Source organism: Actinoplanes sp. NPDC049598 (assembly GCF_040675435.1).
In the GTDB taxonomy this organism is placed as follows: domain Bacteria; phylum Actinomycetota; class Actinomycetes; order Mycobacteriales; family Micromonosporaceae; genus Actinoplanes.
This window is the reverse complement of sequence record NZ_JBFAOX010000047.1, coordinates 1-50,687: the sequence shown is the minus strand read 5'-3', so window position 1 is coordinate 50,687 and position 50,687 is coordinate 1. Positions and strand designations below refer to the sequence as shown.

The 50,687-nt window shown below is 70.5% G+C and carries 55 protein-coding genes and 3 tRNA genes; 25 read left to right on the top strand and 33 right to left on the bottom strand.

Features of this window, described 5'->3' with window-relative positions; all coding sequences use genetic code 11:
- Positions 1–338 precede the first annotated feature (338 nt).
- The 3 genes from AB0J66_RS48520 to AB0J66_RS48510 are packed head-to-tail and all read left to right on the top strand — an operon-like array spanning position 339 to position 2,691.
- Complete coding sequence (locus AB0J66_RS48520) at positions 339–728, top strand: MarR family transcriptional regulator (RefSeq protein WP_364675979.1); 390 nt, start codon at positions 339–341, stop codon at positions 726–728.
- Positions 725–2,092: an MFS transporter gene (locus AB0J66_RS48515; protein WP_364675978.1), complete on the top strand. Its 1,368-nt coding sequence runs from the start codon at positions 725–727 to the stop codon at positions 2,090–2,092. Before AB0J66_RS48520 ends, AB0J66_RS48515 begins: the two co-directional genes overlap by 4 nt.
- An 11-nt stretch (positions 2,093–2,103) precedes the next feature.
- Positions 2,104–2,691, top strand: a complete 588-nt coding sequence (locus AB0J66_RS48510; protein WP_364675976.1) for a hydrolase — start codon at positions 2,104–2,106, stop codon at positions 2,689–2,691.
- A 259-nt stretch (positions 2,692–2,950) separates the two neighbouring features.
- Here AB0J66_RS48510 and AB0J66_RS48505 read toward each other — a convergent pair whose 3' ends face one another.
- The 4 genes from AB0J66_RS48505 to cbiE form a co-directional block, all read right to left on the bottom strand.
- Entirely contained in the window at positions 2,951–3,514 is a 564-nt protein-coding gene (locus AB0J66_RS48505; RefSeq protein ID WP_364675973.1) for a hypothetical protein, read from the bottom strand.
- A 102-nt stretch (positions 3,515–3,616) separates the two neighbouring features.
- Positions 3,617–4,381 carry a cobalt-precorrin-6A reductase gene (locus AB0J66_RS48500; RefSeq protein WP_364675971.1) on the bottom strand — a complete coding sequence of 255 codons (765 nt, stop codon included), beginning with the start codon at positions 4,379–4,381 and terminating at the stop codon, positions 3,617–3,619.
- Positions 4,366–5,112, bottom strand: a complete 747-nt coding sequence (gene cobM, locus AB0J66_RS48495; RefSeq protein ID WP_364675968.1) for a precorrin-4 C(11)-methyltransferase — start codon at positions 5,110–5,112, stop codon at positions 4,366–4,368. The genes AB0J66_RS48500 and cobM overlap by 16 nt, the downstream gene beginning before the upstream one ends.
- Positions 5,109–6,290 carry a precorrin-6y C5,15-methyltransferase (decarboxylating) subunit CbiE gene (gene cbiE, locus AB0J66_RS48490; protein ID WP_364675965.1) on the bottom strand — a complete coding sequence of 394 codons (1,182 nt, stop codon included), beginning with the start codon at positions 6,288–6,290 and terminating at the stop codon, positions 5,109–5,111. Before cbiE ends, cobM begins: the two co-directional genes overlap by 4 nt.
- A gap of 145 nt (positions 6,291–6,435) precedes the next feature.
- On the opposite strand from cbiE, the gene AB0J66_RS48485 reads away from it, so the two are divergent.
- Genes AB0J66_RS48485 through AB0J66_RS48475 form a run of 3 tightly spaced genes read left to right on the top strand, consistent with a single transcriptional unit; the run spans position 6,436 to position 9,301 of the window.
- On the top strand, positions 6,436–8,031 hold the full coding sequence (locus AB0J66_RS48485) for a ferric reductase-like transmembrane domain-containing protein (protein ID WP_364675962.1): 1,596 nt from the start codon (positions 6,436–6,438) through the stop codon (positions 8,029–8,031).
- A 14-nt stretch (positions 8,032–8,045) separates the two neighbouring features.
- Positions 8,046–8,540 carry an FMN-binding protein gene (locus AB0J66_RS48480; RefSeq protein ID WP_364675959.1) on the top strand — a complete coding sequence of 165 codons (495 nt, stop codon included), beginning with the start codon at positions 8,046–8,048 and terminating at the stop codon, positions 8,538–8,540.
- Between the two features lie 32 nt (positions 8,541–8,572).
- Complete coding sequence (locus tag AB0J66_RS48475; protein ID WP_364675987.1) at positions 8,573–9,301, top strand: FAD:protein FMN transferase; 729 nt, start codon at positions 8,573–8,575, stop codon at positions 9,299–9,301.
- 3 nt (positions 9,302–9,304) lie between these two features.
- Here AB0J66_RS48475 and AB0J66_RS48470 read toward each other — a convergent pair whose 3' ends face one another.
- From AB0J66_RS48470 to AB0J66_RS48455, 4 genes are read right to left on the bottom strand one after another with little or no spacing between them, the layout of a single operon-like run.
- Positions 9,305–10,204 carry a cyclase family protein gene (locus AB0J66_RS48470; protein ID WP_364675957.1) on the bottom strand — a complete coding sequence of 300 codons (900 nt, stop codon included), beginning with the start codon at positions 10,202–10,204 and terminating at the stop codon, positions 9,305–9,307.
- A gap of 23 nt (positions 10,205–10,227) precedes the next feature.
- On the bottom strand, positions 10,228–11,049 hold the full coding sequence (locus tag AB0J66_RS48465) for an enoyl-CoA hydratase/isomerase family protein (protein ID WP_364675954.1): 822 nt from the start codon (positions 11,047–11,049) through the stop codon (positions 10,228–10,230).
- A 39-nt stretch (positions 11,050–11,088) separates the two neighbouring features.
- Positions 11,089–12,651, bottom strand: coding sequence for a helix-turn-helix transcriptional regulator (locus AB0J66_RS48460; protein ID WP_364675952.1), 1,563 nt, complete (start codon positions 12,649–12,651; stop codon positions 11,089–11,091).
- On the bottom strand, positions 12,545–13,126 hold the full coding sequence (locus tag AB0J66_RS48455; RefSeq protein WP_364675949.1) for an ATP-binding protein: 582 nt from the start codon (positions 13,124–13,126) through the stop codon (positions 12,545–12,547). The genes AB0J66_RS48460 and AB0J66_RS48455 overlap by 107 nt, the downstream gene beginning before the upstream one ends.
- Positions 13,127–13,246: 120 nt before the next feature.
- On the opposite strand from AB0J66_RS48455, the gene AB0J66_RS48450 reads away from it, so the two are divergent.
- On the top strand, positions 13,247–14,131 hold the full coding sequence (locus tag AB0J66_RS48450) for an NADP-dependent oxidoreductase (protein WP_364675946.1): 885 nt from the start codon (positions 13,247–13,249) through the stop codon (positions 14,129–14,131).
- 22 nt (positions 14,132–14,153) lie between these two features.
- On the opposite strand, the gene AB0J66_RS48445 is transcribed toward AB0J66_RS48450, so the two are convergent.
- Positions 14,154–14,750 (bottom strand): TetR/AcrR family transcriptional regulator, encoded by a 597-nt coding sequence (locus tag AB0J66_RS48445; protein ID WP_364675944.1) that lies wholly within the window; start codon positions 14,748–14,750, stop codon positions 14,154–14,156.
- 79 nt (positions 14,751–14,829) lie between these two features.
- On the opposite strand from AB0J66_RS48445, the gene AB0J66_RS48440 reads away from it, so the two are divergent.
- From AB0J66_RS48440 to AB0J66_RS48410, 7 genes are all read left to right on the top strand, one after another.
- The gene (locus AB0J66_RS48440) at positions 14,830–15,627 is read left to right on the top strand and encodes a TIGR03620 family F420-dependent LLM class oxidoreductase (RefSeq protein WP_364675941.1); all 798 of its coding nucleotides are present in this window, start codon (positions 14,830–14,832) and stop codon (positions 15,625–15,627) included.
- A 2-nt stretch (positions 15,628–15,629) separates the two neighbouring features.
- On the top strand, positions 15,630–16,367 hold the full coding sequence (locus AB0J66_RS48435; protein ID WP_364675938.1) for an SDR family oxidoreductase: 738 nt from the start codon (positions 15,630–15,632) through the stop codon (positions 16,365–16,367).
- Positions 16,368–16,445: 78 nt separating this feature from the next.
- Positions 16,446–17,600, top strand: coding sequence for an FAD-dependent oxidoreductase (locus AB0J66_RS48430; protein ID WP_364675935.1), 1,155 nt, complete (start codon positions 16,446–16,448; stop codon positions 17,598–17,600).
- 10 nt (positions 17,601–17,610) lie between these two features.
- The gene (locus tag AB0J66_RS48425; RefSeq protein ID WP_364675933.1) at positions 17,611–18,546 is read left to right on the top strand and encodes a sigma-70 family RNA polymerase sigma factor; all 936 of its coding nucleotides are present in this window, start codon (positions 17,611–17,613) and stop codon (positions 18,544–18,546) included.
- 297 nt (positions 18,547–18,843) lie between these two features.
- On the top strand, positions 18,844–19,128 hold the full coding sequence (locus tag AB0J66_RS48420) for a hypothetical protein (RefSeq protein WP_364675930.1): 285 nt from the start codon (positions 18,844–18,846) through the stop codon (positions 19,126–19,128).
- A 343-nt stretch (positions 19,129–19,471) separates the two neighbouring features.
- Positions 19,472–21,049: an ABC transporter ATP-binding protein gene (locus AB0J66_RS48415; RefSeq protein WP_364675927.1), complete on the top strand. Its 1,578-nt coding sequence runs from the start codon at positions 19,472–19,474 to the stop codon at positions 21,047–21,049.
- Complete coding sequence (locus AB0J66_RS48410; protein ID WP_364675924.1) at positions 21,046–22,761, top strand: ABC transporter ATP-binding protein; 1,716 nt, start codon at positions 21,046–21,048, stop codon at positions 22,759–22,761. Before AB0J66_RS48415 ends, AB0J66_RS48410 begins: the two co-directional genes overlap by 4 nt.
- 95 nt (positions 22,762–22,856) lie before the next feature.
- Here AB0J66_RS48410 and AB0J66_RS48405 read toward each other — a convergent pair whose 3' ends face one another.
- From AB0J66_RS48405 to AB0J66_RS48395, 3 genes are all read right to left on the bottom strand, one after another.
- The gene (locus AB0J66_RS48405) at positions 22,857–23,420 is read right to left on the bottom strand and encodes a TetR/AcrR family transcriptional regulator (RefSeq protein ID WP_364675921.1); all 564 of its coding nucleotides are present in this window, start codon (positions 23,418–23,420) and stop codon (positions 22,857–22,859) included.
- A 101-nt stretch (positions 23,421–23,521) separates the two neighbouring features.
- Positions 23,522–23,776, bottom strand: a complete 255-nt coding sequence (locus tag AB0J66_RS48400; RefSeq protein ID WP_364675919.1) for a hypothetical protein — start codon at positions 23,774–23,776, stop codon at positions 23,522–23,524.
- An 11-nt stretch (positions 23,777–23,787) separates the two neighbouring features.
- Complete coding sequence (locus tag AB0J66_RS48395) at positions 23,788–24,969, bottom strand: GNAT family N-acetyltransferase (protein ID WP_364675916.1); 1,182 nt, start codon at positions 24,967–24,969, stop codon at positions 23,788–23,790.
- A 178-nt stretch (positions 24,970–25,147) separates the two neighbouring features.
- Between AB0J66_RS48395 and AB0J66_RS48390 the strand changes: the two genes are divergently transcribed.
- The 3 genes from AB0J66_RS48390 to AB0J66_RS48380 all read left to right on the top strand — a co-directional run bounded on the left by AB0J66_RS48390 (position 25,148) and on the right by AB0J66_RS48380 (position 25,411).
- Positions 25,148–25,220, top strand: a tRNA-Gly gene (locus tag AB0J66_RS48390).
- A 27-nt stretch (positions 25,221–25,247) separates the two neighbouring features.
- A tRNA-Cys gene (locus tag AB0J66_RS48385) sits at positions 25,248–25,318 on the top strand.
- A 21-nt stretch (positions 25,319–25,339) separates the two neighbouring features.
- A tRNA-Val gene (locus AB0J66_RS48380) sits at positions 25,340–25,411 on the top strand.
- Positions 25,412–25,647: 236 nt separating this feature from the next.
- Here AB0J66_RS48380 and AB0J66_RS48375 read toward each other — a convergent pair.
- Entirely contained in the window at positions 25,648–25,827 is a 180-nt protein-coding gene (locus AB0J66_RS48375) for a hypothetical protein (protein WP_364675913.1), read from the bottom strand.
- A 179-nt stretch (positions 25,828–26,006) separates the two neighbouring features.
- On the opposite strand from AB0J66_RS48375, the gene AB0J66_RS48370 reads away from it, so the two are divergent.
- Positions 26,007–26,210 carry a hypothetical protein gene (locus AB0J66_RS48370; RefSeq protein WP_364675910.1) on the top strand — a complete coding sequence of 68 codons (204 nt, stop codon included), beginning with the start codon at positions 26,007–26,009 and terminating at the stop codon, positions 26,208–26,210.
- A gap of 346 nt (positions 26,211–26,556) precedes the next feature.
- Here the strand turns inward: AB0J66_RS48370 and AB0J66_RS48365 are convergent, their stop codons facing one another.
- The 3 genes from AB0J66_RS48365 to AB0J66_RS48355 all read right to left on the bottom strand — a co-directional run bounded on the left by AB0J66_RS48365 (position 26,557) and on the right by AB0J66_RS48355 (position 28,149).
- Positions 26,557–26,928, bottom strand: a complete 372-nt coding sequence (locus AB0J66_RS48365) for a hypothetical protein (protein WP_364675907.1) — start codon at positions 26,926–26,928, stop codon at positions 26,557–26,559.
- A gap of 165 nt (positions 26,929–27,093) precedes the next feature.
- Positions 27,094–27,636 carry an alpha/beta hydrolase gene (locus AB0J66_RS48360; RefSeq protein WP_364675905.1) on the bottom strand — a complete coding sequence of 181 codons (543 nt, stop codon included), beginning with the start codon at positions 27,634–27,636 and terminating at the stop codon, positions 27,094–27,096.
- 30 nt (positions 27,637–27,666) lie between these two features.
- Entirely contained in the window at positions 27,667–28,149 is a 483-nt protein-coding gene (locus tag AB0J66_RS48355) for an Lrp/AsnC family transcriptional regulator (RefSeq protein ID WP_364675903.1), read from the bottom strand.
- 103 nt (positions 28,150–28,252) lie between these two features.
- Between AB0J66_RS48355 and AB0J66_RS48350 the strand changes: the two genes are divergently transcribed.
- Entirely contained in the window at positions 28,253–29,887 is a 1,635-nt protein-coding gene (locus AB0J66_RS48350; protein WP_364675900.1) for a thiamine pyrophosphate-binding protein, read from the top strand.
- Here AB0J66_RS48350 and AB0J66_RS48345 read toward each other — a convergent pair.
- The 9 genes from AB0J66_RS48345 to AB0J66_RS48305 all read right to left on the bottom strand — a co-directional run bounded on the left by AB0J66_RS48345 (position 29,884) and on the right by AB0J66_RS48305 (position 37,069).
- Positions 29,884–30,906, bottom strand: a complete 1,023-nt coding sequence (locus AB0J66_RS48345; RefSeq protein WP_364675897.1) for a hypothetical protein — start codon at positions 30,904–30,906, stop codon at positions 29,884–29,886. The genes AB0J66_RS48350 and AB0J66_RS48345 overlap by 4 nt on opposite strands.
- On the bottom strand, positions 30,903–31,043 hold the full coding sequence (locus AB0J66_RS48340) for a hypothetical protein (RefSeq protein WP_364675895.1): 141 nt from the start codon (positions 31,041–31,043) through the stop codon (positions 30,903–30,905). Before AB0J66_RS48340 ends, AB0J66_RS48345 begins: the two co-directional genes overlap by 4 nt.
- An 84-nt stretch (positions 31,044–31,127) precedes the next feature.
- Positions 31,128–31,754, bottom strand: coding sequence for an NAD(P)H-dependent oxidoreductase (locus AB0J66_RS48335; protein WP_364675892.1), 627 nt, complete (start codon positions 31,752–31,754; stop codon positions 31,128–31,130).
- Positions 31,755–31,769: 15 nt separating this feature from the next.
- On the bottom strand, positions 31,770–32,492 hold the full coding sequence (locus AB0J66_RS48330; protein ID WP_364675889.1) for a hypothetical protein: 723 nt from the start codon (positions 32,490–32,492) through the stop codon (positions 31,770–31,772).
- A 157-nt stretch (positions 32,493–32,649) separates the two neighbouring features.
- Positions 32,650–33,150 (bottom strand): NADAR family protein, encoded by a 501-nt coding sequence (locus tag AB0J66_RS48325; protein WP_364675887.1) that lies wholly within the window; start codon positions 33,148–33,150, stop codon positions 32,650–32,652.
- A 49-nt stretch (positions 33,151–33,199) separates the two neighbouring features.
- Positions 33,200–34,171 carry an NAD(P)-dependent oxidoreductase gene (locus AB0J66_RS48320; RefSeq protein ID WP_364675884.1) on the bottom strand — a complete coding sequence of 324 codons (972 nt, stop codon included), beginning with the start codon at positions 34,169–34,171 and terminating at the stop codon, positions 33,200–33,202.
- The gene (locus tag AB0J66_RS48315; RefSeq protein WP_364675882.1) at positions 34,168–34,734 is read right to left on the bottom strand and encodes a hypothetical protein; all 567 of its coding nucleotides are present in this window, start codon (positions 34,732–34,734) and stop codon (positions 34,168–34,170) included. Before AB0J66_RS48315 ends, AB0J66_RS48320 begins: the two co-directional genes overlap by 4 nt.
- Positions 34,735–35,071: 337 nt before the next feature.
- On the bottom strand, positions 35,072–35,911 hold the full coding sequence (locus tag AB0J66_RS48310; RefSeq protein ID WP_364675879.1) for a hypothetical protein: 840 nt from the start codon (positions 35,909–35,911) through the stop codon (positions 35,072–35,074).
- Between the two features lie 204 nt (positions 35,912–36,115).
- On the bottom strand, positions 36,116–37,069 hold the full coding sequence (locus AB0J66_RS48305) for a LysR family transcriptional regulator (RefSeq protein WP_364675876.1): 954 nt from the start codon (positions 37,067–37,069) through the stop codon (positions 36,116–36,118).
- Between the two features lie 147 nt (positions 37,070–37,216).
- Between AB0J66_RS48305 and AB0J66_RS48300 the strand changes: the two genes are divergently transcribed.
- Together AB0J66_RS48300 and AB0J66_RS48295 are read left to right on the top strand one after the other, a co-directional pair.
- Complete coding sequence (locus AB0J66_RS48300; RefSeq protein WP_364675875.1) at positions 37,217–37,783, top strand: hypothetical protein; 567 nt, start codon at positions 37,217–37,219, stop codon at positions 37,781–37,783.
- A 389-nt stretch (positions 37,784–38,172) separates the two neighbouring features.
- On the top strand, positions 38,173–38,724 hold the full coding sequence (locus tag AB0J66_RS48295) for a GNAT family N-acetyltransferase (protein ID WP_364675872.1): 552 nt from the start codon (positions 38,173–38,175) through the stop codon (positions 38,722–38,724).
- Between the two features lie 23 nt (positions 38,725–38,747).
- On the opposite strand, the gene AB0J66_RS48290 is transcribed toward AB0J66_RS48295, so the two are convergent.
- The 3 genes from AB0J66_RS48290 to AB0J66_RS48280 all read right to left on the bottom strand — a co-directional run bounded on the left by AB0J66_RS48290 (position 38,748) and on the right by AB0J66_RS48280 (position 41,668).
- On the bottom strand, positions 38,748–39,362 hold the full coding sequence (locus AB0J66_RS48290; RefSeq protein WP_364675870.1) for a GNAT family N-acetyltransferase: 615 nt from the start codon (positions 39,360–39,362) through the stop codon (positions 38,748–38,750).
- A 66-nt stretch (positions 39,363–39,428) separates the two neighbouring features.
- A complete protein-coding gene (locus AB0J66_RS48285; protein WP_364675867.1) occupies positions 39,429–40,973 on the bottom strand; it encodes an APC family permease in 1,545 nt (514 codons plus the stop codon).
- A gap of 56 nt (positions 40,974–41,029) precedes the next feature.
- Positions 41,030–41,668 carry a GPP34 family phosphoprotein gene (locus tag AB0J66_RS48280; protein WP_364675864.1) on the bottom strand — a complete coding sequence of 213 codons (639 nt, stop codon included), beginning with the start codon at positions 41,666–41,668 and terminating at the stop codon, positions 41,030–41,032.
- Positions 41,669–41,930: 262 nt separating this feature from the next.
- On the opposite strand from AB0J66_RS48280, the gene AB0J66_RS48275 reads away from it, so the two are divergent.
- The 3 genes from AB0J66_RS48275 to AB0J66_RS48265 all read left to right on the top strand — a co-directional run bounded on the left by AB0J66_RS48275 (position 41,931) and on the right by AB0J66_RS48265 (position 43,471).
- A complete protein-coding gene (locus tag AB0J66_RS48275; protein ID WP_364675861.1) occupies positions 41,931–42,779 on the top strand; it encodes a helix-turn-helix transcriptional regulator in 849 nt (282 codons plus the stop codon).
- A gap of 48 nt (positions 42,780–42,827) precedes the next feature.
- Positions 42,828–43,052, top strand: coding sequence for a DUF397 domain-containing protein (locus AB0J66_RS48270; RefSeq protein WP_364675985.1), 225 nt, complete (start codon positions 42,828–42,830; stop codon positions 43,050–43,052).
- 251 nt (positions 43,053–43,303) lie between these two features.
- Positions 43,304–43,471, top strand: a complete 168-nt coding sequence (locus tag AB0J66_RS48265; RefSeq protein WP_364675858.1) for a hypothetical protein — start codon at positions 43,304–43,306, stop codon at positions 43,469–43,471.
- On the opposite strand, the gene AB0J66_RS48260 is transcribed toward AB0J66_RS48265, so the two are convergent.
- The 3 genes from AB0J66_RS48260 to AB0J66_RS48250 all read right to left on the bottom strand — a co-directional run bounded on the left by AB0J66_RS48260 (position 43,468) and on the right by AB0J66_RS48250 (position 47,705).
- Complete coding sequence (locus tag AB0J66_RS48260) at positions 43,468–45,102, bottom strand: hypothetical protein (RefSeq protein WP_364675855.1); 1,635 nt, start codon at positions 45,100–45,102, stop codon at positions 43,468–43,470. The two genes, AB0J66_RS48265 and AB0J66_RS48260, sit on opposite strands and share 4 nt — an antisense overlap.
- A 77-nt stretch (positions 45,103–45,179) precedes the next feature.
- On the bottom strand, positions 45,180–45,689 hold the full coding sequence (locus tag AB0J66_RS48255) for a CAP domain-containing protein (RefSeq protein WP_364675852.1): 510 nt from the start codon (positions 45,687–45,689) through the stop codon (positions 45,180–45,182).
- 153 nt (positions 45,690–45,842) lie between these two features.
- Positions 45,843–47,705 carry a M4 family metallopeptidase gene (locus tag AB0J66_RS48250; RefSeq protein ID WP_364675982.1) on the bottom strand — a complete coding sequence of 621 codons (1,863 nt, stop codon included), beginning with the start codon at positions 47,703–47,705 and terminating at the stop codon, positions 45,843–45,845.
- Between the two features lie 237 nt (positions 47,706–47,942).
- Between AB0J66_RS48250 and AB0J66_RS48245 the strand changes: the two genes are divergently transcribed.
- Entirely contained in the window at positions 47,943–48,875 is a 933-nt protein-coding gene (locus AB0J66_RS48245; RefSeq protein WP_364675849.1) for a helix-turn-helix transcriptional regulator, read from the top strand.
- Here AB0J66_RS48245 and AB0J66_RS48240 read toward each other — a convergent pair.
- Together AB0J66_RS48240 and AB0J66_RS48235 are read right to left on the bottom strand one after the other, a co-directional pair.
- On the bottom strand, positions 48,855–49,421 hold the full coding sequence (locus AB0J66_RS48240; protein WP_364675847.1) for a peptide deformylase: 567 nt from the start codon (positions 49,419–49,421) through the stop codon (positions 48,855–48,857). The genes AB0J66_RS48245 and AB0J66_RS48240 overlap by 21 nt on opposite strands.
- Before the next feature lie 102 nt (positions 49,422–49,523).
- Entirely contained in the window at positions 49,524–50,300 is a 777-nt protein-coding gene (locus AB0J66_RS48235) for a class I SAM-dependent methyltransferase (RefSeq protein ID WP_364675844.1), read from the bottom strand.
- Between the last annotated feature and the right edge of the window lie 387 nt (positions 50,301–50,687).

Here is a 50,687-nt window from a genome sequence, read left to right as displayed (position 1 = left end):
ATCCGCAACACCGCACCCGCGCACCCGCGCACCCGCGCACCCGCGCACCCGCGCACCCGCGCACCCGCGCACCCGCGCACCCGCGCACCCGCGCACCAGACCATCCGCGCACCAGACCATCCGCGCAGCCGCGACCACCCTCGCCGGCCCCCGACCAGCCGCGCTACCGCCGCCATCCGGGCCGGCTTCCGGACGCCTGCGCCGCTGGGTGCCTGTTGCGAGGTCCTTGCTATGCGGGGTTCTTCAGGTTGAACTTGTCAGGTTGGGCTGAAGAGTTCTACGGTGGGGGTGTGGGTGATATTCCGGAGTCGGCGGTTCGGGCGGCTACTGAGGTTCGGGTGGTTTTCAGTCGGTTGCGGCGGCGGCTGCGGGAGGTGGCGAAGCTTGATGAGCTGACGCCGTCGCAGACGTCGGTGTTGAGCCGGCTGGAGAAGGGTGGAGCGGCGTCGTCGTCCGAGCTGGCGGTGGCGGAGCAGGTGCGGCCGCAGTCGATGGCGGCGACTATTGCGGCTATCGAGCAGGTGGGGCTGGTGATGCGTACGCCGGATCCGGGGGACGGGCGCAAGCAGCTGATCTCGCTGAGTGAGCTCGGACGCGAGAAGATCGGGGTTTCGCGGCAGGCTCGTGAGGAGTGGATGGCGCGGGCGCTGGCCGATGACTTCAGCGAGGAGGAGCGGCAGGCGATTCTGGCGGCGCTGCCGCTGCTCGATCGTCTGGCCGGGCGGTGAGCGTCGCCGCCGTCGACTCGGGAACGGCTTTCAACCGGCGCTTGATCGTGCCGATGGTGCTCGGCTCGGTGCTCAACCCGATCAACTCGTCGATGGTCGCGGTGGCGCTGGTGCCGATCGGGCTGGCCCTGGGCGCGCTGCCGTCCGAGACGGCGTGGCTGGTGTCGGGGCTCTACCTGGCCACCGCCACCGGGCAGCCGGTCGTGGGCCGGCTCGTCGACCGGTACGGGCCGCGCAAGCTCTACCTGGCGGGCGCCGCCCTGGTCGGGATCGCGGGCGTACTGGGCGTGATCGCGCCGAACCTGGGCGTCCTGATCGTTTCTCGGGTGCTGCTCGGGCTCGGCACGTGTGCCGGCTACCCGGCCGCCATGTACCTGATCCGGAGCGAATCCCGGCGTACCGGCCAGGACAGTCCCGGCGGCGTCCTGACCGCCCTGGCCATCTCGGCGCAGACCATCATCGTCATCGGCCCCACCTTCGGTGGCCTGCTCATCGGTCTCGGCGGCTGGCGGGCGATCTTCGCGGTGAACATTCCGCTGGCCCTGGCCTGCATCGTCTTCGGCCTGCGGCGGCTGCCCTCGTTCGAGCTCGAGAAGCCGGAGTTCCCGCTCGACTACCTGGGCATCGGCTTGTTCGCCGGCACGCTGACGTCGCTGATGCTCTACCTGATGGACCCGGGCGTCGGTGACCTGTGGCTGCTGGCTCTCATGGCGGCCTGCGCCGCGGGCTTCGTCCGGCGGGAGCTGCGCGCGCCCGACCCCTTCCTCGACCTGCGCGTCTTCGGTGGCAACACCCCACTGATCGCGACGTACGTCCGTGCGCTGCTCGCCCAGACCGCGTCGTACGCCATCCTGTACGGCTTCACGCAGTGGCTGGAGGCGGGACGGGGGCTGAGCGCCTCACACGCCGGTCTGGTCCTGCTGCCGATGTCGTTGTTCGCCATCGTGATCTCGACTTTGACGGGCCGGCGTAAGGCGTACAAAGGGAAGTTGATTGTCGGGGGTCTGGGTCAGCTGGTGGTGAGCGTCCTGATGCTCACGCTGAACTCGGGCAGTCCGCTCTGGCTGCCGGTGCTGCTGACGCTGATCTGCGGGCTGCCCCAGGGCCTGAACAACCTGGCCAATCAGAACGCCCTTTACTACCAGGCTGACCCCGTACGCATAGGAGCCGCCTCCGGTCTGCTGCGGACATTCAGCTATCTCGGCGCGATGGTCTCGTCGGCCGCCACCGGCATCTATTTCAAACACGGCGCCGACACCGCCGGCCTGCACGGACTCGCGGTCTTCCTGATCGTCGTGGCCGTTCTGATGGTGATCCTCGTTCTGGCCGACCGCTCCCTGTCGCGGGTCGGCAGCTCCAACTGAAAGGTACGTTCATGCCCGTCACCACCCTCGACCCGCACACCGCTCTCGTCGTGGTCGATCTGCAGCGCGGCATCGTCGGCCGCCCGGTCACCCCGCACGCGGCGTCCGACGTGGTCGCCCGTACGGCCTCGCTCGCCTCCGCCTTCCGCTCGAACGGCCTGCCGGTCGTGCTGGTCCGCGTGACCGGACGCCCCGACGGCGCCGACTCCCTCCGGGCCCGTACCGACGCCGGCGCCGCCGCGGGCGGCCCCCGCCCGGAGGGTTGGGACGACATCGTCGAGGAGCTCACCACGGGTGACGACATCGTCGTGACCAAGCGCAACTGGGGCGCCTTCTACGGCACCGACCTCGACCTGCAGCTCCGCCGCCGCGGCATCACCCAGGTCGTCGTCACCGGCATCGCCACCAGCATCGGCGTCGAGTCCACGGCCCGCGCCGCCCACGAGCACGGCTACAACGTCACGGTGGCGATCGACGCGGTGAGCGACCTGGACCCCGACACGCACCGCAACAGCGTGGAGAAGATCTTCCCCCGCCTCGCCGAGACGGGCACTACCGCCGAGATCCTCGATCTCCTGGCGAAGCACGCCACCGCCTGACCGGTTGCCCTTGAACTGGTTCAATTTCGTCGCCAGGCGCGCTCGGTCCCGAGCCGCCTGGCGAATTTGGTCGGGGCCGGCGCTGCCGAATCAGCGGGCCCGGCGCTGCTGAATCAGCGGGCACGGCGCTGCTGAATCAGTGGGCCCGGCGCTGCTGAATCAGTGGGCCCGGCGCTGCCGAATGCCGGCCCTCACCGGCGGGTCGAGCGGCCTGCTCAATGGGGCCGGCCGCGTCAGATCGGGCCGAGCCCGGGAGTTCTCAGATCTGGTGGAGCCAGGCGATGAAGAAGACGATCGCCGGCAGCGGCACCACCAGCGCCACAGGGATCACCCAGGGTGCGCGCCGTTGGCCGGCGAGGGCAGCGGTCAGCCGTTCGTGGGTGGCGGCCAGCCCCACCAGGGCGAAGGCGGCGGCAGCGGCCATCGGGACGCCTACGGCGAAGTGCGTCAGCCAGGCGCCGGCCCGGCTGGGGCCGCCCCAGGAGTGGTCGTACGGGCCGTGGTCGACCACGCCGTAGAGCAGCCCCCGAAGCACCACGAGCAACTCGACGCCGAGCGGGATCAACGCCGTGGCGCCGAGCAGAACGCTCAGCGCGCTGTGCCCGAGCACGGCAAGAACGGACGGCCGCCGGGCCGGTAGTGGTTGCGGGACCAAGAATCCGCGCAGCCGCACCCACCAGCCGGCCGCCGCACCCGATCGCCCGGCCAGGGCGGCGATGATGCCGGCCAACGCCAACGGCAGGAGCGCCAGGCCGTAGACGGAGCTTCGCCACAGCCGTGCGGGCCAGGAGACAACGGAATGCGAGGCTTGCGAAATCGTCATGCCTCGATCCTCGAAGGATCCGGCCGCGTTCCCCAGCGAGCTATCCCGTCGTTTGTGGTTCGGTTAACCGCCGGAGTCGGCCTTCCGATCGGCGGGTAGCGGCTACACGCGGAGTAGGTGGGCGACGACTTCCTCGATTGAGGCGGCGGTGACCACGCCCGGGCCGAGCGGTGGGCGGTCGATCATCACGACGGGGAGGCCCCGTTCGCGGGCGGCTGTCAGTTTGGCGGCGGGGCCGCCGCTGTCCTTGGTGACGAGGACGTCGATGTGGTGGTCGGCGAGGAGTCGGCGCTCGCCGTCCAGGGTGAAGGGGCCGCGGTCCAGCAGCACCTCCAGGCGGGCGGGCATCGGTGGGGTGGGTGGCTCGACCGAGCGGGCCAGGAACCAGGCGTCGACGGCGGCGAAGGCGGCTATGCCCTGGCGGCCGGTGGTCAGGAAGACGCGGCGGCCGAGGTGGGGGAGCAGGGCAGCGGCGCTGGGGAGGTCGGGCACCCGGTGCCAGTCGTCGCCGGGGGCTTCGTGCCAGCCGGGGCGGCGCAGGGCGATCAGCGGGAGACCGAGGGCGGTGGCGGCTGCGGCCGCGTTGGCGCTCATGCCGGCGGCGAAAGGGTGCGTCGCGTCCACCAGCACGTCGATTCGCTCGGCGCGCAGGTAGGCGGCAAGCCCTTCGGGGCCGCCGAAACCCCCGATGCGCACCTCGCCGGGCGGGAGAAGCGGCGATGAGGTCCGCCCAGCCAACGAAGTGATTACGGAGAAAGCGCATGAGGCCGGCCGAGGGGATGGGTGCGGTGAGGGGGTGGGGGTGTGCAGGGCGGTGGCCAGCCTTCGGGCCTCGGTGGTGCCGCCGAGGATCAGGACTCGCGGCATCGGGTTGTGGAGTAGAGGTGGCTGTCGGGGAACTGGGCGGCGGTCAGGGCGGGGCCGACCACGATGACGGCGGTGCGCTTGATGCCGGCCTCTTTGACCTTGGCTGCGATGTCCGAGAGGGTGCCGCGGAGGATCAGCTCGTCGGGGCGGCTGGCTCGGGCCACCACGGCGACCGGGCAATCCGGGCCGTAGGAAGGGAGCAGGTCGGCTACGACCGCTTCGATGCGCTGGACGGCCAGGTGCAGGACCATGGTGGAGCGGCTGGCGCTCAGGGTGTGCAGGTCCTCGCCCGGCGGCATGGCGGTGGCGCGTTCGGCGGTGCGGGTCAGGATGATGGTCTGGGCCACCGAGGGGACGGTGAGCTCGCGGGCCAGGGACGCGGCGGCGGCGGCGAAGGCGGGGACGCCGGGGGTGACGTCGTAGGGGACGCCGGCGGTGTCGAGGCGGCGCATCTGCTCGGCTACGGCGCTGAAGACGGACGGGTCGCCGGAGTGGAGGCGGGCCACGTCGTGGCCGGCGGAATGGGCGGCCACCATCTCGGCCAGGATCTCGTCGAGGTTGAGCTGAGCCGTGTCGACCTTGCGGCAGCCGGGTGGGCACATGTCGAGCAGCTCGACCGGGACCAGGCTCCCCGCGTAGAGGCAGACCGGAGATGAGGCGATCAACCGCTGACCTCGTACGGTGATGAGATCGGCCGCGCCGGGGCCGGCGCCGATGAAGTGGACCGTCATCGGGTCACCGACCAGATGGTCACCGGCATCATCGCTCTCCATCCCGTGAAGCCGCCGACCGGCGACGCCCGATTCACCGCGATCCGGGTCATCTCGCCGCCGTGCGCGGCGTATGCGGCGGCCAGAGAAGCCTCGGACTCGACCGTCACCGCGTTGGCCACCAGCCGGCCGCCCGGCCGCAGCGCCGCCAGGCAGGCGTCGAGCACGCCGTCGCGGGTCAGCCCGCCCCCGATGAAGATCGTGTCCGGCGTCGGCAGCCCTTCCAGCGCCGCGGGCGCGCTCCCATGCACGACGTGCAAGCCGGGAACACCCAACGACGAGGCATTCGTCGTAATTGTCGCGACGCGATCGGCTCGCGGCTCGACCGCGACAGCCCGGCAAGACGGATGACTACGCATCCACTCGATGCCGATCGAGCCCGACCCCGCCCCCACGTCCCACAACAGACCGCCAGGAACCGGCGCCAGGACCGACAACGTCACCGCGCGCACCTCCCGCTTGGTCAGTTGCCCATCCGACATGTACGAAGAATCCGGCAGGCCCGGCGCCAGAGACAGCGCCGGCCCCTCGCCACAGTCGATCGCGATCACGTTCAGCGGATCGACGTCCGCTTTGTCCCAATCGGAAGCCGAAGCGGAAATGCGGCCCTCGCCCGGCCCGCCGAGCTGGGAGAGAACAGTGAGCGCAGCCGACCCGTAGCCCACGGAATCGAGCAGGGCCGCGACTGCCGCCGGGGTGGTCCCGTCACGCGACAGCACAAGGATGCGCCGCCCCGGGTTCACCGCCCGGCGCAGAACCGACACCTCCGCGGTGACCAGGCTCACCACCTCGGCCGAGGCCAGCGACCAGCCCAGACGCGCCGCCGCCAGCGACACCGATGACGGGTGCGGCAGCACGCGTACGGCCGAGGCCCCGAGCAGGCGCACCAGGGTCGCCCCGATTCCGTGGAACATCGGGTCGCCGCTCGCGAGCACGCACACCCCCGGCCCGGCATGCGCGGCGAGGAGCCCGGGCAGCGCCGGGAGCAGCGGCGACGGCCACTCGATCCGCTCGGCGGAGACCGAGGGCGGCAGGAGGCCGAGCTGGCGCCCACTCCCCATGATCACCTTGGCCGAGAGGAGCGCGCTCTGTTGCGTACCGCCAAGGTCTGACCAGCCGCCGGCGCCGATGCCGACCACGGTGACCAGGTCGGGGTTGTCGGCGTGCATGCGCCGAACCTATCGCGGCGCCACCTGGCGAGATTTTCCGGATCCGGTTGAGCGATGGTCGCGCCGGGTGCGTACAACCTCCCGACGGCTTGCCGACGGCTGAACGGGTGAGGACATGGCGCAGGGACCCCCCACGTTCCAACCGCGCTACGCACCGGACGAGGACGAGCAGTACTTCGCCGGATTGCGCGGCGCGCCCGGCGATGACCCGTGGGCCGCGCAGGACGACGACCCGCGGCTCACCGACGGCTACGGCGTCCGCGAGGTCGACAACTGGCTGCCGGACGACGAGTTCCGCCGCAGCGACATCCTGATCGAGTCGCAGGACGAGCCGTCGGGCTGGAAGACCAGCGGCTCGGTGCAGCCGCCGATGGACGACGAGCGCCCGCCGGCCGAGGCCGTCTCCGGCAACCGCCTGCTCACCGTGCTTCTGTTCTTCTCCGGCCTGGCCACCAGCGTCGCCCTGTGGGTCTTCGACACGCAGCCGGGCGCGGTCAGCGACACCCCGACCCTGATGCTGGCGGCGGGCCGGATCACCGGTCTGATCGGCGGCTATCTGCTCTTCGTCCAGTTGCTGATGATGAGCCGGGTCTCCTGGCTCGAGGAGTGGGTCGGCGCTCGGGACCTGCTGCGCTGGCACCGCTGGCTGGGCACCTCGCTCGTGGTCTTCGTGCTGACCCACATCGTCTTCATCGTCTACGGCTACGCGCTGACCGGCGACACCGGCGTCATCGACCAGGGCTGGACGATCATCACCACGTTCCCCGAGATGATCAGCGCCACCGTCGCCACCGGCATCCTGGTGGTGATCAGCTTGATCTCCATCCGGGCGGCTCGGGCCAAGCTTCCGTACGAGCTCTGGCACCTGATCCACCTGACCGGCTACCTGGTGCTCCTGCTGGGGTACGGGCACCAGGTGGCGACCGGGGCCGACCTGAGCGGCCGTTTCGCCTCGGTGTTCTGGCCCGCCCTGGGCGCGCTGGTGATCTCGGCCCTGGTCTGGGGCCGGCTGGTCGAGCCGCTCTGGCTCAACGTGCGGCACCGCTTCGAGGTGGCCGAGGTGGTCGGCGAGGCGTCCGGCACATTCTCGGTCTACATCGGCGGCAAGAACCTGGAGAAGCTGCCGGCGCAGGCCGGCCAGTTCATGCGGTGGCGCTTCCTGACCCGCAACGGCTGGTGGCAGTCGCACCCGTTCTCGCTCTCGGCCGCCCCGAACTCGCAGTGGCTGCGCCTGACCGTCACCGCGGTCGGCGGGCACACCTCGCGCCTGGCCACCATGAAGCCGGGCACCCCGATCTGGGCCGAAGGGCCGTTCGGGGTCTTCACGGCCCAGCGCCGTACGCGCCGTCGTGCGCTCCTGATCGCCGGCGGCAGCGGCATCGCGCCGATCCGGGCCCTGCTCGAGGACATGCCGCCGGACACGATCGTGATCTACCGGGCCTCGCGCCCGGACGAGCTCGTCTTCCGGGGCGAGCTGGAGGATCTGGCCGAGCAGCGCGACGCCTGGGTCCGCTACATCGTCGGCTCGCGCAACGACCCGGGCCCGAAGCGCCTGTTCACGCCGGACGGGCTGCTCGGCCTGGTGCCCGACGTGAGCCGCCGCGACGTCTACCTGTGCGGCCCGCCCGGCCTGGTCGGTGCGGCCGTGGCGACCCTGCGCGAGCTGGACGTCCCCGACAGTCAGCTGCACCTGGACCCGTTCGAGTTCTAGAGGAGTCTCTTCCGATGCGACGTAGTACCGCAGCAGTCGTCGGCACTTTGAGCGGGGCGGCCCTGATCGTCGGGGTCCGGCTCAGTGTGCAGCCGCCGGCGGCGCCGGTCGCCGCTCCGCCCCCGGTCGATCTGGCGGCGGGTACGCCGACGCCGAAGCCGAAGCCGTCCAAGTCGGCGGCGGGGAACAAATCGGGCGCAACATCGAAGCCGGCCGCGCCCAAGTCCGGCCTGAAGGACGGCGTCTACAAGGGCAAGGGCGCTTCCAACCCGTACGGCACGGTCCAGGTCCAGATCCGGGTCGAGGGTGGCGAGATCACCGCGGCCGAGGCGACCTACCCGACCACCGCGGACAGCGCGACGATCAATCCGCCGGCCGTGGCCACCCTCAAGCAGGAGACCCTCGGGGCGAAAAGCGCCAAGGACGTCGACGCCGTCTCCGGCGCCACCTACACGAGCAAGTCCTACGCCGAGTCCCTCCAGGCAGCGCTGGACGCCGCAAAGGCGTAGGGTCACGCTCTGTGCGCCACGTCGAGCATGTGATGGGTACGACGGTCAGCATCGAACTGACCCCCGATCGTCCCGACGACGAGCTCCGCGCCCTGATCGCGGACGTCTGTGACTGGCTGCACGAGGTTGATGCCCGGTTTAGTACGTATAAAGCGGACAGTGAGGTGTGCCGCTTCCGTACGGGCTTGATCAAGCTCGAGGATCTGTCGCCGGACATGCGCCACGTCCTCGACGCCTGCGCCGATCTCTGGCGCGATACGGACGGTTACTTCGACGCGTACGCTACGGGGTCGCTGGACCCGTCCGGCTACGTGAAGGGCTGGTCGGTCGAGGTGGCGGCGGCCCGCCTGCTGACGGCCGGCTCGACGAGTCACTACATCAATGCCGGGGGCGACATCCGGATGCGCGGCCACCACCCGGACGGCGGCCCGTGGCGGGTCGGCATCCGCCACCCGTGGGAGGCCGACAAGGTCAGCTGGGTTCTGGCCCTGACCGACGGGGCGGTCGCCACCTCCGGCACCTACGAGCGCGGCGACCACGTGGTCAACCCCCGCACCGGCCGGCCCGCCCGCGGCCTGCGCTCGGTCACCGTGGTCGGCCCCGACCTGGCCCTGGCCGACGCGTACGCCACGGCCGCCCTGGCCATGGGTGAGGCCGGGATCGCCTGGCTGGCCAAGCGGGCGGCCGACGGCTACGACTCGGCTGTGGTGACGGACGACGGCCGGGCCTTCAGCTCGGCCAATCTCCCCGCGGCGGTCTGATCCTCAGAAGGTGGCTATCGGGTTGACCGGGCTGCCGGACGTGCCGGCGAAGCGGATCGGCGCGACCGCGAGCTGGAAGTCCCACTGCCCGAGCTCGGCCGCGATCGCCGCGCACGCCTCCAGGTCGCAGTTGTCGAGCAGCCACAGGCCCATCGCGACCAGGCCTACGGCGTGCACCGGCATCAGCACGTCGTCGTACCCCGAGGGCTGAACGTCCTGCGGAGTGTCGGCGCCGATCAGCGCGACCTCCCGCTCCCGCAGCCACGGCAGGCAGGACGCGTGCCAGCCGGGCTGCCGGAAACCGTCCTCGGGCCGGGGCCGGCCGTGGCCCGTCCGCAGCAGCACCGCGTCGCCCGAGCGCACCCGCACGCCCTGGCGGCGCTCGGCCTCCTGTAGATCCTCGGGGAACACGCCCTCACCCGGTTGCCGCGCGATGTCCAGCAGAACCCCGCGCGTGACGATCCCGTTCGCCGCGGCCGTGACCGCACCCCAGGCCGAACCCGTCTCGGCGTCGACCAGGGAGTGCGGCCGCCCGTTGTACAGCCGGCCGTCCCAGAACAGGTGGCACGGCGAGTCGAGGTGGGTGATGGTGTTGCCGTGGAACGACAGCCCGAGCCGTTCCGACGAGAAGCCCCAGCGCCGGTCGGCCTGGAACGCGGCCGGCATGTTCTCGGCCCCCGGCATGTCGACCGCGCGCAGGAACGCCGTGGTCGACCGTTCCATCCCGTCCGGAACACCGATCTCCCACGCGCAGGACACGCTCCGGCCGTGCCGCACGGCCCGCGCCGCCGCCCGCCGGACGTCGTCGGTGATGTGGTTCAGCGTGCCGAGCTGGTCGTCGTCACCCCACCGCCCCCAGTTCGACAGTGTCTCGAAATACCCGAGCACGTCATCCGCCGTCATCCCGGCAGGCTACGGCACTCGGGTCATCGCGTCCGGAGCTCGCCGACGGCGGCTCCGAGGTCGCGTTCGATGCCGTCCGGCTGCTGGAGGCCGTTCTCGAACAGCAACTCGACGAATGGGCGGTGCTGCGGTCGGCCCGCGGTGGCGAAGTAGGACTTCAGGCCGGCCGCCAGCTCGGTGTCCGGGGGCAGGGTGGCCTCGTCGACCAGGGTCTTGATGCCGGTGACGGCGACCTTGTCGAAGGCGGCGACGCGGCGGGCGAAGCGGTCGGTGAAAGATTCGAGCTCGGCGTCCGGCACGACCCGGTTGACGTAGCCGTAGTCGTACGCCAGCGCGGCCGGGATGTCGTCGCCGCCCAGGAGGATCTCCAGCGCCCGGCCCCGGCCCACGAGCCGGCCCAGGCGGGCCATCGGGCCACCACCGGGCACCGAGCCCACGCCGACCTCGAACTGGCCGAGGATCGCCTCGTCGCCGGCGAACCGGATGTCGGTGGCGAGGACGAACTCGCTGCCCGCGCCGCGCGCCCGGCCCCGTACCTCCGAGATCGTGGCCGCCGGGACCCTGCTGAGCCGCACGAAGTTGTCGAGATACGGGTGCAGGCCGGTGGGGCCGGGTGGCATGGCCACGACCCGCCGGGTGTCGGAGAGGAAGTCCCAGTGGGCCATGAAGTAGCCCGGGGTCTCGCTGCGGAACACGACGACGGTCAGCGCGGGGTCGTTCTCGATCTCGGTGATCAGAGTGGCCAGCTGCTCGACGGTGTCCGGATCGATCAGATTGACCGGCCCGTTGCCGAACGTGACCCGCCAGTACGACGGGAGGCCCTTGGTGACGCGGAACTGTTCCATGGCCCCAGCCTGCGCGGCCGGCTCGGGCCGGGAGACCGGTCAGACTCTCTGGTCGCCGGGGTCCAGGGCGGACGCGAGCTCGGCGCGGGAGGTGATGCCGAGCTTGGGGAAGATGCGGTAGAGGTGGGTGCCGACCGTGCGCGGGGAGAGGAACAGCCGCCGGCCGATCTCCTTGTTGGTCAGGCCCTGGGCGGCCAGGGTGGCGATCTGCGTCTCCTGGGCGGTGAGCCGGTCGTCCGTACGGCGTACGGTCTCGCCGGTGACCCGAAGCTCCTGGCGTGACCGGTCGGCCCAGGCCGTCGCCCCCAGGGCCTCGAACAGGCTGGCCGCCGCCCGCAGGTAGGGGCGGGCCCGGCTGTACTGGCGGTCGCGGCGCAGCGCCGACCCGTACGCGTGGTCGGCCCGGGCCTTGTCGAAGGGGTGCGCGGGCAGCACGGTGGCGATCTCGTCGGGCGCGTAGTCGGCGGTCGAGCTGCGCAGCCGCAGCAGCGCCCGGGCGTAGACGAGCCCCCGGGTCAGCGCCGGCGACCCGGTCGCCGCCTCCTCTTCCTCGAGCCCGGGCAGCAGGGCCTCGAACCGCGCGGCCCGGCCGGCCATGACGGCGGCCTCGGCCAGCGAGCCGACCGCCCAGAACCGCATGGTCGGGTGGTAGGCGATGTCACCCGTGTCGAAGGTGCGCAGCAGGTGGTCGAAGGCGGCCGGCCCGTTGCCGACGGCCAGGGCCGCGTGGCCCCGGACGTACTGGCACAGGCAGATCATGCCGTGGGCGCCGTCGGGCAGCAGGGCCTTGACCGCGTCGTCGGCGATCTCCTCGGCCCGGGCCTGCTCGCCGCGGAGCGCGGCCGCCATGCCCGAGGCGAGCCGGGCCAGGATGACCAGCCGGGGCTGGCCGGTCTCGGCCGAGAGCCGGGCCGCCTCGTCCGCGGCGCCGTCGATGAGGTGGGCGTCCTTGGCGAAGACGCCGACCCAGGCCTGGGTGACCAGGGCCCGGGTGAGCAGGCCGGCCCGCTGTTGGGCCCGGCTGCCGGTGACCGCGTCGGCGGCGAGGGTCTTGGCCGGGCCGAGCGCGCCCACGGCCAGCGCGGCCCAGGCGAGGTGGGTGTCGGGGCGGGGGGCGGCGACAAATCCGGGCAGGGCCGCCACCACCTGTTTGCCGTAGTCGAGCGGCACGGCCAGGGCGAGCAGGGGCGTGATCCGCGGATGGTCCGCGCCCAGACCCGTACGCTGCACGAAGTCGACGACCGCGGCCCGGACCTCGGCCGACAGCGGGGTGAAGTAGAGCTGCATGACGATGCCGTGCAACAGCTCGAAGGCCTCCTCGAGGTCGCCCCCGGCCAGGGACCGCCCGGCCGCCTCGAAGTGGGTGAGCAGGCGGATGTTGGTGACCTCGATGTCGCCCCCGGCGCCGCTGTTGGCCCAGTTGAGCCAGAGCCGTTCGCGCGGGCTGAGCACGGCGTCGTCGATCAGCGGCGAGACCCGGCGTACGGTCTCGGTCTCACCCGCGTCGAAGGCGCGGTTGGCCGCCCGCAGATAGCGGTAGGCCCGCCGCCGCCGGTCGGTGGTCAGTTCGGCGGGCCGGTGATGGTAGCTCGGCCACAACATCCCGGTAGCTGGGGTCCTTCGTCGCGAGCGGGCGGATCTCCCGCTCCGGAAGGCCGGATCCGGCCAGCCGCCGGGCTGTCTCGACGCCGTCGCGCAGGCTCACCAGCAGGGTCAGGGGCTGGCCGGCGAGCCTGCGGCCGACGTAGGCCAGCACCTGCCAGCTCGGCTCGTCCAGCCAGTGCGCGTCGTCGGCGATCAGCAGCGTGTCCGGGCTGAGCCGGTCGAGCACGGCCAGCGCGACCCGGTAGGGGTCGCGCTCGGCCAGGATGGCGTCGAGCGGCAGTACCCCCCGGAACAGCCGCTCGATCCCGGCGTAGGGCAGGCCGAGCTCGGCCCGCGCGCCGGTCACCGTGTGCACGTGCCACCCGCGCCCACGCGCGTCGTCCTCCGCCTGGGCCAGCCGGGCCGACTTGCCGATCCCGGGCGGGCCGGTGAGAGCCAGAGCCTGACCCGTCAGCTTCATCAGGTCTGACACGATCGAAAACTACCCGATCTTCGGGCACGCTCCCACGCGTCATGCGTCACGTGACTCAGGGATGACGCAAAGGTCGGCCGGGCCCCGGCCGTTCGGTCCGCTCCGACCTACGCTCGGCCCATGACCAGGGCAATTGTGATGGACGACTACGGGCCACCGGACGTGCTGCGCCCGGCCGAGGCCGACGTGCCGGCGCCGGGGGCGGGTCAGATCCGGGTGGCGGTCCGCTACGCCGGGGTCGGGCCGACCGACCTGGCGATCCGGGCCGGTCACCTCGAGGGCGTGTTCCCGGGCGGGCCCGGCGCCGTGCTCGGCTTCGAGGCGGCCGGGGTCGTCGAGAGCGTGGGCCACAGCATCCAGGACGTCGGGGTGGGGGACGAGGTCGCGGTCTTCCTTCCGCGGCTCGGCGGCTACGCCGCCCTTGCCCTGGCCGATTTCTGGGTGCCCAAGCCGGCCTCGGTGGCTTGGCCCGACGCCGCGGCCCTGCCGGCTTCGGGCGAGGCGGCCGTACGGGTCCTCGACCAGCTGGCCGTCCGCGCGGGGGACCGCCTGCTGGTGCTGGGCGCCGCCGGTTCGGTCGGCCGGGTCGCCACGCAGCTGGCCGTGGCCCGCGGCGCCACAGTGATCGCGGCCGTGCGGCCGGGCGACTTCGCGCTGGTGAGCGGCTTCGGGGCCGAGCCCCTGGACTACCACGATCTCGCCGGCCGGGTGGACGCCGTGCTCGACGCGTCGGGCCGCAGCGATCTACCGAAGGCGATCGAGATGGCCGGCGGCGCCGACCGGGTCATCACCCTCTCCGACCCGCGCGGCCCCGGCCTCGGCGTGAAGCTCTCCGACGTGGTCCCGGCCGGCGTGGTGGGGGCGCTGCACGAGGCGATGAGCCGTCTCGCCGCGGGCGAGCTGGCGCTGCAGCAGCAGGTCGTCGTCCCGCTCGAGCAGGCCGCGGCCGTGCACAGCCGCCTGGAGAAGGGCGAGCTGCGGGCCAAGGCCCTGCTCGAGATCTAAGAAGAACGGCCCGCGCGAGGTTCTACGACGGGACGGCCCGCAGCGCGAAGTCGACGGTGGCGTGCAGGCTGGCCCGGTCGACCCCGGCCGCGGCGTGTACGGCGTTGCCCTCGCTGACCGTCATGACATAGCGCGCCAGGGCGGCGGCGTCCGTGCCGGCCGGGAGGTCACCCTCCTCGACCGCGCGGGCCAGGCGTTCGGCCAGAGCGCGCTCGCCTCCGAGCCGGCTCGTCGCCAGGAACTGTGCCACTTCGCCGTTGTCGCTGCCGCCGGCCAGGCCGCCCTGGATCGACAGGCAGCCCGCAGGGCGGTCGGTGCGGGTCAGGGCGTCGGCGTTGGCCCGGAGAAAGCTCTCAATCACGCGGTACGCGGTGGGTTCGGCCAGCGCTTCGCGGGCGTACGCCATGTCGTGCTCCGCGTAGCGGGTGACCGCCCGCCGGAACAGCTCCTCCTTGTTGCCGTACGCCGCGTACATGCTCGGCCGGTTGATGCCCATCGCGGTCGTCAGGTCGGCCAGCGAGGCCCCCTCGTACCCGTGCTCCCAGAACACCTCGATCGCCCGGTCGAGCGCCTCGTCGGGGTCGAAGGCGCGTGGCCGTCCCCTTGTCTTCACCGTCACACCGCCGATTCTACCGCTCGGTACAAAATTGGGCTACGGTGATTGCATACCGAGCGATACAAAAATAAGGAGGTGGCCCATGAAGCAGGTCGGACTCTGGAGCATGCAGTTCCGGGGCGCCGCCCGCCCGCAGGTGCGCGACGCCGTGGCGGAGTTGGAGGAGCTCGGCTGGGACGCCCTGTGGGTGCCCGGGCTGGACGGCGCCGGCGCTCTCGACGACGTGGCCCACCTGGCGGAGGCCGCGCCCCGGAGCACGGTCGTCACCGGGGTCCTCAACATCTGGGGCCAGACGCCGCAGGAGCTGTCGAAACGGCTGGGCCCCTACGGCGACCGGATCCGGGTCGGGCTGGGCGTCGGCAGCCGCCCGGGTGACCCCTTCGCGGCGATGAACGACTACCTCGACGAGCTCGACCTGCCGGTCTGGGTGCTCGGCGCGCTGGGCCCCAAGATGGTCGATCTCGCCGTGGCCCGCGCCTCGGGCTGGCACCCGTTCCTGGTCACGCCCGACTATGTGGCCCGGGAGCGGGCCCGCGTCGGGGCCGGCCCGGTGATCGCGCCGCACCAGGCGGTCTTCGTGGGGTCGTCGGCGGATGAGGCCCGCGCGGCGGCCCGGGCCGAGGTCGGCATGTTCATCGGCTTCCCGGCCTACCGCAACAACCTGCGCCGCCTCGGCTTCACCGACGACGACCTCGTGCCCGGCGGCAGCGACCGCCTCATCGACGCCCTCGTCGCTCACGGCTCGGTCGACGACATCTCCGCCCGCGTCCAGGAACACCTGGATGCCGGCGCCGATCATGTCGCCCTGCACGTCCTCGGCTCCACCTCGCTCCCTCTCGCGCAGTGGCGCGAACTCGCTTCTCTCTCAAAGGACAACTGATCATGGGACAGCTCGACGGCAAGACCGCCCTCGTCACCGGCGCCACCGCGGGCATCGGCCTCGCCTCGGCCCGCCGCCTGGCCGCCGAAGGCGCACACGTGTTCGTGACCGGCCGGCGCAAGGAGGCCCTCGACGAGTTCGGTGACGGCTTCACCGCCGTACAGGCCGATGTCGCCAATCCCGAGGACCTCGACCGCGTCTACGCGGCCATCGCCGAGCGCGGCCAGGGCCTGGACGTCGTGTTCGCCAACGCCGGCGGCGGCGAGTTCTCGGCCCTGGCCGACATCACCTGGGAGCACTACGCGACCACGTTCAACACCAACGTCGGCGGCACCATCTTCACCGTGCAGAAGGCCCTGCCGCTGCTCAACCCCGGCGCCTCGATCGTCATCACCAGCTCCAACATCGACGTCAAGGCCGCACCCGCCTTCAGCGTCTACGCCGCCACCAAGGCCGCCCTGCGCTCCTTCACCCGCAGCTGGGCGGCCGAGCTGGTCGACCGCCAGATCCGGGTCAACGCCATCGCCCCCGGCCCGATCAACACCCCCGGCCTCTCCGGCCTGGCCGGCACCCCCGAGGACGCCGCCCAGCTGCTGAAGGGCCTCGCCGCCGGCGTCCCGATGGCCCGCCTCGGCACCCCCGACGAGATCGCCGACACGGTCCTCTATCTGGCCTCCCCGGCGAGCGCCTACGTCACCGGCTCGGAGATCTACGTGGACGGTGGCGCCAGCCAGGTGTGACCCGGGTCATAGCCAACGCCTGTCAGTAACCGGGCTCCTGTCTCGTTCGGATGGCACACGAACAGACAGGAGCCCGACATGCGGCACCGCATCACCGTCCTCGGGGCCGGGTACGCCGGCGCCTCCGCGGCCGGATACCTCGCCCGCCATCTGCACCCCGCCGACTTCGAGATCACCGTCGTCAACGCCGAGCCCGACTTCGTCGAACGGATGCGGCTGCACCAGCTGGCGGCCGGTCGGCAACTGCGCCGCCACGCCCTGGCCGACATGTTCGCGGGCACCGGCATCCGGCTGCGAGTGGCGACCGTGACCGCGATCGACCCGCGGGAGCGGACGGTCACCGTGCTCGACGGCGACCACATCGGATACGACAGCCTGCTCTACACGCTGGGGAGCACGATCAGCGACCGCGGCGTGCCCGGTGTGGCCGAGCACGCGTTCCACGTCGCCGGCCGGGCGGCCGCCCAGCGCCTACGGCACCGCTTGGACGAGCTCGGTGGAAGCGGGACGGTCTTGATCGTCGGGGGCAACCTGACCGCGATCGAGACCGCGACCGAGCTCGCCGAGGCCCGGCCCGGGCTGCAGATCACCCTCGCCACCACCGGCGAGCTCGGCGGCTGGCTGAACGAGCGGAGCCGCCGGCACCTGCGGCGCGCCTTCGACCGGTTCGGCATTGCCGTGCACGAGCACATCACCGTCGACGCTCTCCCGACCGCCGCTTTTCCGGCTGACGTGGTTGTGTGGGCGGCCGGCTTCGCGGCGCTCCCGCTCGCCGCGGACGCCGGCCTGGCCGTCGAGGCCGACGGCCGGATCACGGTCGACCGCATGATGCGGTCGGTCTCACACCCGGAGGTGTACGCCGCCGGGGACAGCGCCCACGTCCTCGGCGACAACGGCCGGCCGCTGCCGATGTCGTGCGCCTCCGCGGGCTTCACCCGGATGCAGGCGACCGCCACGATCGTCGGGGACCTCACCGGCCGCAAGATCCCTCAACTCCCGCTCGGCTATCTCGGCAACTGCGTCAGCCTCGGCGCCCGAGACGCGATCTTCCAGGCGGTCGACGGCCACGCCGAAGCCAGATCGTGGTCGATGCGGGGCCGGACCACCGCGCGTTTCAAGGCGTTCGTGCTGCGCGGCGCGGCCTGGAACATGAGCCACCCGACGTACGGGCTGCCGGCCCGCCGCCATCGGGCCGCGGCCGGCCGTCCCGCCCCGGCGGCGGTCGGTGGTTAACCTGACCACGATGGACCAGGCCACCGTCGAGCGGTTCGAGGCCAACCGGCCCCGGTTGGCCTCGCTCGCCTACCGGCTCCTCGGCTCGGCCACCGACGCCGAGGACGCCGTGCAGGACACGTACCTGCGCTGGCACGCCGCCGACCGCCGGCACATCGAAGTGCCCGAAGCATGGCTGACCAAGGTGCTCACGAACGTGTCCCTCGACCGGCTCCGCTCGGCCCAGTCCCGGCGCGAACGCGCAGCCGGCGACTGGCTGCCCGAACCACTGCTCGACGGCGACCCGATGCTCGGCCCCTACGACACGGTCGAGCAGCGCGAATCCGTGACGCTGGCCGTGCTGACCCTGCTGGAACGCCTTCAGCCGGTCGAACGGGCCGTCTACGTCCTGCGCGAGGCCTTCGCCTACAGCCACGCCGAGATCGCCGACATCCTCGACATCACCGAGTCGGCAAGCCAGCAGCACGCCCACCGCGCCCGCCACCGCGTCACCGCCACACGCCCCACCACCGACATCGACCGCGCGGCCGCCCGCCGCGTCGTCGAGGCCTTCGTCGACGCCGCCGCCTCCGGCCGCACGGACCGCCTGGTCGCTCTGCTGACCGACGACGCCACCGCCCTCTCCGACGGCGCCGGCCTGGGCACGAGGTGGCACCGGCTCACCGGCCCCCAGCGGATCGCCGCCGCCTTGAGAGCCGCCTTCAAACCCACCCCCGCCAAACGCCGCCTGGCCGGCGGCACCCCCGCCATGCACGCCGGCGTGGTCAACGGCACCCCAGCCCTGATCGCCACCGTCGGCGACCGCGTGGCCGGCATCGTCGTCCTCGACCTCCACGGGGGCGAGATCGCCACCCTGCGAGGCATCGCCGACCCGAGCCGCCTCGCCCGCCTGACCAGCCGGTGGCGCCACTCCACTCACGACGACCCGCTGATCGCTGCTTGGTAACTGCACCAGCTCACCGCCGGCACTCAGCTGTGCCCTCGTCAAGGTGGGTATCGGTCGGGCGAGCAAGCTACCGATCTTGGGGCTGCGCCAGCGACAATCTGTGGGCCAGAGAGCAAACGGATTGGCGACGACCCCGGCCCTGAGGTGGAGTGCCTGCAGCGGCACTCTCGCCGAGGCCGAAGGGTGCGGGTGGCCGCCATCGGGACAACAAGGTCCTTGAGCGCGGAAGGCGGGCCTCAATGAAGCCCAGCACGCAGGAGTAGGACAGCCTCGGTGGGAAGTGCCACGGGACTTACCGTGGTGATCTTCCTCTTCTCGGTCGTCGCACTTGCCCTCATCCTGGCCGGTTACTTGGCGAGCAAGGCCAATAGGACTAATGGCGGCAAGACGTACGTCGAGATCAAGGCCGCGGGCCTCGTCCTCAGGTTCGGGACGGAGATCAACGCATCTTCCTCCCCAGGCGTCCGAAGCGCCGACACCGAAGGCTCATCAGCCGGTGAGCCCCCAGCGGAGCTGCCACCCGGCCGACGACGAAAACGCCGTCTGCCGAGGAAGCGCGCTCCCGACGGGGGTGAGGCTTGACCTAAAGCTTCAGGCGCAGCGCATGCTCGGCAACGGGGATGCGCTGCTTCTGCGTATCTGCGGTGGGCCATCAGTCGGCGGTGGCCAGGCTCCGGGCGGCGCCAGAGTCGCTTTCCACGCGGTCGTGAAACCCATCTTAATCGATCATCGTTGAGGTTCGAAGCGGCTGGGTGTGAAGGCGCGGCACCTGTCACATCCGCTGAAAACGGGCGGCGCTCGGGGAGGGCTCTGGGGCAGAGTGGCCACCGTGGAGATACGGGGACCGGCGCGGTTTTTGTGGTGGTTGGGGCGGGAATACAAGGGGCGGGTCGGGCTGGGGGCGATGTTCGGGACCCTCTGGTTCATGAGTCTGGCGGCTACGCCGTACCTCATCTCGCAAGCTATCGACCGCGGCCTGGGGGCGCGGCAACCAGCGGTGCTCGGCGCCTGGGTCGCGGCGGTTCTGATCGTCGGGGCGGCCAGCGCGGTGCTGGGGATCATGCGGCACCGCAGCATGACGAAGATGCGGATGGCGGCGGCGCTGCGGACGGCCGATCTGGTGATGACGCATGCGACGCGGCTGGGGGCGGCGTTGCCGCGGCGGGTGACGGCCGGTGAGGTGGTCACGATCGGCATCTCGGACGTGTGGACCATCGGGCGGGCGATGAACGTGGGCGGGGTCGGGGTCGCGTCCACGATTGCGTACATCGTGGTGGCGATCCTGCTGTCGCGGACGGCGCCGTCGCTGGCCATTGTGGCGCTGGCCGGGGTGCCGCTGCTGGCGGTCCTGGTCGGGCCGTTGCTGCAGCGCAGCCAGCGCGCTTCGCAGGGATACCGCGAGCGGCAGGGCGAGCTCAACGCGCGCCTGGTCGACGTGCTGGGCGGCCTGCGGATCCTCAACGGGCTCGGTGGCAAGGAAACCCACTTGCGGCGGTACGAGGTGGAGTCCGGCCGGCTTCGGGCACAGGGATACCGGGTCGGCGGGCCGTCGAGTTGGATCGGCGCCCTCGGTGACGGGGTGCCCGTGGTGTTTTTGGCCGTCATCGTCTGGCTGGCGGCCCGGCTGGCGGCCGAGGGGCAGCTCACGGCCGGGCAGCTGGTGGCGGTGTACGGCTACACGGCGATGCTCGTGATCCCGGTCAACGTTTTGATCTTCTGTTCGTTCGACGTCACCCGCGGGCTGGTCGCGGCCCGCCGGGTCGTCGACTTCCTGCGGATCCCGGTCGACGACCCGGCCGGGCGGGAGGCGCCGCCGGGGCCGGCCGTGCTGCACGACCCGGAGTCCGGTGTGGTGGCCGAGCCGGGGCGGTTCACCGCGCTGGCCGGTTCGCGCCCGGCCGACGCGGCCGAGGTGATCGACCGGCTCGGGCGGTACGGGCCGACCGACGCGACCTGGGGCGGCATCCGGCTCGACGAGATCGCCCAGGCGGAGGTCCGGGAACGGGTCCTGGTCACCGAGCCGGACGCGGATCTGTTCGCCGGCTCGCTGCGGGAGGTGGTGGCCGGCCGTACGGCCCCTGAGGATCACCTGGTGCGGAAGGCGATCGACACGGCGGTCGCGCACGACGTGGCCGACGATCTGGGGCGGCCCGTCGAGTGGGCCGGGCGGAACCTCTCCGGTGGGCAACGGCAGCGGGTGCGCCTCGCTCGAGCCGTACACGCCGATCCGGAGATGTTGCTGGCGGCCGAGCCGACCTCCGCTGTGGACGCGCACACCGAGGCCGCCATCGCCGAGCGGCTGACCGCGGCCCGCACCGGCCGGGGCACGGTCGTCGCCACCACCTCGCCGGTGCTGCTCGACAAGGCCGACGTCGTGCACTACCTGGTCGACGGGCGGGTCGCCGCCTCCGGCACCCACCGCGAGCTGCTGGCCACCGACTCCGGTTACCGCTCCCTGGTCACCCGCGTCTTCGGCGAATCGTCCGAGGAGGCCGCCCGATGAGCTCCGTGCTTCCCGTCGCCGATCAGCGGACGGTGGCGCGGGCCGCGCTGCGCCTGATCGCGCTCGACCGGCGCTCGGTCGTGGCCATCCTCGCCCTCAACTCGCTGGTCGCGCTGGCCGGCGTCGGCGGGCCGTGGCTCCTCGGCCGGATCATCGACGAGGTCACCCACGGCGGCGGCGTCGGCTCCGTCGACAAGCTGGCCGCGGCCGTGCTGGCCTGCGCGATCGTCCAGACAGTGCTGTCGCGGTACGCGCTGGCGATCGCCTACCGCTTCGGCGAGCGCACGGCCGCCCGCATCCGCGAGAACTTCCTCCGGCGTTCCCTGGACCTGCCCGCGGCCGTCGTGGAACGGGTGCCGGCCGGGGACATCGCGGCCCGCGGCACCACGGACGTGGACGCGGTCGCCTCCACGCTGCGCGACATCCTGCCCACCCTGCTGATCAGCTTCGTGCAGATCATCTTCATCGTGGCCGCGCTGCTGCTGCTCAACCCGCTGCTCGGGGTGATCGGGCTGGTCGGGCTCTCCGGCATCTGGTTCTCCACCCGCTGGTACCTGCGCCGGGCCCGCCCCGCCTACCTCAAGGAGGGTGAGGCCAACTCTCAACTGGCCGAGGAGCTGGCGGCGACCACGGCCGGGGCCCGCACGATCGAGGCGTTCGGCCTGGCCGAGCGCCGCCTCCAGGAAGGCCGGGCGGCGATCGAGGAAACGCGGCGCACGCGGCTTCGTACGCTCGGGTTGCGCAGTTTCTTCTTCCCGTCGGTCGAGATCTCGTACGCGCTGCCGAGCGTGCTCGTGCTGCTCGTCGGCGGCCTCCTCTACATCGACGGTCACGTCAGCCTGGGCACGGTGAGCGCGGCCGTGTTGTTCCTGCGGCAGCTGGTGGGGCCGCTCGACACGATCACCATCTGGATCGAGCAGTTGCAGAGCAGCAGCGCGTCCTTCGCCCGGGTCGAGGGGCTGGCCGAGATCCCGGCCCGGCGCTTCGAGACGCGACTGCCGGCCGGCGACCGCATCGAGGTCGTGGGCGTCCGGTACGCGTACGACCAAGGTCGTGACGTTCTGCACGACGTGGACCTGACCGTGCAGCCGGGGGAGCGGCTCGCGATCGTCGGGCTCTCCGGCGCCGGCAAGTCGACGCTGGGCCGGCTGATCGCCGGGGTCGACCGGCCCAGCGTGGGCTCGGTGACCGTCGGCGGGGTGGCGGTCGCGGATCTCCCCCCGGACGAGCTGCGGCGGCAGGTCGTGCTGGTCACGCAGGAGCATCACGTGTTCCGCGAGACGCTGCGCGACAACCTGATGGTGGCGGCCCCGGACGAAGAACTCCGCCGGGCCCTGAAGACGGTCGGCGCCGACTGGGCCGACGACCTGGACCGCGACCTGGGGCAGCACCCGCCGGACGGGGCGCAGGCCCAGCAGCTGGCCCTGGCCCGGGTGGTCCTGGCCGACCCCCACACGGTGATCCTGGACGAGGCGACGGCCCTGCTCGACCCGACAGCGGCCCGCACGGCCGAACGGGCCCTGGCCGCCGTGCTGCACGAACGCACGGTCATCGCCATCGCCCACCGCCTGCAGACGGCCCACGACGCCGACCGCGTGGTGGTCATGGACGACGGCCGGATCATCGAGGTGGGCACCCACGACGCACTGGTCGCCGCCGACGGCCCGTACGCCTCCCTGTGGCACTCCTGGCACGGCCACGAAGCGGTGTGAGCCGGTCGCCGTTCTCCCGCCCTCCACCGGGGCCCGCCTCCCCCCGTGGCGCACCTCTACCGCGGGCCCTCCATGGTGGCTTCGTTCATGTGCCCTCAGGGGGTGGGCATGAGGCCGTCCAGGGCGAGTTGGATGGCTTTGGCGGCGTGGTCGCCGGCATTGTCGGCGATCATGCCTTCGGCGACGCCCTCGACCATGCCGAAGAGCAGGATCAGGTCGCCCGGCACCAGGTCACGGCGGACGAAGCCCTGCTCCTGGGCCCGCTGCAGGGGCCCGGCGAGGAGGGTGACGATCTGACGCAGATAGCGCCCTTGGACGGCCGGCTCGAGGCGGCGGGCCAGATGGACGAGCGGGCGCATCGCCACCTGCGAGCTGAGGACGGCGGCGAACATCGGCCGGAACGCGGCGGGCTGATGCAGATTCGCGGTCACGCACGCCTCGAGGCGCTCCACCTGGAAAGCGATCACCCCGGACGTCAGCGCGTACCGGTCGGGGAAGTGGCGGTAGAGGGTGGCCTGCCCGATCCCCGCCCGCCGGGCGATCTCCGGCATGCCCACGGCATCGTGCCGGTTGGTCATGAGGTCGCTGGCCGCCTGAAGGATCGCCTGCCGGTTCCGCTGGGCATCCCGGCGCCGTGGGGCCTGCACGCCGTAGATCAAGGCCCACCCCCTCTCCGGAGTGACCTACGTTACTGACAAGTAACGATAATGTCATGAAGTTCGATTTCTCGAAACGGCCTCCTCTTCGCCTTTGGGCTCGGTCAGCCGTGCTTGTAGGGCTCTCCGCTGGCCATGACAGCCTTGCGGGCCCGCCACGCCATGACCGAGCCGATCGACAACGCCGACAGCACCGAGCCGACCGACAGCCACGAGCCGATCGACAGGACCGAACCGAACGAGCCGACCGAGCCGACCGACAGCGCGGACCCGGTGGAGCCGATCGACAGCACCGAGCCCTTCGAATAGACGCTCAGCACCGAATCCTCGGACTTGTACGACAGGATCGAACCCTTCACGCCCACCCCTCTCAGAAATCCGCGCAGATGTACGGCATCTGCCGCGGGAACAAACCACTCAGCGGCCCGACCGCCGCCGCGTCCACCCGGCCCAGCCCTCGCGTCACGACCTCGACCGGGTCGAGCACGCCGTAGAGCAGGCCGCTGAAGCCACCCACGGTCAGCGTGGCCGACGGCTCCGACGTGCCCTTGGCCACGGTCAGCCGACCGCCCTCACCGGTCAGGCGCCACACCCCGGCCACGTGCTCGTCGTCCGGGATCTCGATCGTGACGTCCCCGTCGCCGACCGTCGTGCCGGTCAGCGCCTCCATGTCCAGGACGCGGACCATCGCCCCGCCCTGCCGCGGATGGGTGACCTTGGCCTCGGTGGTCACCGCAAAATCCGTACCCCACAGCTCCGGAACCTCATCCGGCCCGAGCCGCACCGTCACCCGCGCCACCTGATCGACGTGCCGGCTGAAGAACTGCAGCAGCAGCGCCCGCCCGAGCGGCCCGGTGGTCAGCAGATCCGACCCCACCAGGTCGCCGCCGTAGCGATCGATCCGATACTTGACCGCGCCGACCACCTCGCCCCCGGCCCGCGCCACGGCCACCCACTGCTTGTCGGTGCGGAACTCGGCGCTGCGTACAGCGTCGTAAGCGGCAAACCCGTGCCGCTCACCCACGAGGTGGTGTCGCAAGGCCTCGTACGCCTCGTGGCCGTCCCACATCGGCAGCCGCTCCACCTCACCCGGCAACTCAGCCCGAACCAGGTGAGTAAGCCCCTCCGGGGCGAAGGTCGCCGTGCGGTGGCGGGGAATCCCGACAAAGCCGAACCGCGCATAGAAGCTAGGGCGGAACGGATAGAGCGCGCTGACCGCGAACCCCTCCTGCCTCGACTGCCGCAACAACCTCGTCAGCAGCTCCCGCACAAGGCCCCGCCGCCTCGCCGAAGGATGGGAAGCCACCGAGGCGATGCCGGCCATGTCCTGGACCAACCCACGCACGTTCTGCCGCATCCGCAGGGCGGCCGCGCAGGCCAGGGCCTCCCCACCCTCCTCCGCGACCATGCTGATCGCAGACTCGAAGAACGGCGCCCGCCGCCCGTACGCCGCCTCTTCCTCCTCCGGCCACGGCGAAGGCAAGAACGCATACGTCTGGAGGGGGAACATCGTCGCGGTGCGCTCGGCCGCCGAGATCTGTCGGAACTCCATGCACCCATCCAACACCGCCCGGCCCTCCGCCCGCTGCCCTCTTTTGCCGCCTGTGGATAACCCGGAAAACACCTGGTGAACGCCCCGCCGCGCCGCGCCGGGGTACCCCGGTTTGGCAAGGCGCCGGGCGACCGGCTAATGTTTCTTCCGTCGCCGGGACAAGCGCCCGGAGGGACAAGCGGACGTAGCGCAGCTGGTAGCGCATCACCTTGCCAAGGTGAGGGTCGCGGGTTCGAATCCCGTCGTCCGCTCGGAGAAGGCCTTCACGGGCCGGGCTCGGTGGAGTGGCCGAGAGGCGAGGCAACGGCCTGCAAAGCCGTGTACACGGGTTCAAATCCCGTCTCCACCTCGCAGTATGCAGTACGAGTAAGGGCGATTGGCGCAGCGGGAGCGCGCTTCCTTGACACGGAAGAGGTCACTGGTTCGATCCCAGTATCGCCCACGAGAGCCGGGAGCCCCCTGTCCGCGGAAAGCGCGGACCGGGGGCTCTCGTCATGTCTGCTCAGGGGGCCGAGCCCCCTGAAACCCCACGGTGCGGTGGTTGCGCTCGGCGGTCCGCCGGCGGGCCGTGGAAGACCGCCACTCGAGCGAACTTCGTGTTCGGGTGACTGACTGAGTGACTAGCGTCAGTCCCGGCCGGCGACACCCTGGCCTACGGCGATGTGATCCGGCCGGCCGCTACTGCTGCTCATCCTCCTGGATTCGGTGGGGCCGTTGGGCCGCCCAGCGTCGCTCGTCAAGAGTGCGCCGGGCCCGGTCCCCGGACAGGTGCGCGGTCCAGGAAGTCGGCTTGATCGACGAGCACGGCCACACGCCGGGGTAGTCGGGGATCTCGGTGGCAGCCATGATCTCGTCCATCGACGCAGGGTTGTCATGTAGACAACGCCCTGGTTGACACGTGGACAAGGTCTACCGCCGGAGGATCGATTGCACGTCCGATCGGACGGGCGGTTCGCCCGACACGGTCGGGTTGCATCCGCCGCTCACCGCCACGGCCGGCCTTGTTCCCATCGCCGGTCGATGATTCGGAGGTCATCATGCCGAGTGAACAAGACGTCGAGCCGATGCAGCGCATCGCCCGACAGGTCGCCGACTGCGTCGCAGAAAGCGGCTACGCCTTCGTCGAGGATGACAAGCTCGAAGCCCTGTCAGCCGCCTTGACCGCTTTCCTCAGCGAGGCAGACATCCCCACCAGCGCCGACTGCGGCGTTCTAACGAATCATCAAGACGTGGGTAGCTAGCCTCGGCGACCGCAATCTGACCTCATCGCATAGATCTCAGGCGTTTATCCGGAGAGAGCCGAAGCAGGCCCCTACTTCGTGCATGCGTGGTCGCCTGCCGGGATCCCAGTATCGCCCGCGAGACGGCAGGCGGTCCCTGCTCGCGGAAAGCGCGAGCCGGGGCCGCCTCGTCAAGTCTGCTCCGGGGGCAGAGCCCCGGACGTCCCGCGGCGCGGTGAGTGCGCTCGGCGGTCCGCCGCCGGCGGTCCTGACACGACCGTCCCCCTCACATCTGCAGGAGCGGACGGTCGATGCGCCTTCACGGGTTCAACCAACGCGATTCTCAGCTGACAGCGCCGCCCGTCTTTCAGTGTGGTTGCGACTGCCAGCGGTCGACATGCCGCCAGAACCAGCCCGCCGCCACTGCGGCATCGATCGTAGGGTCGACACAATCGAGCCGCAGCCCGTCGGGGCCTGTGGTGTCGATCAGTGCGTCGTCGGCTCGTACGCCGTCGTCCCAGTTGAGACACGACGGGCTCCACCCGCCACGAAGGCTCTTGCCGTCATAGTCCAGCCGGAGAGTCTTGTGGATCTGGTTACCGTGGGCGAAGTCGTACGACGTGATCATCCAGAGGGTGCCGGCGTCGTCCTGGTGGTACCAGTCCTGGACATCCGGTAGCTGCCTCGCGAGTTCGGCGAAGAAGGCGCTCTCCTCGGCAGTGGGCTCGGCATCCCGCACAGATCTGAGTCTCGCAGATCGCACACGACAGGCGGTGTCAGCGGCGGTGCCTGCTCGCGGAATGGCGAGCCAAGGCCGCCTCGTTATGCGCGATCGGTGGGCCGGCGGCGGCTTTCGTAGACCCGCCACGCTGGTCGGCCGTCAGATCTACAGGATCACGAGGCGCTAGGAAAGCTCGGACAGGAATGCTTCCATCGCTGTGCCGACGGTGCCGAGAGCGTCCGTATATGCCCGCAACGGTCCTGGCGGCCGCAGGCCGTGGTCGCCGCCGTCGATGGTGACGACCGGCTTTCCCGTTGCCGCGGCCACCTGCGGATCCCAGGTGCGATCGCCGGTGCCGCCGACGAGGAGGGCCGGTGCCGGATTGCGGCTGATCGCCTCGGCGATGGCCTCGACGTGCAGGAGTGGAGTCAGCCAGATCGCCGGAAGCTCCCGCTCGGCGGCCAGCGTGGCGGCGTGCGTGCCGAGAGACTTGGCGATGATGACCGGTGTCGCGGCGTGTGCGGTTCCGGTTGACAGCCCATGCAACGCCGCTGCCACATGGGCTCGGACGAACGGCTCCGGGCCGATGTCCGACAGTCCTTCCGGGACGGTCCAGCTGATGGTGGCCACGACCGCGTTGAGGTCCGCCAGCGCCTCGTCGGCCAGGTCGAGCAGCGGTGCCTGCGGACCGTAGCCACGCCCGGGCACGATGACTCCAGCGATCATGCCGGGGACTGTACCGCCGATGTGGGCCGGTCAGGCTGGGTCGGGGGTGGTCGTGTGGCGGTGGAGGAGGCGGTCCAGGCTGCTCGGGGCCACCTCGTGCAGGACTATCGACGTCGAGGTGCGCACGACGCTGGGGTTGGCCACGATCTGGTTGGTGATGCGGTACAGGTCGGCCGTGTCTCGGGCGACTACGCGGACCAGCAGGTCGCCGTCGCCGGTGGTGGCCAGGATTTCGACGACCTCGGGGATGCGGGCCAGCTGCTGGGCCGCGCGGTCGCCCTCGCGCTGGCTCAAGGACAGGGTCATGAAGGCCATGAGCGGGTAACCCAGGGCGGCTGGGTCCAGGCGGCGGGAGTACGCGCCCAGAGCACCCGAATCGCGCATGCGGCGCAGGCGGGCCTGGACGGTGTTGCGGGACATGGTCAGGCGGTCGGCCAGGGCGACGACGGTGGCGTCGGGGTCGGCGTCGAGGGCGAGCAGGATCCGCGCGTCGGTGGCGTCCAAGATTCGCATCGTGCGCAATCCTTCCCCGTGGTGGCCGCTCGGGCTGAGCAGAACGCACAAGCAGGAGACATCACATTGTGCAGGATGCGCAACAGGCGTGAGGCTCGTTGCCATGATCGAAAACACGGTGACCGTGGCCGAGTATCTCGGGGAGCGGCTTCGGCAGGCCGGCGTGTCCCACCTGTTCGGCGTGCCCGGTGACTTCAACCTGAACCTGCTCGACGGGCTGGCCGAGGTGCCAGGGCTGCGCTGGGTAGGGTCGCCCAACGAGCTCGGCGCCGGGTACGCGGCCGACGCGTACGCCCGGAGCCGCGGCCTGGCCGCGCTGATCACCACCTACGGGGTGGGGGAGCTGAGCGCGATCAACGCGGTGGCCGGCAGCGCCGCCGAGGACGCGCCGGTGCTGCACATCGTGGGGTCGCCGCGGACGAGCACGGTCGAGGCGGGGTCGCTCGTACATCACACGCTGGCGGACGGGGAGTTCGGGCACTTCGCGCGGGCGTACGGCGAAGTCAGCGGAACCGTCGGCGTGCTGACGGCGGACCGCGCGGGTGAGCAGATCGACGCCGCCGTCCTGGCCGTGCGGCGCGGGCGCAAGCCCGGGTATCTGAGCGTGCCGCAGGACCTGGCCCTGCACCGGATCCCGGCGGCGGCGCTGCGGGAGCCGCTGGAGTGGAACTCCGACCCGGCTGCGGTGGAAGCGTTCGCGGCGGCTGTGCGGGAGTTGATCACCGCAGCGGAAAAGCCGGTTCTGATTGTCGGGCAGCTGGCGGCGCGCTACCGGCTCGGGGCGCGGATCGCGCGGATGGGCGTGCCGATGGTGACCCAGCTGGCGGCCAAGGGTGTGATCGACGAGGGGACGCCGGGGTATCTCGGCGACTACGCGGGTTCGATGCTCGACCCGGGGCCGGCCGCGGTCGTCGACGACGCCGATGTCCTGGTGCACCTGGGTGCGGTGCAGACGGCCGAATTGACCGGGTTCTTCTCGGCGCGGCCGGTCGACGACCGTACGGTCTGGGCCTCGGCGACGGCGGCCGGCATCGGTGACCAGCGGTTCGAGAACGTGCTGTTCCCCGACGCGGTGGAGATTGTGGCGGCGACCCTCGAACAGCGGCCGGCGCCCGAGGTGGAGAGAGCCCGGTTGGAGCAAAGCGACGAGCTCACCCAAGCCGGATTGTGGAGCGCGCTGCAGGAGTGGCTGCCCCCGCACTCGGCGCTGGTGGCGGACACCGGCACCGCATACTGGGGTGCGTTGTCGATGCGGCTGCCGGCCGACACGGTGTTCGCCGGGCAGCCGATCTGGAACTCGATCGGCTGGGCGCTGCCGGCCGTGCTCGGTCAGGGGCTGGCCGAGCCGGACCGCCGGCCGGTGCTGGTCATCGGTGACGGGGCCGCGCAGATGACCATCCAGGAGCTGGGCACGATCGCCGCTCACGGGCTGCGGCCGGTGATTCTGCTGCTCAACAACCGCGGCTACACGATTGAGCGGGCGCTGCAGAGCCCGCAGGCCGTCTACAACGACGTGACGCCGTGGAACTGGCGGGCCCTGGTGGCCGGGCTGACCGGGCCGGAGACCGACTACCACCACGCGGGGACGCCGACTGAATTGGACAAGGCGCTGCGTGCGGCGGCTGATCACCCGGATCGGCTGGCCTTCATCGAGGTGCAGCTGGACGCGTACGACACCCCGCCGTTGCTGCGCCGCCTGGCCGAACGAGCCACCGCCGCGGCCAAGGGCAACAGCTAGGACCGGGTCAGGCTCGGCGGCGGTGATCCGCCGGGGTCCGGCTGATGCTTGACCGGCCGGACGTACGCGATGACAGCAGCGACCGCCGCCGCGAGCACGATCGCCGCGGCGGTGATCGCGGCGATGCGCAGCCGCCGAGCCCAGGGCCGTGACTGGTCCAGACGCTGGAAAGGCTGGACAGCGGTGCTCTGAGAAGACGCGGGCCGGGATGCGCTACCGGGGGTTGGCGGCTTCTCCGGATAGCTGCGAGCGTTCTCGCGCCGTGATGCGGGTGCCGGGGTGTACAGATTGGCCGGCAGTTCGGCCGCTTCGGCCGGTCGCGGTGAGTCGTAGGCGCCGGTGTTCTGTTGCGGGATGCCCGGTCGAAAGGGCCCGGCGTTTTCGGCCGCACCCGTCCGCCCCTGGCTCTGGGCGTTCTCCAGGGCGGCGAGCAACTCTTCCGCGGTACGCGGCGGGTTCGCCAGCACAACCCGTACCGCCGGGGGTGGATCCTCGAAGAGCTCACCGATGAGCGTGACCGCCGCCTGCAGGTCGAGCGGCTGCGACGTCGCGTCGCCCCGCGTCGCGGCGGACGCCAGGTCACCGAGGACCGCCCGCCCGTCCGACACGAGAACGTTGCCCGGGTGAAGGGCGCCGTGCGGGCGCTGCCGGCGGTGGATCGCGGTGAGGGCGCGCAGCACGTCGGTGGCGATCCGCGGGGCAGAGGCGATCGGTCCCGCGGCGAGGGAGTGCTGGTGCAGCTCGGCCGCCGTCCAGGGCGGGTCGGCGGTCGGGTCGGCCCAGTACAGCCGGGCCACGTTCGGGTGGTCGGAGAGCTCGTACTGAAGGCGGCATGCCTCGGCCACGGCCTGCTGGACGGCGAGGGAGAACGGCCGCCGCCACAGCTTCAGGGCGACCACGATGTCGAAGGTGCGGTTGCGGGCGCGGAACACCTCGGCCGCCGCCGATTCGCCCAGCTTGGCCGCGAGCTCGAAGTCGGCCAGGGTCTGCCGGGGATGGATCTGCTCAGGCTCGCTCATGCCACCAGCTCCCGGGCGGCGAGCGCCACCAGTTCCCGGGCGGCGAGCGCCACCAGTTCCCGGGCGGCGAGCGCCACCGGCTCCCGGGCGGCGAGGCGGCACGGGGCAGCGGCTTGAGGGACCGGTGAGCTGGGCATGCGCCCCAGGGTGAGGGCTTACCGGCAGCCAACGGCTATTACGGTCAAATGCCCGTCACTGGATTCCCCCAAAAGTTTGGCGGTCTAGCCGGCCCGCCAGTCGGGCAGGGCGGACGTGTCCCGGCGTTCGATGACCGGGAAGACGCTCGAGTAGGTCTGCCAGGACGGCCGCGCCGGTTTGTCGCTCATCGCCAGCACCCGGGCCAGCCCCTGCAGCGCGTCCCGCAGGGCCTGGTGGAGCCGCGGGTCGGCGACGAAGCCGTGGGCGTCGACGGCCTCGGGCTCGATCGGCAGCCGGATGCAGGCGGCCCGCAGGACCCTGGCGTTGCCGTGGGTCAGCACGGCTTCCAGGGTGGCCCGGGCGAGGTCGTCCTCGCTGGCCCGGGCCACCGACAGCCAGGCGGCCGGCTTGCCGTCGAGCAGGTTGTCGTCGACCAGCCAGTCGAGCAGGTTCTTCAGGCTGCCCGGGATCGAGCCGGCGAACTCGGGCGTGCTGAACAGCACGGCGTCGGCGATGCGCACCTGGTGCCGCAGCAGGACCACGCTGTCGTGCGGGTTCTCCTCGCCCGGCACGAAGGCCGGCAGACTGCGCAGACCCTCGAACAGGCCGGCGTTGATGTCCTCCGGGGCGAGATGAGCGGCCGTCCGCAGCGCGGCGTTGTGCAGGGACTCATCGCGGGTGCTGCCCGAGATCAGCAGGATGCGCGTCATGCCGCAGACCTTAGATCACGGCGTGCAGATCAGGCTGATCTCCTTGGCCGCCCGCTTCTTGACCTCGACGCGGTGCACGGCGCGCCCCGGCGTCAGGTCGGCCACCGTCGCCGGCTCCGGGCAGGCCGCGGCCTTTCCGTGCCACTCGATCTCGGTCGCCTCGGTCACGGTCACCGTCAGGGACAGACCTTGGCCGTACGCCACGGTGAGCGCCCCGGTCGCCGAGTCGAACCCGGCGACCGTCGCCCCGGCCACCTTGGGCTTCGGGTCGGCGCCGTTGCGCATCCCGTCGTCGTCGGCGTCCTCGTCGCCGTCCTTCACCCCGTCCCCGTCGCTGTCGGCGCTGCGAGGGTCGAGGCCCAGCATCCGCTCGATCTTGTTGGGCAGGCCGTCCGCGTCCGGGTCGGAGTTGGCGTCGTTGCGCTTCGGGTTGAGCTTCTTGGCCACCTCGTACCCGTCGGGCAGTCCGTCGCCGTCGCTGTCGGCCTGGGCGGCGCTGGTCCCGGCCCTGTACTCGGCCAGGTTGACCAGCCCGTCGGCGTCCTTGTCGGCGCCGGCGTCCTTCTTGCGCGGGTTGAGGCCGTTGGCCTTCTCGTAGGTGTCGGGCATGCCGTCGCGGTCGCTGTCCTTCACGGCCGGAACCTTCGGCTTGGCCTTCCCGCCGGCCATCGCGGGGCCGGACATCGGCAGGACGATCAGCGTGGCCAGGGCGGTGACGGCGGCAAGTCGGCGCTTCATGCAGGTGGTCCTTCCGGGGCGGTACGGGTGATGACCCCGGTCGGCCGGAGGGGGAAGAATCAGAGGCTTGCTACCGAACGGCACCCGAGAAGCTCCACCCGGCGAAGGAGAACGGGACGTGCTGCGGGCGATCGTGGCCCGCTCCTACGAGCGGGCCTCAGCCTCGTAGCGTGTCGCGGACCTGCATCAGGGCGATGCCCAGCAGGTTGAGCCCCCGCCACTGCTTCGGATCCTGCGCACGCGGGTCGTCCCGGCTCAGGCCGATGCCCCAGACCCGGTCGAGCGGACTCGCCTCGACCAGATGACGATCACCGGTGCCGACCAGGAACGCGCGCAGATCATCGTGCGCCCCGAACTTCGCCACATTGCCGGCGACGACGATGGGCAGCCGGTTGTCCTTCCACGTCTGCTCCTCGAACCCCGCGACACGCCCGCCCAGCTTCTTCGCCGCATGCGGATGCTCGACGGCGAGAATCCGCTCGGCCATCTCCTTGTCGCCGAAGAGCACGGCCTTGCTCCACATCATGTAGTGCTCGGCCGTCGCAAACCGCACCCCGTCCACCTCGAACGGCGACGGAAACCACTGACTGAGGCAACCGGCCCCGGGGCTGCCGTCGCGCTCGGGCTGGTGCCCCCAGAAGAACAGGTACTTGGGCATGCGAAGCAGTGTGCCGACATTCGCCGGGCGCCGCCACGGAGTATCGCGGTCACACCTTGAGTGGGTTGGCGACCTCGAGCTGGTCGTGGTCGATGAGCCAGCGGATCGACTCCAGGACCGCGTCCTCGGGCTCGTGCTGCGGGGCGTAGCCCAGCAGGGCGCGCGCCTTGTCGATGCTGCAGAAGTGGTTGCGCACGAGGTGCTCCCAGCTCGCCTGGGCGGCTTCACTTCCGGTGGTACGCCGGAAAGCGTCCCACGTGACCGTGCGGAGCTCCGCCGTCTGGCCGAACCACGACGCGCCGATCTGGGCGAAGCCGCGCACGTTCAGCGCCGACGGCGCCACGACGTTGAAGTCCTCGCCGGCGGCGGCCTCCCGGCGGTCGATGGCGCCGATGAAAGCCTGCGCGACGTCGTCGGCGTGCACGTGGTGCATGAACTCGGCGCCGATCCCCGGGATGTCGAGCGGCTCGCCGGCCGACAGCTTGCCCCACACGCTCGGGTCGAGGTTGCCCAGCGGCCCGATCGGATGCCAGCCCGGCCCGACGATGTGCCCCGGATGCAGAGAGGTGGTGGCCAGCCCGCCGCCGTGCGTCTCCTCCTGCAGCATCCGCGCGATGGCCGCCTTGCCGATCCCGTACTCCCCGATCGGCGGCGTCCCGTTCTCCTCGGTGATCGGAATCTTCAGGCTCGGCCCGAACCGCCAGATCGACCCGCAGTGCAGCAGATGCCCGGTCACCCCACGCAGCCGCTCCACCAGCGTCCGCGCCGACTCGACCGTGAAACAGATCAGGTCGACGACGGCATCGGCCCCCAGCCCGGCGACCCGCTCCGCGAAGACCCCGTCCCGGTCCTCCGCCTCCCGGTCGGCGCTGACATGCCGCACCTGCTGCCAGGCCGCGTCGTCGACATAGCTCGACCGCTGTCCGCGGCTGACATTGACCACTTCATGCCCCGCCCGAACCAGCCGCGGAACCAGAAACGTGCCGATATGCCCACTACCACCGACGACAACGATCCTCATGACGTCACCCTAAGCCCGCCCAGCCCCGATGGATCGCCGGCCACGGTGTGCAGGGCGTTCTCGTACGCGCCCCCGAAGTCGATTCGGGAAATCTTCCGCAGTGGCCACTTCGTGGGTTCGCGATTCCAGGTCGCCTGCGGGCTCACCTCCAGGATGCCGGCGGTGCGCTTCCGAAAGCCGACGAAACGCCCGATGAAACACATATCTGGAAGGTTCTTCTCCAGGTGCAGGGCGATCAACGGAAACTGCTCGGCCACCGACGCGATGAGCTTCCGGACATCAGTCAGATCCACGTCCGGCGGCGCGGCCGGCGGCCAGGTCCCTTGGAGCGCGAGCGCCTTGCCGACGAACCCGTCCGCCGGACGCGCCTTGACGGCCACGACGTCGGCGAACCGCAGCGCGGCAAAGCCGTCGAGCCGAATCCCGTCATCCACGACGGCCATCAACACCCACTCGTCAGCCCGCGCCACGACATACCCCTCGAGCTTGTCCGCCCGATCGATCCCGCGCCGCACCCGGACCAGCCGGCGCTCGCGCAGCGCCCGATCGAGCCGGAAAGCCATCAACGCCCGCGTCCGTACCTTCGATCGACCCATCGCTTGATCATTTCCGAACGCGCCATGCCGGCGCAGGCATTTTCCGGGCGCAGGACGAGGGACAACCCCGCCCTGCCGGCCCGAGGGCGGGATCTTGCTCCCAGGCCCGTCCCCGGCCGACTCGTGGTGGCTTCTGCGGGCGTGTACGTCGGCGCGGAGGACTTTCATGCGCTGGCGGACGACTTGGCGTAGGGCTTGGCTCTGCGCGCGGCGGCCGTTGACCGGCAGGCGCTGCCGTTCCCCGGGGCCCTGTTCGTGCTGGCCGAGGCCCTGCCGCTGCGGGTAGGCCGGCAACGCTCTGGCGTCAGTGGGCGGTGAGGCCTTCCGCAGCGAGGACGGCTGCCAATTTCCGGGTGATATCCGGGCGAGCGATGAGTTCGGCGAATCGCCGGGCCAGATCTGGCTGGGCTGTAAGAGTGGGCGCCGCGGGAGTGGGCGCGGGGTGGGTGAGCGCCGCGTGGGTGGGCGCTGGGGGATCGAGCACGGTGGAGGTGAGGGCTGCGGAAGTGAGGGCTGCCGGGGCGGGGGCCGGAGGTCGGGGGGCCTTGCCCGCGGTGTCTGTGGTGCGGGAGCGGGCTGGGAGCTCGGCCAATGTGGTCAGTTCGGCGTGGAGCATCAAATCCGGGTCGGGCTCGACGGTGACGGCCAGGTCGATGGGGCGGTCCAGGTGGAGGGACAAGGTGCGGGCGAGGATCGAGCGTAGGCGGGACTCGACGGCGTCGCGGGTGAAGTTGTCCCGGGCTTCGACCAGGGCCGTGTCCTCGATGATGGCCCGCAGCCGAGTCTGCCTCAGGAGAGTCCGTTGCTGGCGGGAGACCTCGGGGCCCATGTCGGCCAGGGTCTGCTGCCAGAGGCGGGCCAGGTCGGTGGGTGGGGCGGTTCTGCTGGGCTTCAGGCCTTCGCGCAGGTAGCCGGCGGCGACCGCCCACGGCTTGAGCATGGTGCGTTCGGCCTCGGCTTCGAGTCGGTTGGTGAGATCGGCAGGCACCGGGACCGGGAGGATTCGCGCGGCGCCCTGAGCGTCGCGGATCGCCTCGTTCGCCGCCTGGGTGCCGATCGCCTGCTCGAGCCATTCGGTGGCCGGGATTCCGGCGGTCCGGGCCGCTTCTTCGAGCCTTGCCTGCGCCTCATTGCTGATCTTCATTTTGGGCATGGCGGCCATCTAACCCCCGAGCATCACCTCTGGCGACGGCCCGAGCGGAGCCCTCGCCCGCTGCGACACGCGGTCCACCAGCCGAAACGCCGAAGAGCAGGCGAACTTACGTTCATCGATGGCATCCCGGCTTCCGGAAACCACACTGCTGTAGTTCCCAGACCTTGACCGTCCGGGCCGGACCAGGGTGGGAAATCACGTGGCGCTGGTGTCAGTTCTGGATGGAGCGGCCGGGTCAGGTGCGCGGCCTGCCTCTTTGCCGTCGGCACGAATGGTTTCGACTGGCAGTGAGAGCAACGCCCGCAGGGGCGCCGGGGGAGCGGGTGTCCGGCGCCAGACCAGAATCTTCCGGTACGGGATGACGGGTGTCAGCGGCACCGCCACGACCCGCGGATCCTGGTAGATCTCGGGATCGGCGCCGGCCGCGATGGCGATGCCGATGCCCTCACCGGCCAGGGCCACCAGGAGCGCCACGTCATTGGTGGCGTACGCCGGCTGGAAGGCCACACCCGCGGAGGCGAAGGCGGCGTCGAGCAAGGGCCGTAGGCCGCTGTCGGGGTTGTAACTGATCAAGGAAGCGCCGGCCAGACTCTCGATCGCCAGGGCGGCTCCGGTCGTGACGGGGTGACCGGCCGGTACGACAGCTACGAACCGGTCTTCCAGCAGCGTTCGGGTGCTGAGCGCCGGCTCAAGCGGTCCCGCTGGGTGGGCGATCGCCGCGGCGCTGAGCGATCCGTGCCGGACCCGGTCGAGCAGAACCGCACTCGTCCCGCTCACCAGGCGGACGTTCACCGCGGGAAAGCGCCGGTGAAACGCTCCGAGAAGGGCCGGCAGCGGGGTGATCTCGACGCCGTCGACGCTGCCGAGGGCCAACTCGCCGGACAGGACTCCGGCTCGGGCGGCGAACTCAGCCTTGGCCGCCGCGACGGCGGCGATCGCTTCCCGCGCGTATGGCAGGAGCGCCGTCCCGGCCGGGGTGAGCCGGACCGCCCGGGGCCCGCGCTCGAACAGCACTTCGCCGACCTCGGTCTCCAGGTTACGGATCTGCTGGCTGATCGCCGGCTGGGCCACCCGGCAGCGCTCGGCTGCGCGGCTGAAGGACTCCTCCTCGGTAACCGCCACGAAGTACCCCAGCGTTCTGAGCTCCATGACGGCATCGTATCAAGGATGCTTATAGCGCCTAGACGATCTTTGTCTTGGTCTTATGGGTCGAGGTGGTTCAGGCTGGGATCAGCCCCCAACCGGGGCGGACGGGCCGGCCAACCGGCATCGATGTTTCCGAAGGGTCGCTGAGCAATGTCCACTACTGCCCACTTCACCCCGCAAATTCGCGATGACCTGGTGCTCTCGCACTCCGTGGAGACCGTTGAGATCGAGGGCCCATTCGCTCGGGTCGACATCGAGAAGTGGCTGAAGGCGCTGCCCGACAAGGAGTATCAGCGCGCCGCCCCGGGTGACCACAAGGCGGCCGGCTACACCGTCGACGACGACGGCACCCCGATGTCGATCAACGTCGAGATGATCGGAACAGGGCTGGTGATTCAGCACTACCGCTACGAGGTGGCGGGCCCGCACTACTGCAAGATGGTGTCGACCTCGGACGTGCTGACCCCGAACGGCTGGACCACTGTGCAGGTCGTCTGGGAACTGCTGATGGAGCAGATCGACGGTGACAAGCTGAGGTACACCAACACGGTGACCTCGCACCCCACCCAGGAGATGCTCGAGTTCACCGAGAAGAACGGCGGCACCTTCGAGCAGGCGGCCGAAGCGCGTCAGGCCGCGTCCGGCGCGCACAACAAGCGCGAGACCCCGAACTTCGCCGCCAGCATCGTCCGGGCGGCGGGAAAGGGCGCGGCATAACGGTGCGTAATGTGGACCGTGGCGCGTAGAGTGGGGCCTCGTGGGCATTGATCTCTAATGATGTAGATCAATGATCACGGGGATGGCCATAATTCGATAGCGGGGTCGGCGGCCGGTAATGAGGGCCTGGACCAGGAGTAATGCGCAGCATGCGTAGTACTCGAAGGCCATAACCATCTGCTGGATCGAGGGCGATTTCGTGCCGGTGATTGCAAGTTGCACGCCAAAACGGGCACGGAGGGCATCCGGTAGATGAATTGGCACATTCAATCGGCACACACGCATTGTCATGACGCGCTCACTCTTCGTACAGTGAGGGTCACAGATCATCGATCTCGATGAGTGCGACAAGCAGGCCGACCTGGCGGCGGCCTGCGGGGGAGCCGAGCATGCTTATCAAAGCCATCGACCGGATCACCGATGCCGAGCAGAACCAGGCAATGTGGACCATGTACACGGACGCCTTCGAGGAGTTGAACCACCTCGCGGTCCAGCGTCACCTGATGTACAAATCCGAGTTCGACGAGGTAATGGCGGACCCGCGGGTGGAGAAGTTCCTCGCCCTCGATGACGACGGCACCATGTGCGGCGTCGCCACTTACACCAACGATCTCAACGCGGTCCCTCTGATCGCTCCCCAGTACTTTGAACGTCATTGGCCGGAGCACTACGCGGCTGGGAAGATCTGGTACATCGGATTCGTCGCCGTGAGTCCGCATGCCCAGGGTCGTGAAGCCTTCGCTCAACTGGTCGAGCAGATGTACCGGATCGCGTCGGCCCAGAACGGGCTCGTGTGCCTGGACATCTGCAATCACAACGACGAGGTCCGCCGCATGTCCCGGGTGTTCCGGATGATGGTCAGCCGGCTCTCGGACAACATGAAGTTCACCCGCATCGACCAGCAGTCGTACTGGCTCTACGAATTTCCAGCAGCCGCGTAGTTACTCGGCAGGGGGCATCATCGTCAGTTCATAGGCAGCCTCCACATGGACCAGAGCGGTGGTCCATCGGGTAGCTCGATGACGGACCGGATCCGGTATCCGTGCCGGAGGTAAAGGTCCCGGTTACGCGGGTCGTTCGCCTCCAGATACGCGGGGATGCCGGCCTCGTCCAGACGGGCATGATGGCGGTCGAGGAGCGCACTGCCGATCCCACGGCCCTGGTCCTCCGGATGGACGGCCAGGAAGGCCAGGTAGTGGTGGGGATCGGTGGGGTGGTGCGCCTCGATCGCCGCGTCCAGTTCGCAGGCTTTGTCGTACGAGGGTCCGGTCACCTCCTTCAGCCGTCGCCCGTAGTCGAGCGGCGGCGGGATCGTGGCGGTCATCGGGAACCACAGCGCCACTCCGGAGACGCGGCCGGTGTCGTAGTCCGAGGTGGCGTACACCTCGCCGTACCGGACCGCGTGCTCGACGAAGATCTCGAAGTAGCGCGGGCTGTCGCGCCGGCGTACCGCGGCATCGGGGTTCAGCCAGCGGGCCACCGGCCCGTCCCACATCGCCGCGGCGACGAGGTCGGTGATCTCCTCGACGTCGACGGGTGCGACGTCGCGGATCACCAGTTCCTGGATCGCGTAGGTCATGACTTCCTCTCTTGATGGCTCAAGGGGAGGGGATCGGCCAAAGGCAGTGGGACGGGCCGGTGGGGTCTAGTAGGGATAGCCGCTGCGGGCGCCGACCGGGTCGGCATGCAGCGAGCGCATCAGCGCCTGACTGTCGGCGAGGATGCTGTTCTGCCGGTCGGAGCCCCGGCCGATCTGCATGTAGACCTCGGGCCGGGCCGCTCGCATGATCAGGGCCCAGGCGATGCCGACGATGCCGACGGCCAGGTAGCAGACCGGGATAAGCCATTGGAAGACCGAGTCGCCGGAGACCTGGAGCAGCTCGCCGAAGCCGATGCAGGTGGCCGCCAGCACGACCGTGAGCAGAAGGAACGCCAGGCCGGGGGCGAAGTAGGCCCGCCAGATGTTCTCCCCTCGCCGTTTGTGCACGAAGAACGCGATGACCGCGGCCGAGGCCGCCCACATGAGGATGAGGACGCCGAGCCCGCCGATCGTCGTGAGCCACGCGAAGACGTAGACCAGCGGGTCGGCGCCGGCCAGGGCGTACGCGCTGAGCACGATGATGGCCAGCACGCTCTGGGTGATGGAGCCGAGGAGCGGAGCGCCCGTACGCGGGTGGGTGCGGCCCCACGCCGCCGGCAGGACGCCCTCGCGGCCGAGCGCGAACTGGTAGCGCGACACCGCCGCGTGGAAGGCCAGCAGGGCCGCGAACACGCTCGTCAGGAACAGGATGTAGCCGAGGTCGACCAGGACCTTGGGCAGATGGGGGCCGACCAGGGTGAAGACCAGGTCGGTACGGTGTTCGGACGCTTTCGCGGCGATCTGATCGGGCCCGGTGTTGACCGACATGGCCCAGGCCGAGATCGCGCACAGGACGCCGGCCAGCAGCACCGCGATGTGGGTGGCCCGGGCGATCGTGCGCTTCGGGTCCTTGGCCTCCTCGGAGAGCACCACGGTGGCCTCGAAGCCGACGAAGCCGGCGATGGCCAGCACCAACAGCACGCCGACGACCGGGGTGGCCAGCGGCGCCGGCGAGAACTGCGAGAAGGTGACCTCGCCGTTGGCCGGGTTGCCGATCATCACCAGGTCGTAGATGAGCACGATGGCGATCTCGAGCACGAGCAGCACGGCCAGGACGCGGCCGCTCAGGTCGACCCACAGGAGGCCGAGCACCGTCACCGCGGCCCAGGCGGCCACCGCACAGGCGTACCACGGCACGGAGAAACCGAGCGCCGCGAGGATGCCGGAGGCGGCCGAGCCGAACAGACCGAAGAGGCCTATCTGCATGAGTGAGTACGCCGGGAGGGCGACGAAGGCGGCGCCGACGCCGACCATACGGCCCAGACCATGACTGATGTACGAGTAGAAGGCCCCCGTGTTGACGATGTGCCGGCTCATCGCGACGAAGCCGACGGTGAACAGTGACAGCAGCCCGGCCACCACCACGTACGCGATCGGGACGGCGGTGCTCCCGATGATCGCGTAGATCGTGGTGATGGAACCGATGATCACGGTGAGCGGTGCGGCTCCCGCGACGCCGAAGAACACCACAGACGGAATGCCCAGCCGGTTCTTGGCCAGCGCCTGTGTGACGATGTCCGGCTCTGCGGGTTTCGTACGCTCCATCAACATCCTCCCGGCCCAGTGGTCATGGTTGTTAGGCCGGAGGTGATGGCGGCCGTTGCCGCTCACCGTCGGCCGACGGTCAGCACCGAGCCCACGGAGGCCTCGGTGATCTCTACGAGCTCGCGCAGGTCGCCCGGAAGCGAGCCGACCGCGCTCGGCAGCGAGTGGAACGCGTGCCGGTGCATCTCGAAGTCGTAGAGCACGTGTCTGGTCAGGCCGGTGGCAGCCACCAGCCCGATGAGCACCCGGTCGCTGATGCTCATGCCGATGCCACGCACCAGCAGGTTGGCCAGCCGGGCCGGAGCCCAGGCGGCCGCGTTGCGCTGAGCCGCGCTGTTCGGCATGTACAGCGTCTCGGTGGAGAGCATGCGGCGGCGGGTCACGACCTCGACCGCGCCGAGCCGCGACAGCCGCTCGCCGACGCGGATCGCCGCGTCCTGCGAGAGGAACGCCAGCCACACCCGTACGTCACGGTGTTGCGGCTGGGCTATCAGAAGGTCCAGGATGTCGTGTGCGAGCGCGTCCGTCGGAGGATGCCGGTCGAGGATGACCAGATCTCCGTCGGTGATGCCGATCCGTCCTTCGAGGACCAACTCGCCGAGGAGAGCGGCGGCCAGGCCCAGCCCGGTCGCGCGTGGATGGAGACGGGACCGGCCGGTGCGGTCCTCGTGTGCGATCAGGAAATACTGGTCAGCCAACACGCCGCCACGCCCCTTAGACAACGTCTTGATGTGTGGTGTTGCGGGCCTCGTCGCCCGAGCTGTTGCGATTTGATCTTTTTGGTGCGGGATGACAGTGAAGATCACCCTGTGTGCGTAAAGGTATGACTCGATGTGTGTCGCATCATGTACCCGGCAGCGAGGTCATGACAAGAAGTACTAGACTTTTTGTCGAGTCCTCCTTGTTTGGATCATCAAGCACCGCGGTCGTACTATCGGCTTCAGCAGGACCGAGGGAGTCCAGGTGTCGGTTGATGAAGGACCCACGCTGCGCCGTCGCCGCCTCGGGGCGGAGCTGAAACGGTGCCGCGAGGCGGCCGGATTGACGCAGGAAAATGTGTCGCGTCATTTCGAGTGGCATGCCGCCAAGGTGACGCGGATCGAGACCGCGCGCGTCGCCGTGACCCCGCGCGACGTCAAGGACCTGCTGACGCTGTACGGCGTCGGCGACCAGGAGTACCGCGACGCCATGGTCGAGCTGGCCCGGCTCTCGCGCGAGCGCACGTGGTGGACGGACTACCGCGACATCATGCGCCCCGGCAACTTCGTCGGCCTGGAGGCCGCGGCCGCGTCGATGCGCTGCTGGGAGCCGGTTCTGGTGCCCGGCCTGCTGCAGACCGAGTCGTACATGCGGGCCCTCATGGAGGCCGGCCGCACCAACGACACGCCCCAGCACATCGACCGCCGGGTGAAGCTGCGGCTGACCCGGCAGGGCCGGCTCACCGCCGACCGGCCGCTCGAGCTCGAGGTCGTCGTCGACGAGTCGGTCGTCCGCCGCGTGGTCGGTGGCAAGCACGTGATGAATGAGCAGCTGCGACACCTTATCGAGGCCGCTCAATTACCCAATGTCACCTTGCGGATTCTGCCGTTCCACGCCGGCGAGCACACGTTCCTCGGCGGTTCAGCAGCGCTTTTGGAGTTCCGGGAGACCACCCATTTGGATGTTGTCTATCTTGAAGGTCTTGCGGGAGACTACTACGAAGAGCAACCATCCGAGGTTGCCCGTTACCGCCAAGAGTTCGAGCGATTGAGCGCCAAGGCGCTCGACCATCGCATGACTATCAAGATGATCGAGAGCCTGCTCGTCGCTTAGGCTCCCCGAGACAACCGCATAATCCGAAGGGGGGTGCTTGAATTGCTCATGCACCAGCTCACCGGTGCCGGCCTCGCCGAGGCAACGTGGCGCAAAGCCAGCCGCAGCAACGGCAACGGTGGCAACAACTGTGTCGAAGTCGCCTTCCTCGACACGGGCGTCGCCGTCAGGGACAGCAAGGACCGCTCCGGTCCTGCGCTCCTGTTCACCCAGGCGGAGTGGACCGCCTTTGTGGACTCAGCCAAGGAAGGCGAGTTCGACATCAATTCCTGAGGCTAGAGACTAACCATAGGCACGGACCGATGGGAAGTGCCTACGCAAAGTCAACTTCTCCGCAAAGGGGGCCGCGGCTCCGCTCACCGGGAGTCGCGGTGCCCCTACTCTGCATAATCCCTTCGTTTTACCTTGAAATGCGAAGTTCTTTCGAGTGAATCGCGCGGTCGGATCCGTGACAACGACCGGATCCGATAGTCAGCGTTCTGTGCTCGCGTGTGTGCGGAAAGTGCGGGCGTAGCTTTGCACCCGTGAATGATCTCGAGGGTGTTCTGCTGTTCGCCGGTATCCCGCTCGCCATCGTGGCGATCGTGTTCGGGCTCGTCTTCTGGACCAGCGCCAAACCCAGCCGCGAGCCGATCACCAAGCCGGTGATGGACGAAGACGCCCCGAAGGGCGAGACCGGCGCTGACGCCTAGCTCTTGGTGGTCCGCCGGGGCCACCAACGGCCGCGCAGGGAAGCCAGGACGATCAAACCGCCGGCCAGCAGGGCCAGACCCAGGATGGTGGCGGTGGCCAGAGGGCTGCCGCTGAACGGGACCGGGTCGGGGAGCGGGTCGGCCCAGTACTGCTCGCGGGCCGGGACGGTGGCCGGTGGCGGGGTGATGACGGTCGGGGTCGGGTTCGGCACCGACGGGAGCGGGGTTCCTGGCGCGCTGAGCTGGGGCGCGACGCCCGGCACGGGGACGGCCGTGGCGGGCAGGGGTGTGGTCGTCGGGATGATGACCGGTGCCGGGGCCTGCTGAGCGGCGAGGTCTCGCTGAGCGACGCCTTGCCGCGCGCCGGGACCCTCTGCCCGCGGCGTCCCTGACGGCCCCGGAAGCACTACGGGTGCCTCGGCGGTCGCCGGCGCCGGCTCGGAGGCGGGCGCGGCATCGATGGAAGCAGCCGTATCGACTGGCGCTTCTTCGGACCCGGCGGAAGGCCCGGTCGTGGCGCCGGAGGTCGGCTCGGTCCCGGCGTCAGCCGTCGGCTCGGGCGCGGCGGTCGGCCCGGCTGTGGCCGTGGCGCTCGCAGTCGGCTCGATCGCGGCGCCGGCAGTCGGCTCCGTCGTGGTCATGGCATCGACTGTTGGCTCGGATGCGGCTGTAGCACCAGTCGTCGGCTCGGGCGCATTAGTGGCGTCGACCGTTGGCTCGGGTGCGGTGGAAACGTCGGCCGCTGGCTCGGGTGTGGCCGCGGCGCCGGCGGTCGGCTCGGTTGAGGGGGAGTCGGCCGCCGGCTTGGTTGGGGTGGGGGCGACGTCGATGGTGTTGTTGGCGGGGGTCGGGTCGCCGGTGGGGCTGGTGGCGGTGACGGTAATGGGGGCGGTGGGGGTCTCGCCGGGGGCGGTCACGGCGACGACGGTCATGCTGCGGGCCTCGCCGGAGGGCAGGTCGGGGTAGTCGCACTCGGCGGTGGTGGCGGTTACGGCGCAGGTGCCGTCGGGGGACGAGGCGGTGACCGCGGTCGTGCCGTCGGGGAGGGCGGCGATCACGTGGGTCGCGGCGGCCGGGCTGGGGCCTTCGTTGGTGGTGGCGATCGTGTAGCGGGTGACCTCGCCCGGGTCGGTGGTGACGTCCAGCGTCAGGTCGGCCGCCGGGTCGACCGTGGTGTTGACCTCGTTCGAGGTCGAGACCGCTCCGTCGTCGTATTCGGCCGTGGCGCGGGTGGCGATCGTGGTGGCGGCGCTCGCGGGGGCGATCCGGACCTCGTACGACAGGGTGTGGCTCTCGCCGGGCGGGAGCAGGCCGACCTCCTGGCGCAGCGTGCGGGTGGCCGGGTCGTAGACGCCGTCGTTGCGGCGTGGGGCGTAGACCGTTCCGTCCGGGAGCGCGGCCACCAGCGACGTGTGCCGGGCCGGCCGGTTGCCCACGTTCTCGGCCGTCACGGCGTACGTCACGAGGCCGTTGACCTTGACCTTGGCGGTCGAGACGGTGGCGGTGGTGATCAGGCAGGCGTCCGGGACCGGCGGGGCGCAGGTGCTCTGGGCGGCGTCGACCCGATGCTGATCGAGCGGATCGGCCGCTCCGACGACGTACAGGACGGCGGCCATCATGATGACCGCCATCCACCGAGAACACGCAGCCCAAGGCATACCAGCACGTTAACCGGCTGATCGGTACCTTTCGGGCTGTTCGGGCAAGATCAGACGCGGCCGAAGTCCTGCGTCCAGTACGGTGCGCCACCGGTCGTGTAGGCCACGCCCACGCCGACCGCGGTGCTCGCGCAGTTCAGGATGTTCTTGCGGTGGCCCGGGCTGTTCATCCAGCCGGTCACGACCTGCTGCGGCGTGCGGTAGCCCCAGGCGATGTTCTCGGCCGACGCGCCGTTCTTCGGGTAGCCGGCGCGGACCTCGCGGGTGACGAAGTTGCTGCCGTCCGAGCCGGTGTGGCTGAAGTTGCCGCTCCGGACCATGTCGGTGCTGTGGGCGCGGGCGGCGTTGGTCAGGCGGGCGTCGGTGCGGAGGGCCTTGCAGCCGCGGGCGGTGCGCTGGGCGTTGGTGAGCTTGACGACCTCGGCCTCGTACGCGGCGGTGGTCGCCGTCGACTTCACCGGGGTCGCGGCCTGGGCGGCGGCCATGGCCGGGGCGCCGAAGAGGGTCGGGACGGCGATGAGAGCGGCGGTGACGACGGCCTTGCGGACGAAGCGCTTCAAGGTGAGCCCTTTCGGTTGATCAGCTGTACGCCAGTCAGATCGGGCCGTCCGAAGGCGGATGAAGGGCTGAACCTTCGATGCAACTAGGGGCAACCAACATGCACCTACGAAAAGGCGGGGCCGTGATCAACGGCCCCGCCTTTCACACGCGTATCAGAGGGTCAGCGTCCAGGTGTTGATGTAGCCGGTGTCCTGGGAGTAGACGTCCTGCGCCCGCAGCTTCCAGGCGCCGTTGGCGGCCTCGCTCGACAGGTTCTTGGTGTACGTGGTCACGATGTTGTCGGCGCTGTCCGAGGTCGACGTCGCCTTGAGCGCGTAGACCGTGCCGTCCGGGGCCACGAGGTCGAGCTTCACGTCACCGCGGTAGGTGTGCACGACGTTGACCGCGATGGTCGAGGTCGCCGAGGCGGACCGGGCGCAGTCGGCGATCGTGATCGTGCTGGTCACCGCAGAGCCGGCGTCCGGGATCGTGACGTCGGTGGCGTTGGTGCCGGTGCAGCTGCCGGTCGGCGGCGGGGTGGTGGTGGGCGGCGGGGTGCCGCCACCGGTGCAGGTCGGGTCGGCCGACTGGGCCGGGACGCTGACGGCGTCCCACGCGGCCTTGACCGTGTTGAACTCGGTGCAGCTGTTCGGGAAGAGGTTCTTGGCCGCGGTCAGCGTCCAGGTCCGGTACTTCAGGTACGACGAGCTGGAGGTCTTCATCAGCATCGCGTTGTACATGATCTTGATCGCGTTCTGGATGCCCAGACCGGTCACCGTGCTGCTGTTGCAGGTCGAGCTGGCGGGCTGGCCGTTGCCGCTGGTGCCCTGGGCGAGCAGGTAGAACCAGTGGTTGCCGGGGCCGGCGGCCGCGTGCACCTCGGAGCCGGGCGTGCTGCTGGAGTAGCAGTTGCTGTCACCGGCGAGCGAGGGGTTGTACATGTACCGGATCGGGCCGCTGCCGACCAGGTTGACCTCCTCGCCGACCTGGTAGTCGGGGGCGTCGTTGGGGTTGTTGATGTACCACTCGGTGGCCGCGCCCAGGGTGTCGGCGACGAACTCCTGGGTGCCGGAGCGGGAGATGCCGCCGGGCGTGGTGTCGTCGATGCCGTGGCCCAGCTCGTGGCCGACCACGTCGGCCGACGAGATCCACTGACCGGCGGTGTTCTTGCCGATCTGGACCTGGGTGCCGTCGTAGTACGCGTTCTGGTCGTTGAGGCCGACCCGGATCGGCCACGCGCCGCCGGAGCCGTTCTGGCCGTTGCGGCCGAGCCACGACGAGAGCATCGCGTACTGCTTCTGGGCCACGTAGAAGGCGTCGACGCAGCCGGTCTCCTTGTTGGTGCCGGTGCCGTTGCCCCAGACGTTGTCGCTGCCGCTGAACGTCGTGTTGTTCGCGGCGTCCTGGCAGCGGATGGTGGTGTGGCTCGGGTCCTGCAGCGTATAGGTCGAGCCGGACTGGGTGGTGTCCAGCGTGACCGAGCCGTTGATCCAGCCCGTTCCGGTGCCGGAGACGTCGGTGACGTGCTCGTACTCGCGCAGCACGGCGCCCGAGGTGGCGTCCACGTCGACGGTCAGCCGGCTCGGGCCCTCGGCGCCGGTCCCCTTGACCGTGGTCTCCCAGGCCAGCCGGCCCGGCTTGCCGTCCAGGGCGACGACCACGAGCTTCGTGCCCTCGACCTCGGTCACCGTCTTGAGCTTCGCCTTGGCGATGCCGGCGGCGGCCGTGTCGGCCAGCTTGGGCACGGTCGAGATCTCACCGATCGGCTGGGTCAGCGCGACCGACGTGTACCTGGTGGCGCCGGCCGCGTCGGTGACCACGACCAGGTCACCGCCGATCACCGGGAAGCCGTTGTAGGTGCGGTCGTACGCCGTGTAGTTGATGCCGTGGGAGGTGTACGTCTGGCGGCGCTGGAAGGTCTCGTTCGCGCTGGCGGCCAGGACGGCGGGACGGCTGGCGACGAGGGCGTCGGCCTTGGCCGCGGCCGCTTGGGGATCCTGTGGGACGGCGGCGGCCGGCTGTGCGACGGCGACCATGGCGGAGGCGACCAGGGTTCCGGCGGCCGCCGCCACGATCAAGGGGGTTCGACGTTTCACGCGCGACTCCTTCAAGGATGACTTGAGGAAGGACGCTAGGCATCGACGGTCGTCACCGAATCAGGGAAAACCCTTGCGCCTGTCATTCAACAATTTCTCTCAGTGACAGGCTGAGCGCTGGCAGTGACCTCTGCGGTGGGGCATCATGGCCGGACAGCGTCCCGTCAGGAGTGTGTGATGACCTCACAACTCGAGTTCGCGGCCCGGTCCGCCTTCGCGCAGGTGCTCAACGCCTGGCGTACGCGCCGGGGCCTCTCCAAGAAGCAGCTCGCCGCGTCGATGGGCTACCACCCGTCGTACATCAGCCACGTGGAGAGCCTGCGCCACCACCCGACCTTCGAATTCGCCTGCCGCGCCGAGGCGGTCCTGGCGAGCGGGTCCGAGATCATCGAGGCCTACACCGGCTGCCGGCAGGCCACCGGCGAGCTCGAACCGGCCGTGAAGTCCGGTTACGAGCCCAGCCAGATGCTGCCGGCCACCATCGTCATCGAGGACGAGCTGGCCACCCTCACCTACGACGACGGGTGGTACGCCTGCCGGGTCGAACGGCTCGTGCGCAACGTCGGCGACCGCCCGGTCACCACCTGCCCGGTCCGGATCGACGTCGACCGCTTCCCCGATCAACCCCGCGTCTCCCGCCGCCTCTACCAGGAAAGCCCGCTGCGCCTGGCCGACCTCGGCTTCACCGCGGCGGCCGGCGAGGAGCCGATGGATGTACGCGTCACACGCACCAGCGACGCCTATCTGAAGCTGGCCCTGGTCTTCGGCAACGCGCGGGCCCGGTTCCCGCTCTACCCGGGCGACCAGACGCGGGTGTCCTACTCCTACCGGGTCCCGGTCAGCCAGTACGGCCAGTGGTTCCAGCGGGAGATCCGCTTCCCGACCCGGGCCCTGACCATGTCACTCCGGCTGCCGGAGAAGTTCGGGGCCGAGGTGGGGGCCGAGGTCCTGTCGTACGCGGGCATCAAGTCGTTCACGCCGACCGTGGCCCCGGGCGACGACGGCACGATCCTGCACACGCTGCGCATGCGGGAGCTCCTGCTCACCAGCCAGGTGCGGCTGCGCTGGCGCTTCGCGGCGCCACACGCCTCAGCTCCACGGGCGGCCTGACCCCCGGTACTGCGAGAGCGGGATGAGCTCGTCGCCGGCCGGCATCCGGTCGGTGTAGAACCGGCCCTCCAGGTGGTCGATCTCGTGGCCGGCGTGCCGGGCCAGCCCGGCCGCGAACCGCGTGATGACCAGGCCACCGTCGAGGCGCCGGTGCTCGACCTCGACGGTGAGCGGGCGGTCGACCCGCCCGCGCACGTCGAAGAAGCTCATGCAGCCCTCGTACTGCACGTCGTGCCCCCGCGATTCGCCGACGATCCGCGGGTTGAGCAGCACGATCTCGCTGTCGTGGGGATCGGGCGGGCGGATCACGGCGGCCGCGCGGTCGATGCCGATCTGCGGGGCGGCCAGACCCATGCCCTTGGCGAAGACGTGCGCCCGGGCGACCCGGTCCATCGCGGCCCGGACCAGGTCGAGGACGCGGCGGGCCTCGGCCGCCTCGCGGGGAAGATCGAAGGGACGGGCCGGGGACCGGAGAGCGGGATCGTCACGCTGGAGGATGCCGATCGCCGCCATTCGGTGGCCTGGGGTGAGTTCTTTGGAAACCACGAGAACCCCTCGGTTTTCGGTTACTCGACCCCATTGATACATGGGTGTCGCGTGAAAACCGCATGAACGGTCGTGAATGAGACCGTGAATGAAGGGAAGGACTCAGCCTGGGGTTTTGTGGCCCCGGACGGCCCACGCGGAGGCGGTCAGGGGGATTTCGCCGGACGCTGTGAACGGGAGTCGGCGCCGCAAATCGTCCCTAATCCGGCGCTGGGATTCGCTGTCCAATGCGGATAGATAGGCGGGGGCGGGGCCCGTTCCGCCGAGGAATGGCGTCCAGTAGTCGGCGAAATTCGCGAAAACTGTCGGAATCTCGATAGCCCGGGTCGCCACGTTCGTCAGGCCGGCGGCGGACCAGGCGGCGCGCAGCGCGGGCTCGTGGCAGATCGGGAACCGCGGCCCCTCATCCCGGCCGCCGGCCGCCGGGTCGGCCTCGGCGGCGGCGTCCCAGAAGTGGCGCATCATCTGCATGCCTTCGGCATAGTCCCAGACGTACGCGGCCACGACCGCCCCCGGCGCGGCCACGCGCACGAACTCGGCCACCGCCCGGGCCGGATCGGGGACGAAGTTGAGCGCCAGCCCGCTGACCACGGCATCGAAGGCCCGATCACGCAGGGGCAGCGCGGCCGCGTCGCCGGCCACTCTGGTGGCATCCAGGACCGACCGCAGGAACCCGCGCGACGGGTCGACACCGACCACGTCCGCCGGCCCCGAAGCCATGATCGCGGCGGTGAGGGCACCCGTGCCGCAGCCCACGTCAAGCCACCGCCGTCCACTCGGAACACCGAGCCAGTCGACGAAGATCGTGGCCACCCGACGGCTCCATCGCCCGACATATGCCTCATAAGCGTCGCCGGCCGCCCACACGTCGCCCGTCATGGGGTTGAAATTAGGCCATCCGCAGTCCCGGCTGAAGGGCCCACAAGGCTGAGGGCCGCGCGAGAGCGGCGGGGGTGAGGGCGCGGGGTGGGGGGGCCGCGGGGGGTGAGGGCTGCGGAGGTGAGGGCGCGGGGTGAGGGCCGCGAGGGTGAGAGCTGCGGGGGTGGGGGCCGCGGGGGTGAGAGCGCGGGGGTGAGAGCCGCGGAGGTGGGGGCCGCGCGGTGAGGGCTGCGGGCGTGAGGGCTGCGGGGCCGAGGGGCCGCGAGGTGAGGGCTGCGGGGGTGAGGGCTGCGGGGGTGAGGGCGCGAGGTGAGGGCTGCGGGGGGTGAGGGCGCGAGGTGAGGGCTGCGGGGGTGAGGGCGCGAGGTGAGGGCTGCGGGGGTGAGA

Excerpts from the sequence above, each read along its gene's own strand:
- AB0J66_RS48510 (WP_364675976.1), top strand. The coding sequence starts at position 2,104 with ATGCCCGTCACCACCCTCGACCCGCACACCGCTCTCGTCGTGGTCGAT.
- AB0J66_RS48505 (WP_364675973.1), bottom strand. The coding sequence starts at position 3,514 with ATGACGATTTCGCAAGCCTCGCATTCCGTTGTCTCCTGGCCCGCACGG.
- AB0J66_RS48500 (WP_364675971.1), bottom strand. The coding sequence starts at position 4,381 with ATGCCGCGAGTCCTGATCCTCGGCGGCACCACCGAGGCCCGAAGGCTG.
- cobM (WP_364675968.1), bottom strand. The coding sequence starts at position 5,112 with ATGACGGTCCACTTCATCGGCGCCGGCCCCGGCGCGGCCGATCTCATC.
- AB0J66_RS48485 (WP_364675962.1), top strand. The coding sequence starts at position 6,436 with ATGGCGCAGGGACCCCCCACGTTCCAACCGCGCTACGCACCGGACGAG.
- AB0J66_RS48480 (WP_364675959.1), top strand. The coding sequence starts at position 8,046 with ATGCGACGTAGTACCGCAGCAGTCGTCGGCACTTTGAGCGGGGCGGCC.
- AB0J66_RS48475 (WP_364675987.1), top strand. The coding sequence starts at position 8,573 with ATGGGTACGACGGTCAGCATCGAACTGACCCCCGATCGTCCCGACGAC.
- AB0J66_RS48470 (WP_364675957.1), bottom strand. The coding sequence starts at position 10,204 with ATGACGGCGGATGACGTGCTCGGGTATTTCGAGACACTGTCGAACTGG.
- AB0J66_RS48465 (WP_364675954.1), bottom strand. The coding sequence starts at position 11,049 with ATGGAACAGTTCCGCGTCACCAAGGGCCTCCCGTCGTACTGGCGGGTC.
- AB0J66_RS48460 (WP_364675952.1), bottom strand. The coding sequence starts at position 12,651 with ATGTTGTGGCCGAGCTACCATCACCGGCCCGCCGAACTGACCACCGAC.
- AB0J66_RS48450 (WP_364675946.1), top strand. The coding sequence starts at position 13,247 with ATGACCAGGGCAATTGTGATGGACGACTACGGGCCACCGGACGTGCTG.
- AB0J66_RS48440 (WP_364675941.1), top strand. The coding sequence starts at position 14,830 with ATGAAGCAGGTCGGACTCTGGAGCATGCAGTTCCGGGGCGCCGCCCGC.
- AB0J66_RS48435 (WP_364675938.1), top strand. The coding sequence starts at position 15,630 with ATGGGACAGCTCGACGGCAAGACCGCCCTCGTCACCGGCGCCACCGCG.
- AB0J66_RS48430 (WP_364675935.1), top strand. The coding sequence starts at position 16,446 with ATGCGGCACCGCATCACCGTCCTCGGGGCCGGGTACGCCGGCGCCTCC.
- AB0J66_RS48425 (WP_364675933.1), top strand. The coding sequence starts at position 17,611 with ATGGACCAGGCCACCGTCGAGCGGTTCGAGGCCAACCGGCCCCGGTTG.
- AB0J66_RS48415 (WP_364675927.1), top strand. The coding sequence starts at position 19,472 with ATGAGTCTGGCGGCTACGCCGTACCTCATCTCGCAAGCTATCGACCGC.
- AB0J66_RS48410 (WP_364675924.1), top strand. The coding sequence starts at position 21,046 with ATGAGCTCCGTGCTTCCCGTCGCCGATCAGCGGACGGTGGCGCGGGCC.
- AB0J66_RS48395 (WP_364675916.1), bottom strand. The coding sequence starts at position 24,969 with ATGGAGTTCCGACAGATCTCGGCGGCCGAGCGCACCGCGACGATGTTC.
- AB0J66_RS48375 (WP_364675913.1), bottom strand. The coding sequence starts at position 25,827 with ATGGACGAGATCATGGCTGCCACCGAGATCCCCGACTACCCCGGCGTG.
- AB0J66_RS48370 (WP_364675910.1), top strand. The coding sequence starts at position 26,007 with ATGCCGAGTGAACAAGACGTCGAGCCGATGCAGCGCATCGCCCGACAG.
- AB0J66_RS48360 (WP_364675905.1), bottom strand. The coding sequence starts at position 27,636 with ATGATCGCTGGAGTCATCGTGCCCGGGCGTGGCTACGGTCCGCAGGCA.
- AB0J66_RS48355 (WP_364675903.1), bottom strand. The coding sequence starts at position 28,149 with ATGCGAATCTTGGACGCCACCGACGCGCGGATCCTGCTCGCCCTCGAC.
- AB0J66_RS48350 (WP_364675900.1), top strand. The coding sequence starts at position 28,253 with ATGATCGAAAACACGGTGACCGTGGCCGAGTATCTCGGGGAGCGGCTT.
- AB0J66_RS48345 (WP_364675897.1), bottom strand. The coding sequence starts at position 30,906 with ATGAGCGAGCCTGAGCAGATCCATCCCCGGCAGACCCTGGCCGACTTC.
- AB0J66_RS48340 (WP_364675895.1), bottom strand. The coding sequence starts at position 31,043 with ATGCCCAGCTCACCGGTCCCTCAAGCCGCTGCCCCGTGCCGCCTCGCC.
- AB0J66_RS48335 (WP_364675892.1), bottom strand. The coding sequence starts at position 31,754 with ATGACGCGCATCCTGCTGATCTCGGGCAGCACCCGCGATGAGTCCCTG.
- AB0J66_RS48330 (WP_364675889.1), bottom strand. The coding sequence starts at position 32,492 with ATGAAGCGCCGACTTGCCGCCGTCACCGCCCTGGCCACGCTGATCGTC.
- AB0J66_RS48325 (WP_364675887.1), bottom strand. The coding sequence starts at position 33,150 with ATGCCCAAGTACCTGTTCTTCTGGGGGCACCAGCCCGAGCGCGACGGC.
- AB0J66_RS48320 (WP_364675884.1), bottom strand. The coding sequence starts at position 34,171 with ATGAGGATCGTTGTCGTCGGTGGTAGTGGGCATATCGGCACGTTTCTG.
- AB0J66_RS48315 (WP_364675882.1), bottom strand. The coding sequence starts at position 34,734 with ATGGCTTTCCGGCTCGATCGGGCGCTGCGCGAGCGCCGGCTGGTCCGG.
- AB0J66_RS48310 (WP_364675879.1), bottom strand. The coding sequence starts at position 35,911 with ATGAAGATCAGCAATGAGGCGCAGGCAAGGCTCGAAGAAGCGGCCCGG.
- AB0J66_RS48305 (WP_364675876.1), bottom strand. The coding sequence starts at position 37,069 with ATGGAGCTCAGAACGCTGGGGTACTTCGTGGCGGTTACCGAGGAGGAG.
- AB0J66_RS48300 (WP_364675875.1), top strand. The coding sequence starts at position 37,217 with ATGTCCACTACTGCCCACTTCACCCCGCAAATTCGCGATGACCTGGTG.
- AB0J66_RS48295 (WP_364675872.1), top strand. The coding sequence starts at position 38,173 with ATGCTTATCAAAGCCATCGACCGGATCACCGATGCCGAGCAGAACCAG.
- AB0J66_RS48290 (WP_364675870.1), bottom strand. The coding sequence starts at position 39,362 with ATGACCTACGCGATCCAGGAACTGGTGATCCGCGACGTCGCACCCGTC.
- AB0J66_RS48285 (WP_364675867.1), bottom strand. The coding sequence starts at position 40,973 with ATGTTGATGGAGCGTACGAAACCCGCAGAGCCGGACATCGTCACACAG.
- AB0J66_RS48270 (WP_364675985.1), top strand. The coding sequence starts at position 42,828 with ATGCACCAGCTCACCGGTGCCGGCCTCGCCGAGGCAACGTGGCGCAAA.
- AB0J66_RS48260 (WP_364675855.1), bottom strand. The coding sequence starts at position 45,102 with ATGGCGGTCATCATGATGGCCGCCGTCCTGTACGTCGTCGGAGCGGCC.
- AB0J66_RS48250 (WP_364675982.1), bottom strand. The coding sequence starts at position 47,705 with ATGGTCGCCGTCGCACAGCCGGCCGCCGCCGTCCCACAGGATCCCCAA.
- AB0J66_RS48245 (WP_364675849.1), top strand. The coding sequence starts at position 47,943 with ATGACCTCACAACTCGAGTTCGCGGCCCGGTCCGCCTTCGCGCAGGTG.
- AB0J66_RS48235 (WP_364675844.1), bottom strand. The coding sequence starts at position 50,300 with ATGACGGGCGACGTGTGGGCGGCCGGCGACGCTTATGAGGCATATGTC.